Consider the following 57,543-nt stretch of genomic DNA (forward strand, 5'->3'; position numbering starts at 1 on the left):
GGCCGTGGCATCCCCACCGACGAGCATCCGAAATATCCGGGCAAGTCGGCGCTGGAGGTGATCTTCACCACGCTCCATTCCGGCGGCAAATTCTCCGGCAAGGTCTATGCGACGTCGGGCGGGTTGCATGGCGTGGGATCGGCCGTGGTCAATGCGCTGTCCGACCGGCTGCATGTGGAGGTGGCGCGCGACCGCCAGCTTTATACCCAGACCTTCTCCCGCGGCCTGGCCCTGGGGCCGCTGACCCCGGCCGGCCCGGTGCAGAACCGGCGCGGCACCACGGTCAGCTTCCATCCCGATGCCGAGATTTTCGGCGCGGAAGCGCATTTCAAGCCGGAGCGGCTGTACCGTCTGTGCCGGTCCAAGGCCTATCTCTATCGCGGTGTGGAAATCCGCTGGTCCTGCGATACCGCCCTGATCACCGCCGACAGCGGGGTGCCGGCGGCGGAGGTGCTGCATTTCCCCAACGGCCTGCTGGATTACCTGACCGGTGCCTTGCGCACCCGCGCCACGGTGACGCCGCAACCCTTCGCGGGCCAGGCCGACTTCCCCGGCGATGCGGGCCGCGTGGAATGGGCCATCGCCTGGCCGGAGGATGACGAGGGCTTCAGCCACACCTATTGCAACACCATCCCGACGCCGCAGGGCGGCACGCATGAGGTGGGGCTGCGCGGCGCGCTGATGCGGGGCATCAAGTCCTATGGCGAGTTGCTGGGCAACAAGCGCGCCGCCAGCATCACGGCCGAGGATGTGATGGAGGGCGCCACCATCCTGCTCTCCGTCTTCATCCGCGATCCGCATTTCCAGGGCCAGACCAAGGAACGGCTGGTCAGCGCCGACGCCCAGAAGCTGACCGAGAATGCCATCAAGGACCGGTTCGACCATTGGCTGTCGGGATCGCCCGACGCCGCCAAGGGCCTGATCGAACGGCTGATCGAGAAGGCCGAGGAGCGCGCCCGCAAAAAGGCGCAGAAGGAGATGGCGCGCAAGACGCCGACCCGGCGCCTGCGCCTGCCCGGCAAGCTGGCGGACTGTTCGCGTCAGAGTGCCGACGATACCGAGATCTTCATCGTCGAGGGCGATTCGGCCGGCGGCTCGGCCAAGCAGGCCCGCTCGCGCGAAATCCAGGCCATCCTGCCGCTGCGCGGCAAGATCCTGAACGTGGCCTCGGCCAGCGTCGACAAGCTGCGCGGCAACCAGGAACTGGCCGATCTGGCCCAGGCGCTGGGCTGCGGCACCGGCAAGGAATTCAGCCTCGACAAGCTGCGGTACGAGCGCGTCATCATCATGACCGACGCCGACGTGGACGGGGCGCACATCGCCTCGCTCTTGATGACCTTCTTCTATCGGGAGATGCCGGCGCTGATCCAGCACGGCCATCTCTATCTGGCGCTGCCGCCCTTGTACCGGCTGGCCGGCGGCGGCAACACCCGCTATGCCCGCGATGACGCGCACAAGGACGAGTTGATGAAGACCGTCTTCAAGTCGGTCAAGGGCAAGGTGGAGATCAGCCGCTTCAAGGGCCTGGGCGAAATGCCGCCCGCGCAGCTGAAGGAAACCACCATGGACCCCAAGAAGCGCACCCTGCTGCGCGTCGTGGTCCCCGACCTGCGCGACCCCGACCAGCAGGACGATGTCGAGGAGACCAAGGCGCTGGTGGAAAGCCTGATGGGCCGCAAGCCGGAGCTGCGGTTCAAGTTCATCACCGAGAATGCGAAGTTTGCGCAGGATCTGGATGTATGAATATTCAAGTGGATTGAAAATGTGCAAAATATACTACAAATATAGATCTGCAAACTGGCAGACAATTGAAAATATATTTGAAGATAAAGTGTATTTTGCAAGTCCACTAGATTTTAACGATCCATTTGAATCCAGCCCACTCATTGAAAATGATGTGAGCTTAGAAGATCTTGAAATAGCATATCGCGAACTTCTAAGAAGAAGACTTCAACTTGAAATTAAGTCAGCCGCTAACATGGTTAATAGATTCATGAGAGGGAAGGACCTAGTGATTGAACATTCGGTTCAAAAGAAGATAGAAAGAATAATTGAAAATATCAATTATCAAGCAACAGAACCAGGATTCTTGTTCGATGAGGCAAAAACTCATGATTTAAAAAGACGTATTTTTGAGGAATTAGTATTATTTTACAATAAAGGTATTTTTTGTGTATCTGAAGTTTGGAACTCTATTCTTATGTGGAGCCATTATGGCGATAGTCATAAGGGAGTTTGCTTGGGTTATCAGAACAGCCTTGACAAAGAGCTCAATATAAGAAGAATTTCTTATAATAGGTCAAGAAGCCTAAAGATTAGTTCGATCTTAGGCATGCTTCGCGATGAAGAAGAAGAGAGAAATAATGTAGAAACAGCTTTATTTTTTCGAAAATCATCTTCATGGAAATATGAACGCGAATGGAGATGCTTAAGCCGCGTCGGCCTTCAAGAATCGATGTTTAATATTTGCGAGATAGTTTTTGGCGAAAAATGTTCATTCACATATATTTACACGATCATAAAGGGCCTCGAACCATTTGAAGATAGATTCAAACAGAAAATTAAATTCTACAGAACAACAAGATCACCTAAAAACTACAAAATGATTAGACATCAAATAGATACTGATGAGATTTTTCATCATTATCCAATATCAAATTCTTATATTCGAAGTCAATTCAATGACATGAATAATTTATTCGATAAGAATGATTAATGAAACTTAATTGTAAATTATAATTAAATCATCTTAGAAGATAGTTCAATTTAATATTGCAACTGAAGGTAGAAGACCAGATGTGATCGGCTGGGCCAATCTAACATTTATCCAGCCTAGCTGGAGATAGCGGCATAGCGCGCCCGCGCGATACCGATCTCAAATATCTCGTCCATGGACAGGGACGTGAACTTGCCAGCGTCGGCTTCCCTGGCACCGACCAGAATGGCGGCACGGATAGCGTCCTTTTCGGCTTGAATACGGTCGTCATTCGACACTTCGTTCATACCCTGCTCCCGAACACCCCGCCGCCCATCAGGCCATCGGCCAAAGGCAGGCAAACCAGATCGATCTCCCCGATCAGCGCCACCCGTGCCCCCTGCCCCGGCGTTTCGGCCTGCTCACGCAGCCAGTCGCGGGCGGGGAGGCCCGGTGGCAGGGAGGTGGTGCCACCCAAACTGTCGGACAGCCAGGGCAGGGCCAGCAGATGCGCCGCCATGGGGCATAGCAGGCGGAACTGTGGCGGCTGGTGCCAGAGGCAGTAGAGGTGGGGGAGGTAGCCGGCCATCCACACCGCATCCTGCAGACGGTTCCAGTCGGGAGGGTCGTCCGTGACCTGGGTCAGGCCGTACCAGCGGCCGACAAGGTCGCGGGCCTGACGTACGCGGAGTTGCATCAGGGTTGGATCGGCGACGCAGGCGAGGCCGTAATGAGCAGCGGGGGAAAGCGACGACATGGCGGCACCGGCTCCAAGGGACAGAGGCAGGATGTCCCCAAGGCCGGCAGGCACGCCAAGTGCTTGATGCCGCGCGTGCTTTTCTAATGCCAAAAGCACCAGATAAAGTGCATTTCACACCAATCGTTTGACGGGCCCATGCGGGTTGCGCCTATGGGGTGCCATGGCTGGCATATCTCCACGGCAAATTCGCGCGGCACGCATCGTCCTGGACTGGTCCCAACAGGAACTGGCCGACCGCGCCATCATCTCCCGCGCGTCGGTGCAGCGGGCGGAAAGGGGGCTGGCCGTCCGCGTCGATGTCTATCTGAAGCTCTGGCGCACGCTGGAAGCGGCGGGAATCGAGTTTACACCGGCCACCGCCGCAAAAGGCGAAGGGGTCAGGCTGGCGCGGCCGGATGGTGGGGCGTGATCGTGCATGCGTAGCGCGGATTAGCGAAGCGTAATCCGCGGGCAAACGTCGAGGGATTTCCGCGGATTACGCTTCGCTAATCCGCGCTACGAAGTCCTTCCAAAAACCCCAGCAGCGCCGCGTTCACCGCCCCCGGCGCTTCCTGCTGCACCCAATGCCCGGCCCCCGGCACCAGGGTCGTGCCGCGGAAGTCCGTGCATGTAACCCCTTCCATCGCCCGTAGCGCCTTGTCCATGCCGGGCATGCGCAGCACGCCGTCCAGCTCGCCGGCGATGAAGCAGGCGGGGACATTGATCTTCGCGCCGTGCCAGGGGGCGGTCAGTGCCCAGTTGCGGTCCAGGTTGCGATACCAGTTCAACCCACCGCGATAGCCGGTGCGGGCATAGGTGCTGGCATAGGTCTGCAGATCGTCCTCGCTCAGCCAGTCGGGCAGGACGTCCACGGGCGAACAGGTTTCCACCAGCCCCTTGCCCTCGGCCACCATCAGGGGCCAGCCCTTGCCGCTGGCGGCGGTTGCACCCGAGGCGCCGACCAGCAGGCGGCGGTGAGTCTCGTAGGGGGCGGCGCCCAGATCGGCCTCCGCCACGCCGGGTTCCTGGAAATACACCATGTAGAACCGGTGCAGCCCCTGGGCGCGGGCCATGCCGACCAGGCTGCCATGCGGGCCGCGCGGCGACCAGGGCACGGCCAGGCCGGCCACGGCGCGGAACCGGTCGGGGCGCATCAGGGCGGCATGCCAGGCGACGGGGGCGCCCCAATCATGGCCGATGATGGTGCAGTGGTCGATCTTCAGCGCGTCCAGCAGGCCGACCATGTCGCCCACCAGATGCAGGATCGTGTAATCCTCCACCGCATCGGGCGCGTCGGTACCGCCGAAGCCGCGCATGTCCGGCACGATAACGCGGTATCCGGCCGCGACCAAAGCCGGCACCTGATGGCGCCAGCTGTGCCCCAGTTCCGGCCAGCCATGGCAGAGCAGCAGGGCCGGCCCCTGCCCTTCATCGCGACAGGCGATAGTGATGCCGTTGGCCTTCACGCTGGGCATGGCGCTTCTCCCCGCCTCATTGTTCTTTCAAACAAGTGTTTTACAGAAACGGACATGGCGGTGCCAGTGACTTGACGTATGGCGGCCCCGCAAGGCTTGCGCGATTGTCCTGGTCCTGTTTGCGGCTATATATCGGCCATGAACTCTCTTGGTATCGATAAGGCCCCCGCCGACACCCGCGTCGTCGTCGCCATGTCCGGCGGCGTCGACAGTTCCGTGGCCGCGGCCATGCTTCGCCGTGAAGGCTATGACGTCGTCGGCATCACGCTGCAGCTCTATGATTACGGCATGACGGTCGGCAAGAAGGGCGCCTGCTGCGCCGGCCAGGACATCTATGATGCCCGCCGCGTGGCCGACCAGATCGACATCCCGCACTATGTTCTGGATTATGAAAGCCGTTTCAAGAACTCGGTGATGGATGATTTCGTCGATACGTACCTGAAGGGGGAGACGCCGATCCCCTGTGTCCGCTGCAACCAGACGGTCAAGTTCAAGGATCTGCTGGATCAGGCGCGCGAGTTGGGTGCGGACTGCATGGCCACGGGCCATTATGCAAGGCGCGAGCTGGTGGGGGGGCGGGCCGCCATGCTGCGCGGCGCCGACCATAACCGCGACCAGTCCTATTTCCTGTTCGCAACCACCCAGGAACAGCTGGATTTCCTGCGCTTCCCCTTAGGCGACAAGCCGAAGACGGAGACCCGCGCCATCGCCGACGCACTGGGTCTGGCCGTGGCCGACAAGCCCGACAGCCAGGATATCTGCTTCGTGCCCACCGGCGGCTACGCCAAGGTGGTGGAGAAGCTACGGCCCGGCGCCGTGCGGCCGGGGGAGATCGTGCATGTCGACGGCACGGTGATGGGCCGGCATGAGGGCGTGATCCATTACACGGTCGGGCAACGCAAGGGCTTGGGCATCGGCGGGCGCAAGACCGACGCCGGCGACGATGTCGACCCGCTCTATGTCGTGCGCGTCGATCCGGTGGCCAACCAGGTGGTGGTGGGGCCGCGTGCGGCGCTGGCGCGGGACAAGGTGTCGGTGCGGGAACTGAACTGGCTGGGCGATCCGGCCGTGGGCGTGCCGATGCCGGTGTCGGTGAAGCTGCGCTCCGCCCAGAACCCGGCAGCGGCGACACTGGTGCTGCATGGGGACGGCAACGCGGTGGTGGAGCTGGACGCCGCGCAGTACGGCATCTCGCCGGGACAGGCGGCCGTGTTCTATGACGGGGAGCGGATGCTGGGCGGTGGATGGATCAGCGGGACCGGGCTGCGGTAGCAGGCCCCCAATCTTCCCCCCTTCCCGTCATCCCGGCGCAAGCCGGGACCCAGGGGCCACAAGCCGAACCTATCAGCAGCGTTGAGCGACGCTGCGTAAATCGTTGATCCTGTGGCCCCTGGGTCCCGGCTTGCCTGAAGGAATTTGGTATGATTTGCGGTGTTGGGCCGGGGTGGCCACCCCGGCCCAACGTGGTCATATGGTCGTGGTTTCCCGGAAGGGGGCAAGCCCCGAGCGAAAGAAGGACCTCTGACCACCCCTCGTTCACACCCGCACAGTTGCCGGGGCCTGAAGCGCCCATATCTGGCAAGCAAGGGGAGATCAGGATGCCACAGATTGCCCGTTTTGTCGGTATCGACGTTGGTTCGCTCCGGCTCGATGTCCATGTTCTGCCGGACGATATTGCCTTTGCCGTGGACAACAGCCTGGAGGGCTGGGAGCAGCTTGCCCGGCGCCTGGGATCGTTGCTCGTGGCCAAGATATGCCTGGAGGCAACCGGTGGATATGAAACTGGCGTGCTCGACCATCTGCACGCCAGGGGCTTCACCCTCAGCCGGGTCAACCCGGCTGAGGTCAAGGCCTTTGCCAAAGGCTTCCGACGACACATCAAGACCGACAGGGCCGATGCCCGGCTGCTGGCCCGCGTGGCCGGCATCATTGACGCCGTGCCCTACAAACCCAATCCCAAGGCCGAGCTGCTGGCCCAGATCGTCGGCTATCGCCGCCGCGTTGTTGATGACATCACCGCCCTGGAGAACCAGCTCCGGCGCTATACCGACAAGGAGCTGATCCGCTGGACAGCCAGACGTCTCGACCATCTGCGCCGCTGCCTGGCCCCGCCCTGGACAAGCGCATCGCCAAGGCCCTGCGCGGACCCGATGCCCCGCCACTAGCCGCCAGGCTCCTGGCGGTCGCCGGTATCGGCGACGGTCTGGCCGCCACCCTCCCTCGCCCGCCTGCCCGAACTCGGCACCGTCAACAGACGCGAGATCGCCGCCCTGGTCGGCGTCGCCCCCTTCCAGCGGCAAAGCGGAAAATATGTCGGCCAGGCCAAAATCGCCGGCGGAAGACCAGATGTCCGCAGGGTCCTCTATATGGCAACCATGAGCGCGATCCGACATAACAAACCCATCGCCGATTTCTACAGCAAACTCATCGCAGACGGAAAAAAGGGAAAACTCGCCCTCGTCGCCGCCATGCGCAAATTCATCACCATTCTCAACGCTATCGCCGCCTCCATAATCGTTCCCAACCCGTAACGGACAATCACAGTTGTCTTTCGCCGGGATGACGGAGATGTGTGTGTGCGGTGGTACTCACCACCGCCGCTTCGCCGCCCCGAACGGTGGCCGCTTCACCAGCGGCTTGGGCGGAGGTGGAGGCGGCGGCGGCGGGGGTGGCAGGTCAGCCGTCACCTTTTCTCCGGCCGCCATCTGGGCCAGGGCCTGCATCAGGGTGCGGGCGCCGGCCATGCGGGTCTCGTCGCTTTCCCAGGGGCGCAGGAAGACCAGCTTGTGGTCGGTGGGGCGCAGTTTGGCGGTGCCGGCCTGTTTCTGGATGAATTCAACCAGCTTGGCCGGGTTCTTGAAGCTGTTGTTGCGGAAGCCGACGGTCGCCCCCTTGGGGCCGGCGTCGAGGTTGGAGACCCCCGCCTCCCGGCACAGGCGCTTGATCTCCATCAGGCGCAGCAGATTGTCCACCTCCGGCGGCATGGAGCCGAACCGGTCGATCAGTTCCACGCCGAACGCCTCCACCTCGTCCTTGCCGGCCAGGTCCGACAGGCGGCGATAGAGGGTCAGGCGCACGCCCAGGTCGGGAACGTAGCTGTCGGGGATCAGGACGGGCATGCCGAGCGCGATCTGCGGCGACCAGGCATCCTCGGCCACCTGGGCATCGGACAGGCCGCCACGGGCCGCCTCCACCGCCTCCTCCAGCATCTGCTGGTACAGTTCCACGCCGACCTCGCGGATCTGGCCGGACTGTTCCTCGCCCAGCAGGTTGCCCGCACCTCTTATATCCATGTCGTGGCTGGCCAGCTGGAAGCCCGCCCCCAGACTGTCCAGGGTTTCCAGGACATGCAGGCGCTGCTGCGCCGTCGCGGACAGGACCGTCTTGGGCTGATAGGTCAGGTAGGCATAGCCGCGCACCTTGGACCGGCCCACGCGACCCCGGATCTGGTAGAGCTGGGCCAGGCCGAACATGTCGGCGCGGTGGACGATCATGGTGTTGGCGCGGGGGATGTCCAGGCCGCTTTCGATGATGTTGGTGGCCAGCAGCACGTCGTACTTGCCGTCATCGAAGGCCGTCATCACGTCCTCCAGCTCCGTGGCCGCCATCTGGCCATGGGCGGTGATCAGCTTGACCTCCGGCACCAGTTCCTCCAGCCGGACGCGGACCTTGTCCAGATCCTCCACGCGCGGGCAGACATAGAAACTCTGCCCACCGCGATGATGCTCGCGCAGGATGGCTTCGCGGATCACCACGGGATCAAACGGCAGGACGAAGGTGCGCACGGCCAGGCGATCGACCGGCGGCGTGGCGATGACGGAAAGCTCGCGCACACCGGACAGGGCCAGCTGCAGGGTGCGGGGGATGGGCGTGGCCGACAGGGTCAGGACATGGACGTCGGCGCGCAGTTCCTTCAGCCGTTCCTTCTGCTTCACGCCGAAATGCTGTTCCTCATCCACAATGACCAGGCCCAGACGCTTGAAATCCACGCCCTTGCCCAGCAGCGCATGGGTGCCGATGACGATGTCCACCGTGCCGTCGGCGACGCCATGCTTGGTCTGGCTGGTCTCCTTGGCCGTCACCATGCGCGACAGCTGCCCGATCTGGATGGGCAATCCCGCGAAGCGGCTGGTGAAGGTGCGGGCATGCTGGCGCGCCAGCAAGGTGGTGGGCACGACCACGGCCACCTGCTTGCCGGCCATCACGGCCAGGAAGGCGGCACGCAGGGCCACCTCGGTCTTGCCGAAGCCAACATCGCCGCAGATCAGGCGGTCCATGGGCTTGCCCGAGCCCAGATCCTCGATCACGTCATCGATGGCCCGCAACTGGTCATCCGTCTCCGCATAGGGGAAGCGGGCGCAGAATTCGTCCCAGGCGCCGTCGGGGATGGGCACGGCATCGGCACGGCGGAGCGCGCGCTCGGCGGCGATGCGCAGCAGGGCATCGGCCATGTCCTTCAGCCGGCGCTTGACGCGGGCCTTGCGCGACTGCCAGCCGACGCCGCCCAGCTTGTCCAGAACCGCCCCCGCCTCCTCGCTGGCATAGCGGGACAGGACCTCGATATTCTCGACGGGGACATAGAGCTTGTCCCCGCCCTCATAGATCAGGCGCAGGCAATCATGCGGGGCGCCGCCGACGGTCAGGGTCTCCAGACCATCGTACTTGCCGATGCCATGGTCAATATGGACGACGAAGTCGCCTGGGTTCAGCGATGCGGCCTCGGCAATGAAATTGGCGTTGCGGCGCTTCTTCTTCGACCCGGCACGGACCAGGCGGTCGCCCAATATGTCCTGTTCGGTGATGACCGCCAGGCCGGGGGCGGTGAAGCCATGGTCCAGCGGCAGCACGATCAGGGCCGTGGTGCCCTTGTCCAGCGACAGCAGGTCGGCCCAGGCGTCGACGGCCTTCAGTTTCGTCAGGCCATGTTCCTTCAGCACCGACAGCAGGCGGTCGCGCGAGCCGGCGGTGTAGCCGGCGATCACCGTGGTGCGACCGTCGGCGTTCAGCGCCTGGATATGTTCGCGCAGCACGTCATAGACGTTGACGCCGGACTGCACGCGGGCATCGGCGAAGTCGCGGCCCTTGCGGCCACCGCCATCCACCATGTCCTTGTTCGACGTCTCGCCCTCGATCGCGGCGAAGGGGGAGAGCTGGGCCACGGCGCGAACAGCCAGATGGCGGTCGAAAATATCGCCATCCAGGAACAGCAGGCTGGGCGGGATGGGCTTGTAGGCCGGGTTGCCCGACTTCTTCTCCGCCTCCACCATGGTGCGCCGCGCATTGTAGAAATCCTGGACCTGTTCCAGCCGCTCGTCGCGGGCCTGTTCGACATTGGGATCGAGCGTGACGGACGCGTCGGGGAGATAGTCGAACAGGGTCTCAAGGGAACTATGGAACAAAGGCAGCCAATGTTCCATGCCGGCATGCTTGCGCGCCCCACTCACCGCCTCGTACAGCGGATCATCATCGGTGACGGCGCCGAAATGTTCACGGTAGCCGGTGCGGAAGCGCTGGATCGACATCTCATCCAGGAACACTTCCGACATGGGCGTCAGCAGGAAGCCGTCGCGCTTTTCCACCGTCAGCTGGGTCATGGGATCGAAGCTGCGCACCCCGTCCAGGTCATCGCCGAACAGGTCCAGGCGCAGGGCCTCGGCACTGCCGGGCGGGAACAGATCGATGATGCCGCCGCGCACGGCGAATTCGCCCGGCTCCCGCACCGTCTGCGCCCGCATATAGCCGTTCTGGGACAGGAAGCGCTGAAGCTCGTTGACGTTGATGCGGCTGCCCACCTTGGCGGCGAAGCTGGCATTGCGGAAGGCCAGACGGGGCGGCAGCTTCTGCACCAGGGCGTTGACCGTGGTGATCACCAGGAATGGCCGGCCGGCGGGGCGCAGCAGGCGGGTCAGGGTGGTGATGCGCTGGGCCACGATTTCCCCGTTGGGGGAGACGCGGTCATAGGGCAGACAGTCCCAGGCGGGGAAGCCCAGCACCTCGATCGACGGGTCGAAGAACGACACCACCTCGGCCAGCCGGGCGGCCCGGGCATCGTCGCTGGCCACATGCAGCAGGCCGGCATTGCCGCCGCGCCTGGCCATGGCCGCCAGCAGGCGCGCATCCTGCCCGTCCGGCGATCCCGACAGCAGCAGGCGGCGCGGATGGCCCAGGTTCAGCGCGAGGTCGGGCGTGGGGATCAGGCTCATGGGACGGGCTTTGCTGCTGCGGCGACGGGGTGGGTATAGCGCGGGACGGATGGGAACAAAAGGGGGACGAGGTGGGAGAAGTGCTGAAGGCAAAACCTCCACGAAACTCTTGGGGGCACCTTCGCTGACGCTATCTCTACCGTCACCCCGGCGCAGGCCGGGGCCCAAGTCGTAGAGTGAGACCCCTGTCATCTGGGCCCCGGCCTCCGCCGGGGTGACGGTAGAGAAGGCGAAAACCCTCACAGCCCAGACCGTCACGGGGAAAACACCTTGCAGACGACGGAAAGCCTATTGCCCCTCCGTCACCATAGCATTCTCACCGGTACCGGTGCGCCTTCAGCCTGTCCATCAGCGGGCCTTCCCACTCAACCGGCGTCGGCTCCTGCCCCGTGATCCAGTTGTAGAGGTCGGGGTCGGACAGTTCCAGCAGCGCCTCGAACCGGTCGACCATCCCCTCGTCCATGGCCGCGATGTGCCGGCGGGCGAAGGAACCCAGCAGCAAATCCATCTCCTTGGTGCCGCGATGGTCGCTGCGGAAGATCAGGCGCTTGCGGCGGGGGTCGAGGGGAGCGTCGGGAAGATCGATCATCATCAGGGTTCCGGTTTGAAGCTGGGCTTTGATATAGAACCTGGGGGGCCGGCTGTCAGCCGTCCCCTGCCCCGCCGCCGACAGATTGGGTCCCTGCCCTTGCGTCCCGCCATCCTGTTTCCGCTGTTCGCACCCGTGACCAGCCTGCCCGGCCTGGGCCCACGCCTGGGCAAGCTGGCTGAGAAGCTGGCCGGGCCGCATGTCGTCGATCTGCTGTGGCACAAGCCGGTGGGGGTGGTGGACCGTATCCTGGTGCCGTCCATCGCCGAGGTGCCGGACGGGCGGCATGTGCTGCTGACCGTGCGGGTGGACGGGCATGCCCCGCCCATGGCCCATAATAGGCCCTATCGCATCCGCTGCACCGACCATAGCGGGTCGATGGACCTGGTCTATTTCCATATCAAGGGTGACTGGCTGGAGAAGAAGCTGCCCGTGGGCACGAAGATCATCGTGGCGGGCAAGGCGGAATATTATAACAACCATCTCCAGATCGCCCATCCCGAGCATGCCGCCCCCGCCGATGAGGGCGCACCGCCGGCCGCGACGGAGCCGACATATCCGCTGACCGGCGGGCTGAATCCCAAGCCGCTGCGCACCGCCATCCAGGCGGCGTTGAGCCGGGCGGAAACATTGCCGGAATGGCAGGATGCGGCGTGGCTGAAGAAGCGGGACTGGCCGGATTGGCATTCGGCCCTGAACAGGCTGCACAATCCGGAGGATGAGGCGGATATCAACCCGCTGGGGCCGGTGCGGCAGAGGCTGGCCTTTGACGAACTGCTGGCTAACCAGCTGGCGCTGCTGCTGGTGCGCGGCGCGCAGCGCAAGCTGAGCGGGCGGGAGACGGCGGGGGACGGGCGGCTGCGCGCCGCGGTGGCGGCGGCGCTGCCCTATTCCCTGACGCGGGCGCAGGAACGGTCGCTGGACGAGATCTATGCCGACATGGCCGATCCGGCGCGCATGCTGCGGCTGCTGCAGGGCGACGTGGGCAGCGGCAAGACCATCGTGGCGCTGATGGCCATGCTGAACGCGGTGGAGACGGGCGCCCAGGCGGCCCTGATGGCGCCCACGGAAATCCTGGCCCGCCAGCATATGGAAACGCTGGCGCCACTGTGCGAGGCGGCGGGCGTGCGCTTGGCCGTGCTGACGGGGCGGGACAAGGGCAAGGCGCGGGCCGCGTTGCTGGAAAGGCTGGCGGCGGGGGAGATCGACATATTGGTCGGGACCCATGCCCTGTTCCAGGAGGAGGTGGCCTTCGCCGATCTGGCCGTGGCGGTCATCGACGAACAGCACAAGTTCGGCGTGCATCAGCGCCTGCAGCTGGCGGCCAAGGGGCGCGGGGTGGATACGCTGGTGATGACCGCCACGCCCATCCCCCGCACCCTGACCCTGACCGTCTATGGCGACATGGATGTCTCCCGCCTGGATGAAAAGCCGCCGGGGCGCCAGCCGGTGAAGACCGTGGTTATGCATGCCGAACGGCTGGAGGAGGTGGCCGGCGGCCTGCACCGGGCCATCGCGTCGGGCCAGCGCATCTATTGGGTCTGCCCCCTGGTGGAGGAGAGCGAACAGGTGGATCTGGCGGCGGCCACCCACCGGCACGCGGCGCTGGTAGAACGGCTGGGCGACCGCGTCGGCCTGATCCATGGCAAGATGAAGGGGCCGGACAAGGACAAGGTCATGGCCGACTTCGCCGAAGGGCGGCTGGACGTGCTGGTCGCCACCACGGTGATCGAGGTCGGCGTGAACGTGCCGGAAGCCACGATCATGGTCATCGAACATGCCGAACGGTTCGGCCTGGCCCAGTTGCACCAGCTGCGCGGTCGGGTGGGGCGCGGGACCGGCGCCAGCACCTGCCTGCTGCTCTATTACCAGCCGCTGGGCGAGGTGGCGCGGCAGCGGCTGGGCGTGATGAAGGATACCGAGGACGGGTTCATCATCGCCGAAAAGGACCTGGAACTGCGCGGTGCGGGCGAGATGCTGGGCACCAAGCAGTCGGGCATCCCGGAATTCCGGCTGGCCGATGTGGCGGTGCATGGGGAGCTGCTGGCGGTGGCGCGCGATGATGCGCGGCTGATCGTGGAGCGCGACCCGGAACTGGTGTCGGAACGGGGCAAGGCGTTGCGGACGCTGCTTTATCTGTTCGAGCGGGATGGGGCGGTGAAGTATCTGCGGTCGGGGTGAGAGGGGTCTGATCAAGCTTTACTAAATTCTGCCGGAATAAAGCCGATCATCACTCTAAATGCCATTCCCTTAAGAAATCTCGCCTCTTCGTTAAGCGATATTCTGCTAAAAAACGGTATATTATATTCTCCATTAGGGCGAGGATGATCTATTATATGAAACTCTACAGCCCAACCAGATAACGTGTCATCCATGTTGTTTTTCAAATCATTTGCGACAGATTCATCGGATATTTGTTGAACTTTTTCTATAAGTTTAATTCTTGCTTCAGGAAACATCTTTAATATCTTTGCTGAATTTGCGCCTTGTTTAAATAAATGACTAAGAACGCTTGATTGCCTTGAACTTCTCTTTACGTGAATAAGTTTCCTCCCAGAGATATCCAGAAGATCGCATGCTTCAAATTTTCCGTGATTTACTGAATTTACCTGCAATATTTCTTGATCAAGGCAAATTAAATTATTAATTTTTGCGTACTTTCTATTGTATTCAATCTCTGATTCGAATCCAATTTTTTTACCGTCATCTGAGATTTTTTTCACCAATACATCATGATTATAAAATATATCGCGCTTCAAATCCCGAAAACCTTCATCTATCGCCTTCTTATAGCCCTCATCCAATCTATACCACTCACCTTCACTAATTGCATATAGCGCATCCCCATCTACAACAGAACCAATCAAAGCCTTTTTAATACTAAAGTTCTTTCTTGGAAGGGAGTTATTAGCAAATTCCGCATATACTCCATGACTGTCGACTATTGACTCCAAATTCAATTGACTTATTTTTTCACCAAGAGCCGCCCTATAATTATGCATCAATAAGTCTGGGTACCTATGTTGATCACGTAAGCCCGAAAATCCATAATGCACGACGTCTTCCTCAGACCAACCAGGCATAGATAATTCAAAATTATTTCCACCATCTTTAATGATATCCAAAGCTTTACCATCTAAATTTCTCACTATTTCCCTATTAAATACGGGCCTAACCTTGTCCACAATTCTAAATGAGGTATTTTTATAATTTTCAGACGAAAATTTCTGAATAGACCATTTAGCCGTCTCAACTATATCTGAAAAATTCATATATCGACTAATTTTCAGGGCAGTCGCGCCAGAAACCAAGTTAGCTGATTTTGCATCTTCTGCTTGACCTGTAACCCGACGAACAAGATCCAACGCCTCATCCAATCCGAATGACTGCAAGTCTCTTTGGAAAGCCGATTGCGATACGCCCTTTATCGCCTCCCCCAAATGACTGCGATCAACTCTTTTGATCTTGCCGTCATCTAAAGAATTTATGGCAACAATCAAACCAAAATCAGGCTCCAATATTGACTCATCAATATAATGCCAGCCATGGGCAAAGGTCGTCACAAACAATCTAGAATTACAACGGAACACAACCACACAACAAGATGATTTATTATTAACACTAACGGGCACAGAAAAAACAGAAGAGACGTCTTGTAGCCAAGACGGTGGACGCAACTCACCTTTAAAAATATACATTCTTGATTCATCACCAAGGCTAATTCCATCAACAAAAAATGCATTCTTCTTATCCATATCCAATCCGCTTGATAGAGATATCTTCTCCAAAGCAGATTGAGTCATAACCTTATCAAATTCAGCAATCTCCTTCTTAACCAAATACAAATTATAGGTTTTCATGTTTGGCATTTCCCCCTCCAAGGGAAAGAATCACTCTTACACCAATAATACATCGTCATCCTCGCACAGCAATCATAATATATCAAATAGATATACAATTTTTAGATAAAGCCACTGAAACCAAAGAGCGTCTCCCTTAACCCCGCACCACCAAATCCCTGACCTTCCTGGCGAAGCTCTCCATCTGGAAGGGCTTCGTCATCACATGCATCCTCGGCTCCAGGTGCCCATGGTTCAGCACGGCGTTTTCCGCGTAGCCGGTGATGAACAGCACCTCCAGCCCGGGCCTTGCCATGCGGGCGGCGTCGGCCAGCTGGCGGCCGTTCATGCCGCCGGGCAGGCCGACATCGGTGACCAGCAGATTGACCGGATGCGGGCCGTTGAGGATGCGGAGCGCCGAGGCGGCGTCCTCGGCCTCCAGCACGGCGTAGCCGCATTCCTCCAGCTGTTCCACGGCCAGCATGCGCACCAGGGGTTCGTCATCCACGACCAGGATGGTGTCGCGGCCGTCGGCGGGGGCCGTGGCTTCGGCCAGGCCGGGCAGGTCGGGCTCGTCCTCCAGCGCGTCACCCAGATAGCGGGGCAGATAGATGCAGATCATCGTGCCCTTGCCCACTTCCGAATAGATGCGGGTGGAGCCGCCGGACTGGCCGGCGAAGCCATAGACCATGGACAGGCCCAGGCCTGTCCCCTGGCCAAGGGGCTTGGTGGTGAAGAAGGGATCGAAGGCGCGGGCCACCACGTCGGGCGGCATGCCGGTGCCCGTGTCGGAAACGCAGAGCGAGACATATTGGCCCGGCTCCAGCCCGCGCATGCGGGCCCCGCGCTCATCCATCCAGCGGTTGGAGGTCTCGATGGTCAGGCGGCCGCCGTCGGGCATGGCGTCACGGGCGTTCAGGCACAGGTTCAGCAGGGCGTTCTCCAGCTGCCCGGCATCGGCATAGGTGGTCCACAGGCCGGCCGCCCCCACCGTCTCCACCCCGATCTCCGGCCCCACGGAGCGGACGATCAGGTCCAGCATGCCGTTGGTCAGGCTGTTGAGGTTCAGCGGCTTGGGGTCCAGGGTCTGGCGGCGGGAGAAGGCCAGCAGCCGCTGGGTCAGACCGGCGGCGCGGCGGGACGCCCCCATGGCACCGGTGATGAAACGTTCCAGCTCGCCCACGCGGCCCTGGGCCAGCCGGGCCTGCATCATTTCCAGGCTGCCCATGATACCGGCCAGGATATTGTTGAAATCATGGGCCAGACCGCCGGTCAGCTGCCCCACCGCCTCCATCTTCTGGCTCTGGCGCAGGGCCTCCTCCGCCGCCATCAGTTCGGCCGTGCGGGCCTGGACCTGGTTTTCCAGGGTGGCCGCCAGATCGGCCAGGTCCTGTTCGGCCTTTCGCCGGTCGGTGATGTCCTGGAACAGCACGGCCACCTGGCGGCGGCTGGCCGGTTCGATCCGGGCGGCGGTCAGGTCCAGCCAACGGCCGGTGGCCACCAGTTCCTGCTGGAACCGGATCGGCTCCCCCGTACGCAGGACGGCGCCATAGCGGGCGACCCAGGCATCTGCCTCCTCCCCCACCATTTCACGCAGCTTCTGCCCCACCACGTCGGGGATGCCGGCATGGCGGGCATAGGCCGCGTTGGCCTGGATATGGATATAGTCGCTGTCGGGACCATGGGGACCATCCAGGAACTCGATGATGCAGAAGCCTTCATCGATGGCGTCGAACAGGCCCTTGTACAGCGCCTCGCTCTCCTGCTTCTCCCGCGCTGCCAGGGTGCGGGCGGTGACGTCGGAACCTTCCACGAAGATGCCCGTGACTTCACTCTGGGCGTTGCGCAGCGGCTGGTAGACGAAATCCAGGTAGAAATCCTGCACCGGACCGCCGGGCACTGCCTGCATGGAAAACAGCACCCCCGTCCCCTGATGGGGCGTACCGGTACGGTAAACCTCGTCCAGGATGGAAACCAAGCCCTGGGCGGCGACATCGGGCAAGGCTTCCGCCACGGTGCGGCCCAACACGGTGCGCCCACCCACCAGCCGCTGGAAGGCGGGGTTGGTCATCTCGAACCGGTGTTCGGACCCGCGCAGCAACGCCATGAAGGTGGGCGTCTGCTCGAACATCTGGGTCAGGACGGGACCGATATTATTGACAAGGGTTTGCACGTCGTCGTTTCCCCGTGAGCCGGCAAGGGATCAAAGGTTGCGGCTGGCGGCCATCGGCGCCCCTGTTGCCGATGATTTCCATTGCATGTCACAGCCGGTATTGCCAGCAAGAAAAGATGCAGTCGCCGAATAAAGCGCCACCGCTTGCCCGAACTGACCCAGATGGGCCAGAATGCGGCGCCAATTGTCCCCAGATATGTCGAGTTTGTTCCATGCGCCATGTCCGTTCCTGGTATGCCGATACCGCCCATTCGACACCGGTCCGCCCGATGCTGATTGGCGATGCGTCCGCCGATGTCTGCATCGTCGGTGGCGGTTACACCGGGCTGGTCACGGCGATCGAGCTGGCATCCAAGGGATTGTCGGTGGTGGTGCTGGAGGCTGAGAAGGTCGGCTGGGGCGCATCGGGGCGCAACGGGGGACAGATCGTCACCGGCTTCAACAAGGGGGTGGGTGAAATCGAGGGCTGGGTGGGCAAGGATGATTCCCGCCATCTGTGGGACCTGTCGGAAGAGGCCAAGACCATGCTGGCCGATCTGGTCGACCGGCACGGCATCGATTGCGACCTGAAATGGGGGTATCTGCTGGCAGCCCTGAAGCCAAGGCACATGACGGGGTTGGCGGAGCACAAGGCGGAGCTGGAGGGGCTGGGATACGCCAGGACGCGCATGGTGGGGCGCGAGGAGATCCGGTCCATGGTGGCCACCGACGCCTATCTGGGGGGCTTGTTCGACGAGGGCAGCGGGCAGCTGCACCCGCTGAACTATGCGCTGGGGCTGGCGGTTGCCGCGGAGAAACTGGGCGTGCGCATCCATGAGGGCAGCCGGGTGGTGCGCATCGACACGAGCGACAAGCCGCTGGCGGCCACGGCGACGGGCACGGTGTCGGCGAAGTTCCTGGTGCTGGCGGGCAATGCCTATCTGGGAGGCGTCTGCCCTTCGATCCGCGGCAAGGTGATGCCGGCGGGCACCTATATCATCGGGACGGAGGCGATGGAGGCGGAGCGGGCGGCGGCCCTGATCCCGTCGGGCATCGCCGTGGCGGATGTGAATTTCGTGCTGAACTATTACCGGCGCAGCAAGGACAACCGTTTCCTGTTCGGCGGCGGGGTCAGCTATTCCGGGTTCGACCGGCCCGACCTGAAACAGTCGCTGCAACGGACCATGCTGCGCTATTTCCCGCAGCTGGCGGACCTGGCCATCGATTATTGCTGGGGCGGGCATGTGGCCATCACCATGAACCGCATGCCGCATCTGGGCCGGGTATCGCCGACGACATATTTCGCGCAAGGCTATAGCGGGCATGGCGTGGCCCTGACCGCCATCGCCGGCCGGGTGATCGCCGAGGCCATCGCCGGACAGGCAGGCCGCTTCGACATCTTCGCCCGCGTGCCGCACCGGGCCTTTCCGGGGCCGCCGGGGCTGAAGATGCCGGCACTGGTGCTGGGCATGCTGTGGTACCGGCTGCAGGATTGGTTGTGAGGCTCGCCCTCACGCCGTCCGCTTGCGCCAGAGCCAGCGCACGGCCATGATCACCAGGGTGATCATCAGGGCCTGGGTCAGCAGCGTGGAAAGCTGGAACAAGGGTTGCTGGTCATAGCGGTGGAAATATTGCCACCAGAAACCGTTGACCGGCGTGCGCAGGGGCGCCAGCAAACTGTCCCAGGCATTGAACACTGCGTCGGGGATGGCGTCGCGGAACGCCATGGGCAGGACCAGGAACAGCAATACGCCGATCAGCACGACGATGAAGCGCAACAGGGTCCACATCTCATCCTCACCACAGGGTACGGCGCTGGCGTTCGGGAAGGGCGGCGTCATAGGCGGGGCCGCCTTCGGCACCGTGGCTGGCGTCGGCCGTCATCTGGCCGGCGGTGGGGATGCCCGATGGGCGGCCCTTGGCGCCCTGGGCCCAGAGGTCGGAGCGGATCAGAGCGCGGGCGCACTGGAAATAGACCTCGTCGATCGCGATCCACAGGACGGAGCGGGGAAGCTGGCCCTGCATGGCCAGCCTGGCGCACAGGTCGGGATCGATGCTGATGGCGGCGCGGCCGTTGATGCGCAGGCATTCATTGACGCCGGGGATCAGGAACATGCAGGCCACGTGCGGATCGGCTACGATGTTGCGCAAGCTGTCGATACGGTTGTTGCCGCGCCGGTCGGGGACCAGCAGGGTGCGGTCGTCGCGGATGGTGACGGCGCTGCCGGCATCGCCGCGGGGCGAGACGTCCAGGCCGGCGGGGCCGACACTGCCCAGGGCGAAGAAGGGCGATGCGCTGATCCAGGCGCGATAGCTGTCGGTCAGATGGTCGGTGACCTTGGCCAGGGAGGGCGCGCCGGGCGGGCCGTACAGCGCCTCCAGGGTGGCGATGTCGGTGACGTGGCCGGGTGGCATGGGCGGGGGCATCGATTGATCCTTTCCATTCATGCCACGATGGAAGATGCTGCTTTTCCAGGCAAGGGCCATCGGGGCCGGCCTGTTGGTCCGTGCGACTCAACCGGTCGCACTTTATGGGAACGGGGAACCCATGCTGAACGAATTCAAGACCTTCATCAGCCGCGGCAATGTCGTGGATCTGGCTGTCGGTATCATCATCGGTGCGGCCTTCACCGCCATCGTCACCTCGCTGGTGAACGACATCCTGATGCCGCCCATCGGCTATCTCATGGGCGGGATCGACTTCTCCGACTATTTCGTCAGCCTGTCGGGCGGGGAATATCCCACGCTGAAGGCCGCCAAGGATGCGGGCGCCACGACGCTGAATTACGGCCTGTTCATCAATGCGGTGATCAAGTTCTTCATCGTCGCCTGGGCCGTGTTCATCCTGGTCAAGCAGGTGAATCGCTTCAAAAAGAAGGAAGAGGCCAAGGTGGTGGAGCCGACGAAGAGCGAATTGCTGCTGACGGAAATCAGGGATCTGCTGAAGGCGAAGGAGTAAGCGCCACCTTGCCTCCCCCGCGAAAGTCTGGGCTGTGAGGGTTTCAGCAATATCTACCGTCGCCCCGGCGAAGGCCGGGGCCCAGGTCGTAGAGCGAAGCACTTGTCACTTGGGCCCCGCTTTCGCGGGGAAAGCGGGTAATTCATGGCACCGGGGTCGGCCCCATAGCCCGCAACGTTACGGAAACAGCAGCCGCCGCAAATCCGTCCATGTCGGCTGGTCGCCGGCCAGCAGGATGCCGCCGGTGACATCGCCGGGACCGTATGGGGTGCCGTCCAGCTTGGCGACCAGGCCGCCGGCCTCCGCATAGGCCAGGGCGCCGGCGGCGTGGTCCCATGGCATGGTGCGGTTATAGAGCGCGAACTGGCCCTGACCGGTCAGCAGGTTCAGGTACTCGTGCGCCGCACAGAACAGGCGGTAGGTGGAGGCGAAATGCGGGCGCAGCGTCTCCAGCCGCTTCTTCTCGTCCGGCGGAAAGAATTTGGTGGAGAGAGAGCCGCGCAGGGATAGCGTCGGACCACCGGGAAGCGCCTTCAGCCGCTCGCCGCCCATCCACGCCCCCTGCCCGACTTCCGCGATGGCCATGCGGTTGCCGATCGGATCATAGATCCAGCCGGCCACCGTCTTGCCCCCCACGGCCAGCGCCAGCAGCACCGCGAAGACCGGGCGGCCATTGGCGAAATTGCTGGTGCCGTCCACGGGATCGATGATCCAGACCGGATCATCGCCGGCGGTGATGCGCGACAGGATCGCGGGGTCGGCGGCGCACGCCTCCTCCCCCACCACCAGCGATCCGGGTAAGAGGTCGGTGAGGCGGGCGGTCAGCACGCGTTCGGCCGCCTCATCCGCGATGGTGACGAAATCGCCGGGGGATTTCTCGCGGATGTCGCCCTTGGCCAGGGCGCGGAAGCGGGGCACGATCTCCGTCGCCGCCACCTCACGGATGATGGCGGCGACCTTTTCCGGATCGAGAAGGCTCATGATGCGAAGGCCTGTTCTCGCGCGCGGTAGGGGAAACGGTCCTGGAAGCGCGCCAGATCGGCAGGGTCCAGGCCAACCCGCAGATGTGCCTGTTCCTCATCATCCTCACGCGCCAGCACCTCGCCCTTGCCATAGAGCCAGGCGATGGCGGCACCGTCGGTGATTTCGATATCGATCTCCACCACCTCCCGGCCCGCCACCATGCGGCGGTCGATGGCGTCGAACAGGGTGTCCAGGCCGGAACCGGTCAATGCCGAGATGGCGATGCCGCCATTGCGGCGGGCTTGGCGCAGCAGGGTCTGCTGATCCTCCTCGCCCAGCCGGTCCAGCTTGTTCAGGACCTCCATCACCCGCTCGTCGCTGTCGACCTCGATCCCCAGGCCCTTTAGCACCGACTCCACGTCGGCCTTCTGCGCCTCGGTATCGGGGTGGGAGACGTCGCGGACATGCAGGATGATGTCGGCGGCCATCACCTCCTCCAAGGTGGCGCGGAACGCTTCCACCAGCCCGTGCGGCAGGTCGGAAATGAAGCCCACCGTGTCGGACAGGATGATCTTGCGGTTCGACGGCAGCATGATCGACCGCATGGTCGGATCCAGCGTCGCGAACAGCAGATCCTTGGCGAAGACATCCGCCCCGGCCATGCGGTTGAACAAGGTGGACTTGCCGGCATTGGTGTAGCCGACCAGGGCCACCACCGGATAGGGCACCTTCTCGCGGGCCTTGCGGTGCAGGCCACGGGTGCGGCGTACCTCCTCCAGCTCGCCCTTCAGCTTCACGATACGGTCGCTGATCAGCCGGCGATCCATTTCGATCTGGCTTTCACCGGGACCGCCCAGGAAGCCGAAGCCGCCGCGCTGCCGTTCCAGGTGGGTCCAGGAGCGGACAAGGCGGGAGCGCTGATAGGTCAGGGCCGCCAGCTCCACCTGAAGCTGACCTTCGCGCGTGCGGGCACGCTTGCCGAAGATTTCCAGGATCAGGCCGGTGCGGTCGATGACCTTGGCCTTCCAGTCGCGTTCCAGGTTGCGCTGCTGGATGGGGGTCAGCGGCTGGTCGACGATGACCAGGCCGATCTCCCCGTCCTTGATCAGCGCAGCCACCTCCTCCACCGCGCCGGTCCCCAGCAGGGTGGCCGGGCGCGGGCGGGTGACGCGGATGGCGCGGGCATAGACGACATCAACCTCGATGGCGGCCGCCAGACCCACCGCCTCTTCCAGGCGGGATTCGGGGTCGCGGGCGTCGTTCCGGTCCTCGGGCAGGACCGGATGCAGGACGAGGGCGCGGGTGGGTGACCCGCGCCCCTCGTTATTACTCAACTCAGTCGTGGTCGGTCTCCTTGGCCGGCGGGTCGAACAGCTGGATCGGATGCGCCGGCATCACGGTCGAAATGGCGTGCTTGTACACGAGCTGCGAATGCGCATCGCGACGCAGCAGCACGGAGAAATTGTCGAACCAGGTGATGATGCCCTGCAGCTTCACGCCGTTGACCAGGAACACGGTCACCGGGGTCTTGCTCTTGCGGACGTGGTTCAGGAACACGTCCTGAACGTTCTGGGATTTTTCTGACATTGGAGCAGCCTCGCTTATGCTCAGGTTTTTGGGGCACCCATCCGACGGGGGCCCAAGTTTGCACAGGATATCCGACAATCGCCCTTTCAGCCAACAGTGCGGATATCCGTCGATATGGTAGCAGCAATCCTAGCAGCCAAGGATGAAATCGCCGCACACCCCTCTAGACATAGCGCGGGGGGAAAACGGCCTAGGCCGTCGCCGACATGCGGCGTGTCGCCCACCAGGATGGGGGTCAGGCCGGTGCGATGCGCGATTTCCATGTCCACATCCGCATCGCCCACGAACCAGATATCGGGGCCGGGTTCGAAGCCCATGGGCTTCAGCGCCAGATGCACCGGCGCCGGGTCCGGCTTGTCCGCCACAGCGTCGGTGGCGCCGACCAGCGCATCGAACAGCGGCGTCCAGCCCAGCATGTCGGCCTCTGCCCGCAGGAAGCGGCCGGTCTTGTTGGAAACCACACCCAGCCGGATGCCCAGCCCATGCAGGGTGCGCAGCATCTCCTCCGCGCCCGGCAGCACATCAGTGAATTGCAGGTGGTTTTCCTGGAAATGCGCATAGAAGATGTCGCGCGCCATGGGCCACTCCTCCCCGAAGATTTCGGGGAAACTGTCGCGCAGCGACTTGCGCACGCGGCCGTAGCTTTCCTCCAGCGTCCATTCCGGCAGGGAGAAGGCCCGCAATGCCGCGTTGATCGAGGCATGGACGCAGCGCCAGTTGGTGATCAGCGTATTGTCCCAGTCGAACAGCACCGCGCGGGGCACACGGTCAAAGGGCGGCTTCAGGATATCGATTGTCACTTGATGCTCGCAGGGTCCGGGGTGCCGACATGGTCCATATAGGCCTGGCGCAGGCGGCGGGCCAGCGGGCCGGGCTTGCCGTCGCCCACCGGCTTTCCATCGATGCGCGTCACCGGCAGGGCGAAGGTGCTGGCGCTGGAGATGAAGGCCTCCCGCCCCGCCAGGGCTTCGGCCACGGTGAAGGGCCGTTCCTTGTACGCGATTCCCAATTCCCGCGCGCATTCCAACAGCGACAGGCGGGTGATGCCGTTCAGGATATCGTTGCTGGGCTGACGGGTGACCAGGGTACCATCGGCCGTGACGATCCAGGCGTTGGACGAACAGCCCTCCGTCACGTAACCGTCGGGATCCAGCTGCCAGCCTTCGAACGCCCCGGCCTCGAATGCCTTCTGCTTGCCCAGCACCTGCGGCAGCAGGGAGACGGACTTGATATCGCGGCGCAGCCAGCGGATGTCCGGCATGGTGATCACCGACACGCCCTTTTCCAACAGCGATGCCGGCTGGAACGCGGTGCGGCGGCAGGTCAGGACCAGCGACGGGGCCGGGTCCTTGGGGAAGCGGAAATCACGGGGGGCGGCGCCGCGCGTCACTTGGATATAGAGCAGGGCATTGTCGGCGCGGTTGCGGCGCACGACCTCGCGCATGATGAAGCGCAGGGTGGCGGGCTTCACCGGCCAGGGGATCGACAGTTCGTTCATCGACCGCGCCAGACGGGTCAGGTGCCCTTCCTCATCCGCCAGCTTGCCGCCGACCACCGTCACCACCTCATAGACGCCGTCGGCGAACTGGAAGCCGCGATCCTCGATATGGATCGACGCCTCGCCATGCGGGAGGTAGCGGCCATTGACATAGGCGATGCGGGGCATGGGTGCGGTTCCACCGGTGATTGGGGACGAAAGATGTCGCCCGGATGCGGGGGAATGGTCAAGGGACCAGCAGCGCGACGCATTGACCAAGGTGGCCTCTCCGGCGGATGCTGATGGCAAGGAAGCCGTTCATGGGGATGAGATGCGGACGCGACACCCTATCCTCCTGACAGCCGGGATCGGCGTACCGCTGCTGACCCTGGGCGCCATCCTTGCCGATCCGGTCATTGCCGCATCGCCGACCCAAGAGCTTTGGGTGACGGTGGCACTGGGCCATCTCGTCCACTGGCTCGACCTGCTGACCGGCAAGAAATTATCGCTGTCGGGTCCGGTGATCGTGCTGGCGGCTTTGGCCATCAACATCTGGCGCAAACAGGCCCGCTTCAGGGGGCCGATGATCTATGTCGGCCTGACCCAGCTGCTGTCGGCCGCCATCGCCGACCTGTCCAAACCGCTGTTCGAGCGCAAGCGGCCGTTCCAGACGGAGGTAGACATCTGGTTCGCGGGACCGGATTTCGGGTCCTTTCCCTCCGGCCATACCGCCTTCTATTTCGGCCTGTTCGTTCCGCTGGCAATGCTGTTCCCGCGCTGGACCCCGGCCCTGCTGGTGATACCGGTGCTGGTCGGGGCGGAACGCATCCTGTCGCATGACCATTACGCCACGGATGTCGCTGCCTCGATCCTGCTGGTATTGATCATGGCCTGGGTGCTGCGGCCGATCGCGCGGCGCTGAACCGGTATTATAACAACTCCGTGAGGTTCCCATGCCAAAGCCCCTTGCCATCATTCCCGGTATCGGCGGGTCGGGAGAGGCGCATTGGCAAAGCCATTGGCAGACGGGCGATCCGCAGACCCGGCGGCTGGACGTGCCGGATTGGGACCGACCGGATCTGGGCGACTGGATCGCCGGGCTGGACCGGCTTGTGGCCGGGTTCATGGAGCCGCCCTTGCTGGTGGCGCACAGCCTGGGCTGCCTGCTGGTGGCGCATTGGGCCGGCCGCGCGCCGGTGGCGGGCGCCCTGCTGGTCGCCCCGCCCGATCCGTCAGGGCCGATATTCCCGGCCGAGGCGGCAGGGTTCGGGCCGGTGCCCCGGCGCCCCCTGCCCTTTCCCGCCATCGTCGTGGCCAGCAGCGACGATCCCTATGGCAGCATGGCCCATGCCGAGGGGCTGGCCGCGGCCTGGGAGGCGGAACTGGTCATGGCCGGAGCACTAGGGCATATCAACGGGGCCAGCGGGTTGGGCGATTGGGTGTGGGGTCGGCAGGTGTTGGGACGGCTATAGCGGTATGGCCGTGCGGCGGCTCAACCCGACATCACCATCGGTCAAGGTCCGCCACGCCATACCCAGCCGTCGCGCGATGGGGCACCCTGGCGGCTTGGTTCGCGCCACCCGACGCAGGGCCGCTCGGTGGGGCATGATGTCCGGGGTGATGATATCCCAGGCCAAACCCAACCGTTCGAACCCCAGGATCAGCCACCAGCCCAGGTCGACCTCGCCGTCATGCAGGCCGAGGCGTGCCGATCCCGGATAGGCGTGATGGTTGTTGTGCCAGCTTTCACCCATACTGATCAGCCCGGCCACCTTGACATTATAGCCCTGGACCGAGGCGCCATCGACCAGGAAGCTCTGGTCCCCTTCCCGGTGCGCGTAATGGCCGACCAGCCAATGGCCGGTGACGCAGACCGCCACCCGCGCGCAGATGCCCCACACCACCCAGGGCAGGCCGCCGATCATGAAGAACAGGATAACCCAAGGCAGTTGCTGCGCCATCCAGGTCCGCTCCATCCATTCATAGAACCGGTCCCCGGCCAGCCGCGGTTCCAGCCGGAATTGTGGCGGCCGGTCTAGTTCCAGCGAACAATGCAGCTGTCGCCAGCCATCCAGCCAGAACCCGGCGCGGTGGGCGAAATAATCGTGGCAGGCGGGCTGGCGCTGCGCCCAATCACGCATGTCATGGATGCGGATCATGCCAATGGGACCCGACATGCCCACCAGCACGCCAAGATAGACGCAGAGATATTCAAGCCAGAGCGGGCACTGGAAACTGCCATGGATCAGCCGCCGGTGCATGCCGACCGAATGGCCCAGGCACAGGGTGATCGCACAGGTGACCAGGAACAGGGCGAAGGCGCCCCAGGTGAAGAAGGGCCCGCAAAGCAGCAGCGCCGCCAGGGTCATCGCCCCGATCCACAGCGACTTTCGCGGCGCCCAGCGGACATGGCCGGCGGCCGGGTCGCTATCGGGTTGCGCAATGATCCGTTCCGAACCGGCAACGAGCCGCATAACGCTACCCCTATTCCTCGGGTTGGTTGGGTCCGGCCCGTTTCGCCCGCCCGATCTCGGCACTTTCCCGTTTCAGGGGCAATGACACCGGGCACAGGTTCTGCACGAAGCCGTTCAGGGTATTGACCAGATTGTCGCGCACCAGGGCGTAATGGACGAACTGGCCGCGCTTCTCGCTTCGCACCAGCCCGGCATTTTCCAGCACCGCCAGATGCTTGGAAATGGCCGGTTTGGTCATGTCGAACCGTGCGGCGATCTCCCCCGCCGTCAGCTCCGCCTCGGCCAGATAGGCCAGGATCTTGCGGCGTGCGGTGGAGGCCAGGGCTTCGAAAATCTTGTCCATGAGTGCTTTCGTATTTAGCTTATTAGTTAAATATCTATCTGATTAGCTATGCTTGTCAAGCGGCTGTTTGCCGTCCGATGGGTTTGGGGGAATGTCTCAGGGATCAGAAGAATTCCAGCCGCACGGCGAACATCTTCTCCACCTTCTTCACCTGCCCGACCTCGGCCAGGATGATCACCCGATCGTTGGGTTTGATCACCGTGCTGGGGCGCGGGATGATCACCTTGCCCGCCCGCACGATGGCGCCGACGATGATGCCGACGGGCAGGCGGATATCCTTCAGGGGCGTGTTGATCAGGGTGGAGGTTTCCAGCGCTTCGGCCTCGATCACCTCGGCGAAATTCTCGCGCAGGGAGTGCACCGCCTTGATGCGGCCGCGCCGGACATGCTGGAGGATGGAGGAGACGGTGATCGACCGCGGGCTGACCACCGCGTCGATGCCCAGCGGCAGGACCAGCGGCTGGTACGTGGTCTTGTTGATCAGGGTGATGGCGCGCTTGCAGCCATTGCGCTTGGCCAGCAGGCTGGCCAGGATATTGCCCTCGTCGCTGTTGGACACGGCCACCACGGTTTCCGAGGCGCCGACATTGGCCTCTTCCAGGATGGTGGGGTCCAAGGCGTCGCCATGCAGGACCATGGTGCGCTTCAGCTTCTGTGCCACATGGGTGGCGCGGCGGCGATCGACCTCGATGATGCGGGCCGACACGCCGGGCTGGTTCTGCTCGATCTCCTCCGCCAGGCATAGGCCGATATTGCCGCCACCGACGATGATGACGCGCCGGGCCTGACGCTCCTCATGCCCGAAGGCGGCCATGGCGCGGGCGACATGGTTGGTGTCGGCGACGAAATAGACTTCGTCGCCGGGCAGCATCTGGTCATTGCCGCCGGGGATGAATTGCTGGTCGCCGCGGATGATGGCCACCACCTCGATCGCCAGATCGGGGAACAGGCCCGTCAGTTGGCGCAGCGGCGTGTTGATGATCGGGCAGTTCTGCGAACAGACGACGCCGATCACCTTCACCAGCCCGTCGGCCAGCGGGATCATGTCGAAAGCACCGGGGACCTGAAGCCGGCGGGAGATGGCACGCGCCACCTCGATCTCCGGGGAGATGATGACGTCGATGGGCAGGTGCCCCCGCGAAAACAGGTCTCGCCAGATGGGTTGGAGGTAGGATTGGTGGCGCACGCGGGCGATCTTGGTCGGCACGCTGAACAGGCTGGCCCCCACCTGGCAGGCCACCATGTTCACCTCGTCCGCGAGCGTCACGGCGATCAGCATGTCGGCATCCGCCGCCCCCGCCGCCTCCAGCACATTGGGGTGCGAGGCGAAGCCGACCATGGCCTGGACGTCCAGCGTGTCGCTGATCTTCTGGATCAGTTCGGGCGACTGGTCGATGACGGTGACATGGTTGCCCTCCGACGCCAGATATCGGGCGATATTGGACCCGACCTGGCCAGCACCACAGACGATGACTTTCATTGAGAGTTACCTGTCAGGCGGCCGATTGAGGGCGGTAGGTGGGGGCGGGAAGCATGCGACCCCGGTCCAGGGCGGATTCAAGCCAAGCGGTCATGGCGATCGTGATCTCATGGGCGGCTTCCTCCGGTGTTGCACCGTGGGCCGAACAGAAGCGCAGGTCTGGAACGTCTGCAATCCAGCATTCATCCTCATCCGCCCAGAACAGGTTGATATGGTAACGCCTTATCAGGGCTTCTTCCATGGTCGAGACCCTCACCCGGATGAATGAAGAACGACAAAGTACCACAAACCTGCCTCCCCCGCGAAAGCGGGGCCGCTGCGAAACTCGTGGGCACTATCGTTGCCGCTCTCTCTACCGTCACCCCGGCGAAGGCCGGGGCCCAGATCGTAGAACGACGTGCTTGTCACTTGGGTCCCGGCCTCCGCCGGGATGACGGTAGATGCGGTGGAGAAGGTTGAGGCCCGTCACCACTGCGTCGCCCCCTCACTCCACCAGCTTCAGCCCGTTCTTGTCCGACCCGTGCACGCCCAGCGATTTCAGCTTGCGGTGCAATGCTGAGCGTTCCATGCCCACGAAGCTGGCGGTGCGGGAGATGTTGCCGCCGAAGCGGGTAACCTGGGCCAGAAGGTATTCGCGCTCGAACACCTCGCGCGCCTCGCGCAGGGGCAAGCCCATGATCTCCCCGCCCTTCTCCCACTTGAGAACGGTCGGCGTGATGGCGCCGATCTCTGGGGGCAGCATGTCGGCGCGGATGGCCTCCGTCGGGTCGGCGGCGACCATGATCAGCAGCCATTCCACCGTGTTGCGCAGCTGGCGGATATTGCCGGGCCAGTCATAGGCCTGCAAAGCGGCCATCGCATCCTCGCCGAAGACACGGATGGGCAGGCCGGCGGTTTCCGCCGTGCGTTGCATGAAATGGCGGGCCAGCATGGGGATATCCTCCCGCCGCTCCCGCAGCGGCGGCATCTTCAGCGGCACCACCGACAGGCGGTAGAACAGGTCCTGGCGGAACCGGCCTAGTTCGATCTCCGCCGTCAGGTCGCGGTTGGTGGACGCGATGACGCGGACATCCACCTCCACCCGCGACGTGCCCCCCACCCGCTCGAACGTCTGTTCCTGAAGCACGCGGACGATCTTGCCCTGGGTTTCCAGTGGCATATCCGCCACCTCGTCCAGGAACAGGGTGCCGCCATGGGCCTGTTCGAAGGTGCCGACCTTGCGGCCCCCGCCTTCGAACCCGTGCTCGGTGCCAAACAGTTCCACCTCCAGCCGGTCGGGCCGCATGGTGGCGCAGTTCAGCGCCACGAACGGGCCGTCATGGCGGCGCGACTTGGCGTGCAGCATGCGGGCGACCACTTCCTTGCCGCTGCCCGGCGGGCCCGAGATCAGGACGCGGGAGCCGGTTGGGGCGACCTTTTCCACCGAATGGCGCAGCTGGTTCACAGGCAGCGAGCGGCCGATCAGGTCGAAATCGGCACCGACGCGCACCCGCAGCTCACGGTTCTCGCGCCGCAGCCGGGCGGCCTCGATGGCGCGTTCGACCAGCAGCAGCAGGCGGTCGGCCTTGAACGGCTTTTCGATGAAATCATAGGCGCCGGCCTTGATGGCGGCGACAGCGGTTTCGATATTGCCATGGCCGGAGATCATCACCACCGGCACGTCGGGATGGTCGCGCTTCATCTCCGCCAGGATCTGCAACCCGTCCAGGCGGCTACCCTGCAGCCAGATATCCTGGATGATCAGGCTGGGCCGGCGGGCGGCCACGGCGGCAATCGCCTGGTCGGCATCCGCCGCCTCCCGCGTCTTCATGCCTTCATCCTCCAGGATGCCGGCGATCAGCATGCGGATGTCAGCCTCGTCATCGACGATCAGAATGTCGTGCGCCATGTCTTCTCAACCCCTCCGCGCGTCCGCGGTGTTCATATCCGGAATGACCGTGGCCGTGGGTGCAATGTTGCGCGGCAGGACCAGTGTGACACGGGCGCCACCGCCCGGCCGGTCCTCCAGCAGCAGCGCGCCGCCATGGTCTTCCATGATCTTTTTCACGATGGCGAGGCCAAGGCCCGTGCCCTTGGCCCGCGTGGTGACATAAGGCTCGGTCAGCCGGTCACGTTCCTCCGTGGTCGGCAGACCCTTGCCATTATCTTCAACCGCCAACAGGACCCGTTCATCATCCACCTGGATGCGGGCCGTGATTTCACCGGGCACTTTTTCCGTGCCTTCCGGCGTATCCTCCAACCGGCCTTCGATGGCTTCGCCGGCATTTTTCAACAGATTGGTCAGCGCTTGGCCGATCTGCCGGCTGTCGCACACGGCGACCAGGGGCGCGTCGGGCATTTCGCAATTGAACTTGATGGATGAATAGGCGCTGGCCTGGAGCAGCACCGATTGCCGCGTCAGGTCCTGCATGGCCGTCGGCTTCATCACCGGCTGCGGCATGCGGGCGAAGGCGGAAAACTCATCCACCATGCGGCCGATATCATCGACATGGCGCACGATCGTGTCGGTCATGGCCTTGAACGTATCGGGATCGCTGTTGATTTCCTTCAGATACTTGCGGCGCAGGCGCTCCGCCGACAGCTGGATCGGCGTCAGCGGGTTCTTGATCTCATGCGCGATGCGCCGCGCCACATCAGCCCAGGCCGCCTTGCGCTGCGCCGACAGCAGTTCCGACACATCATCGAAGGTGACGACATAGCCCTTCACCTCCCCACCCACGATCTCGGCGGCGACGCGCACCAGCAGGGTTTTCTGCTGTCCGCCACGGCGGATCTGCACCTGGCTTTCCACCTGCCGCCCGCTGCGCCGGCGGATATTGCCCATCAGCTCGTCCAGCTCCGGCACCACCTCCAGCAGGTCGCGGCCGATCAGCGAGGATGGGTCGCCCACGGACAGAAGGTTGGCGGCGGACAGGTTGGGCAGATTGATGACCCCGTTCTGGTCCAGGCCCAGCACGCCGGCCGACACGCCGGCCAGCACGGCTTCGGTGAACCGCCGCCGCAGGTCGAGCTGGCGGTTGGCCTCCACCAGCTCCGTGCGCTGGCTTTCCAGCTGGCTGGTCATGCGGTTGAAGGCGCGGGACAGGGTGACCAGCTCATCCTCCGGCTCCAGCCCGCTATCGGGCACGCGGGCCGTCAGGTCGCCGGCGCGGATACGCTCGGCCGCCGCGATCAGGGAGGAGATGGGGGCCACCAGATATGTCGCGAAATTCAGGCCCAGCCAGATGGCGGCCAGCAGCAGCAGCACGGCCACGCCCACGAAGATCACCGCCATGCGGGTCTGCAGCGCGAAACGCTGCTCCTCCATATGGCGGTATTCCTGAACGGCACTCTGCGTCACATCCATGTGTTCCAGCACGCGGCTTTCCACGGGCCGGCCGATGAACAGGAACCGGTCGAAATCCTGGTCCAGCAGGACGATGGCATTCACCCGGTTGCCGCCCTCGCTGACGATCAGCACCACCTCGCCCTTGCGGGCGCGCTCCAGATCCTCGGCATGGACGGTGGTGAAGTCGAAGGCGAAGCCCAGGCCGAACACGGCCGTCACCTGGCCCGTGCCGTCGAAGATCACCGCCTCCGTCACATTGCGCATCAGCGCCTGGGACTGGAAATATTGCCGGAAGCGCGGCGGGTCCCAATAGATGTTCAGCGGCAGGCGGGCCAGATCGTTGCGCATCACCTCCGCATCGCGCGACAGGGTCTGCTGATGTTCCTTCAGATAGCCTTCAGCCACCGCCAGGCTTTCATCCACCACCAGCCGCACGCGGTCGGAGAACCAGCTTTGCAGGCCGACATAGAAGAACAGGGCGGAGAAGATGGCCATGATGATGGCCGGCGCCACCGCCAGGATGGAGAAGACGGCCACCAGCCGCATATGCAGGCGCGACGCCGCCAGACCCTGCCGCCGTTCCACCCACAAGGCCACGATGCGCCGCGCCACCACGGCCCCCAGCAGCAGCAGCAGCACGCCATCCAGCGTCAGCAGCAGCATCAGGGTGTTCTGGTCGACGGCGACGGGCAGCGTCTCCGTGAGTGCTGCATAGGTGGCGGCACCGGCGGCCAGGGCCGCGACGATCAGGACGATGCCGGCCATGGTGGACAGATGCCGCCCGCGCGACCAGCGCACAATGCGCCGCCAGAGCCCATCCGACCGGGGCGCCATGCCGGGTGCCGTCACACTCATGCGGGGGCACCGGCGGGGGAAGGAATGGCTTGTGACAATCCGGAACGGGGCAAAGCGGGTGCCTTGGGCTGACGGGGCCTGTGAGGCGATACTGTTACCAGAAAGCTACACAGGACGCCAGCCCGCAACGTGATAAAGCTGCAACAGGGTGTGGTGGGACGCGCATCCTTCATCGCTCGACACCATGCCAGCAGTAAGGCATAGTCGTTCCCCGTTATGCGTTCCCATCGGGCACGGGATACTAGCAATGGCTGAATATCTTGGATTCTTACCTTAACATCGCTGAAACGGTCCTTCGATTCGCCCGGCGCCCGCTAACAGCTCGGGAAATACTTGAACTGGCCTATACGTCAGAGATTGTCCCTTCCCAACTTCATGGCAGAACGCAGCACAAAACAATAGGCGCCCGCCTAAGCGAAGATATTTTATTACATCGAGAAAGAAGTGTGTTTTTCCGAACGGAACCGGGTCGCTTTTTCCTTCGAGAATTTTTAACTGACACCTCTCTTCCTGAGCGATTTCGTACTCCGATGATAGCACGTCGGAGAGCCCGCGAACTGCAGAGGGGAACAGCGTTGGCATTTTCACCTCAAGCCCTTGATAAGTTTAAAGGGTCTGCATTGACACGCGATTCAGTGTTACCGCTGCTGCAGTCCAATGAAATTCATTACACTTCAGATGTAAATCATAGAGATAATGATGAGATTGTTGTATGGTCCTTTGTGATGGTAGTACGAGATGATTGCGTACTAACCTATCGACACGGACGATATCGAGAAGGTCGCGACGCTTTTCTCAAGCGGCGATCTTTAGGTTTTTTTGCACCTATCATCGATAAAGATTTAGACTTATTTGGCAGACATGATCACGGTATAATTTCGAGCGGATTAAAGATCATTACAATTGATCTTGATTTACCATCGGAGATCACCTTTAGAGATGGAAACGACTTAGATTCAGATATCGACTATTTCCTTCTCTATAAGGAGGAAAATAAACCCAGGGATTTGCTTGCAATTATTCGATTTGAATGCCCAGAATGGTTCGACCCCGTGAGTCGAAGACTCGCCATTAATGATCTAAACTGGATGAATCTCAGGAATCCGGTTAATCATATTGAAGACTTCGACCCTTGGTCGCAGTCCGTATTACAGCATGCACAGAAAGCCTCGTCCTAAATTAATGGTGTGTCATGCCCCCGCCAGTAAAAGGATATATTTCTGATCAAGAAGCATCCTACATTGGGCTATTGCTTCAAAATATGGACCCTAGAGGAAAGGAAAACGCCCTAGAGCGTCTATGCTCTTACTATCGCAATGGCTTTCGACTCAGAAACCCCCATTCAGTTCAGCAAACCCTCAATGGCTTACTTTATAGCCTCGATGCCAGCGTTAGGCGATGGACTCTAAATGCAATTGCTCTGATCGGTATTAAACGCGACAATCTACAAGCCACTCTTGAAGCGATCGAAAGAGATCGCGGTAATGAGGATATTCTTGGCGCAGGAATAGCTGCGCTGGTTGCTCTTACTCAGCCAGATGATGTCGTTGGGCTCCTTGGGGGAATTGGTATAGCATTAGAAGGAGCTGCATTGCTCGCAGCAGCTCAGCAAACTACTTCATATAATTCAAAGCTTGCGGCCAAAAGAATAAATATTAACTGCGCTAGTGAATCTGAGTTGCGCTTAGCATCTGTTTTAGTAGGATTAAACAAGGCACCAGAACATTTATTTGATTTATCGCATGATAATAAAACAATAATTGGGGCCCTAAATAGCCATCATGATCCAATTGTTGCCCAGTATTCGGTTTGGTCTATCTGTGAAAACCCAAGATTTAGCGTACTAGATTTGGGTGTTAAGCTTACGGATATCGAGCGCCTACCTGACAATGTCCGTGGATATGTTTTGCGTCTAATTACCGCCAACGCAGAGATCGCCGAGAAGAATCGAGAATACCTTACCGTCGGCGCTCAAGATCCGTCAGAAAAGGCCCGTCAGGGCCTTGCCACCGGAATGTTAAATACATATTTTTCTGGCTTAGAACAAATAACAGTTGATTGGCTTGGGATGGAAAATTCACAAGTAATAAAAGACAACTTACTTGACCATATGGCCACACATGCTGATCGATGTCGAACTTATCACGATGCGGTGGTAGAAGCGTACAAATCCTCCGGTGCTGGATCTTTAATCCGCCATCGCCTGGAAGCTGCTGCTGCTAAAACCTCCGCTTATGCAGAACTTAAAAGAATTTCCATAAGAAGTGAAACATTCAGTCTTTTCGGTGAAACTGAACCAATGGGAGCGAGAATCGTGAACCAATTCAATGCTCAAAACATGAACATAGGTGCAGTTACGGGTGACAATGCCAACATCAAAAGCGCTGTTGGTGCAATCCAAAACAACTCAAATGGCGCACAAGAGGCGCTATCTATACTTGAAAAAATTCTCTCTAAATCCTCACTTACAAATAATGAAATTTCACACGGCAAAAATTTAATCGCTGAAGCTCAGAAAAATCCATCCAAAGGCACTTTAGATAAAGTGGTTAGCTGGATGAAAAAAGCTAAAGATGGCACAGGATATGCCCTTTCCGCCAGTCAGGATTTTCAAGAACTTTGTGATAAGTTAGTTGAAATATCCTCAAACATCCTCTCCTGATGCTTGCGGTCTGTTTCATTCCAATGAGAAACTATTATCATCTCACCTTTCGTCATCTCTACGATAAGCTGGGACCGAAGAACTAGACGCCCGACCTTGCGGCTGCTTTGATATAAGCAGCTTCGAGGCTTAATCCTGTGGCCCATGGGTCCCGGCTTTCGCCGGGATGACGAGGAAAGAAAAAGGGGGGGATTGTGGGCCGGAAGGCCCTACTTCAACCCCCTCACCACCTGAATATCCAAATCCCTGATCTTCTTCCGCAGCGTATTGCGGTTCAGCCCCAGCATATGCGCCGCCTTGATCTGGTTGCCGCGTGTCGCGGTCAGGGACAGCGACAGCAGCGGCCGTTCAACCTCGCGCAGGATGCGGTCATAGAGGCCCGCCGCCGGAATACCGTCCTTATGCGCCGCGAAATATTCCCGCAGGTGGCGTTCGACCGCCGCCGACAGGCCCTCGTTCACCGGTTCCTGTACCGGGGCCGCGGCCGGGTTGGCTTCGGCCAGTTCGGTGTCGATGACGTCGAGGCTGATCACCTCCTGCGAGTACAAGGCCGCCAGGCGCTGGACCATGTTTTCCAGCTCGCGGACATTGCCCGGCCAGCGATAGCGCTTCAGCCGGTCCATGGCGGCGTTGTCCACCGTCTTGGCCGGCAGGCCCTGCTGGGCCGCCTGGTTCAGGAAATGGCGGACCAGAGCCGGCACATCCTCCGTCCGCTCGCGCAGCGGCGGCAGGCGGATGGGCACGACGTTCAGGCGGTAGAACAGATCCTCGCGGAACAGGCCCTGGCGGATCAGGGTGCGCAGGTCGCGGTGGGTGGCCGCGACGATGCGCACATCGGTCTTGATGGGCGTGCGGCCGCCGACCGTCGTGTACTCGCCTTCCTGCAACACGCGCAGCAGGCGGGTCTGCGCCTCCAGCGGCATGTCGCCGATCTCGTCCAGGAACAGGGTGCCGCCCTGGGCCTGTTCGAACCGGCCGGTGGAGCGCATGGTGGCGCCGGTGAAGGCCCCCTTCTCATGGCCGAACAGCTCGCTCTCGATCAGTTCGCGCGGGATGGCGGCCATGTTGATGGCCACGAACGGGCCACCCCGGCGCTTGCCGTAATCGTGCAGCGCCCGGGCCACCAGTTCCTTGCCGGTCCCGCTCTCGCCCGTGATCATCACGGTCAGGTCGGTGCCCATCAGGCGGGCCAGGACGCGGTAGATCTCCTGCATGGCCGGCGACCGGCCGATCAGGGGCAGCGCCTCCTCCTCCGCATCCTCCACCGGGGCGGGGGTGGCGGGGGTGGAGGATGCCGGAACCGAGAGGGCCTTCTGCACGATGGCCATCAGGTCCTTCAGGTCGAAGGGCTTGGGCAGATAGTCGAACGCGCCCCTCTCCGCCGCCTTCACGGCGGTCAGCAGGGTGTTCTGCGCGCTCATCACGATGATGCGCAGGTCCGGGCGCAGCTTCTTGATGCGCGGGACCAGGTCGAGCCCGTTCTCGTCCGGCATCACCACATCGGTGATGACCAGATCGCCCTCCCCCTCCTGCACCCACCGCCACAGCGTGGCGGCGTTGCCAGTGGTCTTCACCTCATGTCCCAGGCGGGCCAGGGCCTGGGTCAGTACCGTCCGAATGGCCCTGTCATCATCCGCAACGAGAATAGTTGCGCCCATTTTTTAGGCACCCTCTCCGTGACCACGCTTATCGGTAACCGGCAGGGAAACCTTGAAGATCGTGCGCCGCGGCACGGACTCAAAGTCGATGACCCCACCATGATCACCGATGATCTTGGCAACCAATGCAAGACCCAGGCCGGTTCCGTTCATCTTCGTCGTGACAAAGGGATCGAACAGGTTGGCGCGGATATCTTCAGGTATTCCAGGGCCGTTATCACCCACGCAAACCAGCAGCGGCAGCTGCATCCGGCTGTCCGATCCGGACACGGCCAGACGCACGCCATGCTGGTACGCCGTGGTCAGCAGGATCTCGCCGCCCTGCTCCGGACAGGCCTCCGCCGCGTTCTTCACCAGGTTCAGGAAGACCTGCACCAGCTGATCCCGGCTGCCCAGCACCGGCGGCAGCGAAGGGTCGTATTTCTCGATGAAGCGGATATGGCGGGCAAAGCCGGTCTGGGCGATGCGGCGCACATGTTCCAGCACGGCGTGGATGTTCACCGCCTGGCGCTCCAGCGGGCGGCCATCGGTGAACACCTCCATCCGGTCCACCAGAGCCACGATACGGTCCGCCTCGTCACAGATCAGACGGGTCAGGATCTGGTCATCCTCGCTGGCATTTTCCTCCAGCAACTGCGCCGCCCCCCGGATGCCGGACAGCGGGTTCTTCACCTCATGCGCCAGCATGGCGGCCATGGCGACGACGGAGCGGGCAGCACCGCGATGGTTCAGCTGCTTGTCGATGCGGCGCGCGATGGAGCGTTCATGGATGGTCAGCACCACGAAATCCGGCGGGTCGCCCAGGGGGGCCGCCTGCATGGTCACCGAATGCGGGCCGATGCGTGCGGTTTCCACCGAGACACCATATTCGCACACCGTGGCATGGGTGATCCGGGCCTGGTCCAGCAGCGCCAGGACGGGGCTGTCCTCCGGGATCAGCTCCGTCAGTTTGGTGCCCAGGACACGGGTGGCGGAAACATCGAAGAATTCCTGGGCTTCCAGATTGATGAAGCGGATCAGCCCCTCGCCATCCACCACCATCACGGGGTCGGGCAAGGCGGCCAGGATGGAGGTCGGGTCGATATCCGCGCCGATGCGGCGGCCGGCCGGCATCCGTGCCATCAGGCGGCGATCCGTTCGGTGACGCCGCGATCCAAGGCGGCGGAATAGAAGGCGATGATCTGCTGCTTCATCTTTTCCGGGTCCTCCGTGGTCATGATCTGATGGCGGTAATCGGCAGAGCCGTTCATGCCCTTGGAATACCAGGCGACATGCTTGCGGGCGATCTTGATGCCGGCATCCACGCCATAGTGCGCCAGGATGGCGTCGTAATGTTCCAGCACCGTCTGCATCTGGTCGGCCAGCGGCGGGTCGGGCAGCTTCACCCCGGTGCGCAGGTAATGCATGACCTGGGAAATGAACCAGGGCCGGCCATAGGTGCCGCGTCCGATCATGATGCCGTCGGCCCCGGATTCCTCCAGGCAGCGCACGGCATCATCGAAACTGTTGATGTCGCCATTGGCGATGACGGGGATCTTCACCGCCTCCTTCACCTGGCGGATGAATTTCCAGTCGGCGGTGCCGTTATACATCTGGCAACGGGTGCGGCCATGGATGGTCAGCATCTGGATGCCGCATTCCTGCGCGATGCGGGCCATGTTGGGGGCGTTCAGATTGTTGGCGTCCCAGCCCTTGCGTGTCTTCATCGTCACCGGAACGGAAACGGACTTCACGGTGGCTTCCATGATGCGGCCGGCCAGCAGCTCGTCCTTCATCAGGGCAGAACCGGCGAAGCCGTTCACCACCTTCTTCACCGGGCAGCCGAAATTGATGTCGATGATATGGGCGCCGCGATCCACGTTCAGCTTCGCCGCCTCGGCCATCACCTCAGGCTCGCACCCCGCCAGCTGCATGGAGATCGGCGCTTCGTCCAGGTGCCATTCGGTCTTCAGCAGGCTTTCGCGGGTCGCACGGATCATCGCCTGGCTGGCGATCATCTCCGACACGACGAGGCCGGCACCGGTGCGCTTGACCAGCCGGCGATAGGGCATGTCGGTGACGCCGGAAAGCGGCGCCAGGATCACCGGGTCATCGATACGGACCGGACCGATCTGAAGGGGGGCAAGCGGCTTGACCATGGGACTGAACCTTGAACCTGGGTCCGGAATTTGCACACTAATCAGGCAATTTTCACGGATGCATCAAATTTAGGCACAGAGCTTAACACAGGTCCGAAAAAACGCAATATTCAGCGCCGCATGGCGGTTTTCCCGTGGGAACAGGGGCTCCCGCAATCTCGCCAATCCCCTTTCGCGAACAATGGCCAGGAGACTATTCTGGTACCGATGAGGGATGGAGGGGGCGTCCATCCGGGAAAGGCGGAGAGATACATGCCGGCGCGCTATCTGGGATGGTTGCTCGCCGGCCTGTTGGTCCTGCATCCGCTGACGGCGAACGCGAAGCGGCAGCCCATCAAGCCCGCCGGCACTTGCGACGGGCTGCCACGCGTTACCTTGACCGTCACGCAGGGCTGGTGCATCGGCCTGCTGGTCAAGGGGCTGGTCAGTCCCCGCGGCCTGGCGGCACTGCCGGACGGCAGCATCCTTGTCGCCGACCTGCATGGCTGGAAGCCGAAAGGCGGCTCGCTGTACCGGCTGCGGCGCGTGGACGGGGAGGTGCGCAAGGAAAAGCTGTTCGACAAGCTCGACCGGCCCAACAGCGTCGTCCTCGGGCCCGACGGCAAGGTTTATGTCGGCGAGCCGAACCGGCTGTTCCGGTTCGACCCCACCCACCCCGACCCGGTCCAGGAGGATGTGATCGGCGGCACGTCCGGCACCCCCGGCCTGCCGGGTACCGGCGACCATCCGCTGGCCAGCTTCATTTTCACCAGTGACACCCGATTGGTGGTGAATGTCGGGTCGGCATCGAACAATTGCGAGCCGGATCAAGGACAAACCCAACGGGGCCTGTCCTGTCCGGAAGCGGAAGGCCGCGAGGCGCGGGGCGTATTAAGGCTCTATCGCTTTGACCGGCCCGGCGGCCGGATCACGGGTTGGGACACAATGGCGCGGGGCCTGCGCAACTCAATGGCCCTGGCCCTCCATCCCAGCGGAACCCTGCTGCAGGGCGAGAATTCCCGCGATGATATCGACCGGGCCGATCCGTCCCTGGATGGCGACGCGCTGCCCCATGACGAATTGAACCTGATCCAGCAAGATGGCGACTATGGCTGGCCCTATTGCTTCGACAATAACCGGCCCAGCCCGGAATTCCCCCGGGCCAGATGTGCGGACCGGAAAGCGCCCTTGCTGCTGCTGCCCGCGCATTCGGCTCCGCTGGGCATGATCTACAACACCATGACCATCGCGGGACGTGGCCGGTTGTCGCTGCTGGTCGTTGCGCTGCATGGCTATCATGCCAACGGCCATCGGATCGTCGGGCTGGAGGTCGATCCGACGGGTAAACCCTACGGCATGCCTTTCGATCTGGTCGGGGACCGGCACGGAACAGCTGACATACCGATGGGCGGCCCTGTGTCGCTGGGACCGCTCGCCGAGGGTGGCCTGGTATTCAGTGACGAGCGCAACGGCGCCGTCCTGGTCCTGCGCCCCGATGTCCGGTGATGGGCGCAGGCAGCGCAAAGGGGCATGCCGGGTTCGTAACGGCATGGCTTGCCTGCCGTCCAAACCATTGGCGCGGCCGCCCTTCCGCGCTAGGGTCGCCGCCTGTCACCGACGCCCCTCTAGAGATTGCGTGCCCATGCCCACCTGCACCGCCCTGATCGTCGCCGCCGGCCGTGGCCTGCGCTTCGGTGGCGACATGCCCAAGCAGTATCTGCACCTGGCCGGACAGCCGATCCTGCGCCGCACGGTGGAGGCGTTCCTGCGCCATCCGCAGATCACCACGGTGCGCATCGTCATCGATCCTTCCTTCAGCGACCTTTATGATAAGGCGGTGGAGGGGCTGGACCTGCCGCCGCCCATCGCCGGCGGGCCGACGCGCCAGGACAGTGTGCTGAACGGGCTGGAAGCCATGGCCGGCCATGCGCCCGATCTGGTGCTGATCCATGACGCGGCGCGACCGCTGGTCGATGCGACAGCGATCAGCGATGTGATCGCGGCGCTGGAGACGGGCCCGGCCGCCATCGCGGCCACGCCGCTGGCCGATACGCTGAAGCGCGGTACGGTGGCGGGCGGTGGCACCATCGCCAGCGCCGGAACCGTGGACCGCACGGCGCTGTGGCGGGCGCTGACGCCGCAGGGCTTCCGCTTTGCCGAGATATTGCCGGCCCATCGCCGCGCGGCGGGCCTGAACCTGACCGATGACGCCGCCGTGGCGGAGGAAGCAGGGCTTCCCGTTACGCTTGTCCCTTCCGACCAGGATAATCTGAAAGTGACCAACCAGGACGATCTGGCCCGCGCGGAAAAGCTGTTCCTGGCCCGGCTGGGCGATATCCGCCTGGGTACGGGGTACGACGTGCACAAGTTCGCACCCGGCGATCAGGTCTGGCTGTGCGGCATCTCCGTGCCACATGATGCGGGCCTTGAGGGCCATTCGGATGCCGATGTGGCGCTGCATGCCCTGACCGATGCCATCCTGGGTGCCATCGGGGCCGGCGATATCGGCCTGCATTTCCCCCCCAGCGATCCGCAATGGAAGGGGGCGAACAGCGCCCAGTTCCTGAATCATGCCGCCGATCTGGTGGCGGCGAAGGGCGGGGTGATCGCGCATGTGGATATCACCATCATCTGCGAACGGCCCAAGGTGGGGCCGCACCGCGAGGCAATGGTGGCGCGGGTGGCCGACATCCTGGGCCTGTCGCCCACACGGGTATCGGTGAAGGCGACGACGACGGAGGGGTTGGGCTTCGCCGGAAGGCGGGAGGGCATCGCCGCCCAGGCCGCCGCCACCGTGCGCCTGCCCCTGGTGCTGGAGTAAGTGGGGATGTTCCCGGCCGACCTGATCCGTCTGGCGGAGGAAATCCGCGATGCGTACGCCGCGCGCGGCCTGTGGCTGGCCACGGCCGAAAGCTGCACGGGCGGGCTGATCGCGGGGTCCCTGACGGCCGTGTCGGGATCGTCCGCCATCGTCGACCGGGGTTTCGTGACCTACACCAATGACGCCAAGACTGAGATGCTGGGCGTGCCGGCCGGGCTGATCGCGGAGTTGGGGGCCGTCAGCGGGCCGGTGGCCGAGGCCATGGCGCAAGGCGCGGTGGCGCATAGCCGGGCGGATGTCGGCGTGGCGGTGACGGGCATCGCCGGGCCGACGGGTGGCAGTGAGGCCAAGCCGGTGGGGCTAGTGTTCATCGCGCGGGCGCGCAAGGGCGGGGAAACGGTTGTGGAACGCCATGTCTTCCCCGGCAACCGCGATGCGGTGCGGCTGGCCACGGTGCGGCGGGCACTGGAATTGCTGCGGGATGGCGTGGCATGAGCGCCATCACCCCCACCATCGATCTGGCCGACATCATCCTGCGCGAATGGACGGACCAGCCCGACATCATCGCGGCCTTCCTGGCCGGATCGGTGGCCAAGGGCAATGCCGGGCCGGGATCGGACATCGATGCCGTGCTGATCCACCACCATCTGCCGGGTGCGGTGCGTGAGACGCATGATCGCCACGGCGTGACCGTGGAACTGTTCCTGCACGATCCGGACACGCTGGCCTATTTCTGGGAGGCCGACCGCAAACTGGGCAAACCGTCGCTGGCCCGCATGGTGGCCAACGGCCTGCCCATCGCCGGCGACCCGGCCCTGATCGAGGAATTGAAGCGCCAGGCGCAGGCCGTGCTGGATGGCGGACCGCCGGCACTGTCGGAGGAGGAGTTGCGCACGCGGCGCTATTCCATCTCCGACCTAGCCGCCGATCTGGCGCAGCCGCGCAGCGGGTCGGAACAGCTGGCCATCGGCGCGCGGCTTTATATCGAGCTGGCGGATTTCACCGTGCGCGCCGCCGGCGCCTGGACGGGCACCGGCAAGGGGCTGGCCAAGGCGCTGCTGCGCCTGGACCCGATGCTGGCCAGCGCCTATGAGCACGCGTTCGGGGAACTGTTCGCCGACAAGGACCCGGCGGAGGTGCTGGCCCTGGTCGAGCTGTGCCTGGAACCCTATGGTGGGCGGTTCATGGCCGGCGACCGCCGCCCGGCGCCAGAGGATTGGCGGCTGGGGGATTAGGAGCCCGGCGAAGTGCAATACTCCGCCAGGGTATAGGCGGCATGGACCTGGTACTTGGCCCCCGGCTTCATTACGAACTCGCTGGCGCCGTAGCGCGTGAAGCCACCATCCTTGCTCGGTTTCCAGTCGAACGTATAGCCAAGCCGCGTCCAGGGTGCCCCGCCCTCCTTCAGGTTCAGGCGCATGTTGGAGGCGAACCAGTCCCAGTAGGATTGTTGTTCCGCGCATGCCGCATCACCGGCATTGCAGGTGGGGCGGGTGGCGGTGCCGGGGACGAAAGGGGGGCCCCATTGGTCGGCCGTGTCCAGGGTGCAGGTGGCGGCATTGATGTCGGTGACGGGACAGGGGCGGACCAGATTGGACGGTTCGATCCACAGTTCCACCACCTGGGCATAGGGCGTGGCCGGGTTCAGGCCCAGCCATTGCACGACGCGATTGGTCTTGGCATCCCCGTCGCCTGGGGCGGCGGCACAGAACTCTTTCAGCTGCGGCACCGCCGTCACCCAGATCTGGCCCCAGCCGCTGGGGCCGCCATCGGGCTTGCCATGGTAATATTTCTCGTACGAATAGGTGGACATGGTGGAAGCCACCAGCACCTGCCGCCCGTTCGGGCCGTCGCGCCAAGTGAGTGCCGGATTGTCAGGCGCGATGCGCAGCAGGCCGGGGCCGATGGTCGAGGATTTGGGGATCGCCGCCTCATACAGCGAGGCGGCGTAAAGCTGCGCCGGGGTCTGGGCGGGTGCCGGCGGTTTGCCGCCCGTGGTGGCACAGGCGGTCAAGACCAGGGAGATGATCGAAAGCGACGCCCAGCCACGCATAGTTCATTCTCCCGTTACGCGAGTTAACAGAAGGTAGTATTTTCTTTTTAAAGTAGCAATAGCCACATGCTAATCGCTCGCCGGCTCCAGCCCCGGCAGGGGCGTGGATTTGTCGAGCAGGCCGGCGGCGCGCAGGTCGTCGACACCGGGCAGGTCGCGCAATGTTTCCAGACCGAAATGATCCAGGAAATGTGGAGTGGTGATCCAGGTCAGGGGGCGACCCGGCGTTTCGCGGCGTCGGCCAGGGCGTATCCAGCCGGTCTCCATCAGGATGTCCAAGGTGCCCTTGGAGGTGGCGACGCCACGGATCGCCTCGATCTCCGCCCGGGTCACGGGCTGGTGATAGGCGACGATGGCCAGGGTCTCCACGGCGGCGCGCGACAGTTTGGCCGTCACCTCCACCTCTGTCCGCAGCTGGTCGCCCAGGTCGGGGGCGGTGCGGAAGGCCCATCGGCCGCCGGACGGGACAAGGTTCACGCCGCGATAGCGGTACAGGTTCTCCAGTTGCAGAAGAAGCGGACGCACGGGCGTGGGGCCGATGCGGGACTGCAGCGCGTCCTCGGTCACCGGTTCGGCAGACGCGAACAGTATGGCCTCCAGCAGGCGCACAAGCTGGGTATCGGCGTTGAAAAGGTCGCTCATATCCCCTCCCCCTCCCTCTCCCGGCGGGCGCGCAGCTGGATGGGGGCATAGGGCCCATCCTGGCGCAGTTCCAGCTTGCCAGCCTTGGCCAGTTCCAGCAGGGCCACGAAATTGCTGGCCAGCACCGACCGCGCCTTCACCCCCTCCCCGCGCCAGCCGGCAGGCAGCAGGGTGGAGAGATAGGACCAGTCGGGAATACGACCCAGCATGGCCTCCAGCCGGGCCACGGCCTGTTCGATCGAATATAGTTCCGTTACCGGAATGGTGAAGGGCGCCTGCCGCGACTGCCGGCCGGAAATGTCGCCATAGGCCTTCAGCAGATCATAGAGCGAGAGGTCGTGGCGATGCTTGGCGAAGATGGGCAAATCTTCGGGCTCCCCGCGCGCGAACCGGTCGCGGCCCAGGCGCGGCTGGGCCAGCAGGCGGGCGGCCGCCCCCTGCATCGCCTCCAGCCGTTGCAGGCGCAGGGTCAAGGCTGCGGCCAGCATTTCGGCGGATGGTTCGTCGGGCTGCGGATCGGGCAGCAGCAGGCGGGATTTCAGATAGGCCAGCCAGGCGGCCATCACCAGATAATCGGCCGCCAGTTCCAGGCGCAGACGCCGCACCTCTGCCACGAAGGATAGGAACTGTTCGGCCAGTTGCAGGATGGAGATGCGTGTCAGGTCGACCTTCTGGTCGCGCGCCAGGGTCAGCAGCAGGTCGATGGGGCCTTCGAACCCATCGATATCCAGCAGCAGCGCTTCGCCAGTGGCGTCATCGGCGGGTGGCGTGGGGTCGAACCCGTCACTCACAGCCCGGCCAAGGTGACGATGTTGGACACCACCCATTCGGTGGCGGGACCCAGCACCATGTAGAGAGGGTTGAAATTATAGCCGGCATGGCTGGCCGCGAACGGGATCAAGAAGACCAGCAGCATCATGATGCCGATCCCATAGGGTTCCAGCCGGGCCACGGCATGGGCCGGACGGTTCGGCAGGATGCCGACCAGCACCCGACCGCCATCCAGCGGCGGCAGCGGGATCAGGTTGAACAGGGCCAGCAGCACGTTGAACTGCAAGGAGACGACCAGATTATTGACCAGCCAGTCGGACATGAATTCCGGCGCCAGCGGGGCGACATGCAGCAGCAGGGCCGAAATGAAGGCCAGAACGAAATTGACGCCTGGACCGGCGGCGGCCACCCAGATCATGTCACGCTTGGGATTGCGCAGATTGCGGAAATCCACGGGCACGGGCTTGGCCCAGCCGAACATGAAACCGGTGAAGATGAACATGGTCATGGGCAGCAGCACCGTGCCCACCGGATCGACATGGCGCAGCGGGTTCAGGCTGAGCCTTCCCAGCATCTGCGCCGTGCGGTCGCCGAATTTCAGCGCCGCCCAACCGTGCGCCACCTCATGCAGGGTGATGGCGAACAGGGCCGGCAGGGCCATGATCGACAGCTTGAACAGGATTTCCTGAAAATCGGGCATTCTCTCACCCCGCCAGCAGCCGATCGAACTCGGCCCGCAAGGCATTGATATCGGTTGGCGGGGCGGCTGCCACAAGAGCCGACGCGGTCGTCCACCGGCGCATGGCGGCATCGTCCAGGGCACGGGCATTGGCCGCAACGTCCAGCATCTCCACCATCTGGCCGTTGCAATGCAGGGCCACGTCGCAGCCGGCGGCCAACACGGCCGCGGTACGCTGCCCCAGCGTGCCGGACAAAGCCTGCATCGACAGATCGTCGGAGAACAGCAGACCGTCAAAGCCGATATGGCCACGGATGATGTCGGCGATCACGGTCGACGAGACGCTGGCCGGCAATGCCGGGTCGATGTCGGTGAACACGACATGGGCCACCATGGCGGCGGGCAGGCCCGCCAGTTCCTTGAAGGGGGCGAAATCCCAGGCTTCCAGTTCCGCCCGCTTCGTGTGGACGACGGGCAGTTCCTTGTGGCTGTCGGCAAACGCCCTTCCATGGCCGGGCACATGCTTGACAACGGGCAGCACCCCGCCCGCCAGCAGGCCGGCGGCCTGGGCGCCGGCCAGACGAGCGACGCGGGACGGGTCCATGGCGAAAGCCCGGTCGCCGATCACATCATGCGCGCCGGGCACCGGCACGTCGGCCACGGGCGCGCAATCCACGTCGATGCCCAGGTCGGCCAGCATCGCGGCCAGCAGGCGGCCATGCAGCCAGGCGGCCTGACCCGCCGCATCCAGATCGGCAATGTCGCCGACGGCACGGGCCGGCGGCAGTTCCGGCCAGTGCGGGCCGCGCAGCCGGGCCACGCGCCCGCCCTCCTGGTCGATCAGGATGGGGGCGTGGCGGCCGACGCTGGCCCGCAGGTCGGCCACCAGGGCGCGGACCTGATCGGGGCTGTCGACATTGCGGCGGAACAGGATGAAGCCCAGCGGGTTGGCGTCGCGGAAGAAATCCCGCTCCGCCGCCGACAGGACGGTGCCTTCACAGCCCAGGACAAGGGCGGCGATGTCAGCGGACAATGCTGCACCCCGCACCCTGCGCCGCCATGGTGGCACAGATCTGCTTGGCCCGCGCCTCGTCCACCGGGCCACCCTGGATACGGTAGAAGATGCCCTTGGGCAGTTCCGCGCGCACGGTGCGCATGGAAAGGCCCCCCAGTTCCCCCGCGAACTTACGCTGCAGGCGCTGCCATTCGGCCGCCGCCTTGCCCTCGCTATCCACGGCGGCCACCTGCACGCGCACGGCGGCACCGCCGGTGGCGGGCTTGGGCGGAGCGGTGACAGCGGCGGCGGGGGCCGGGGTCGGCGTGGCGGGCTTCGGCGCCAAAGCGGCCGGCGGCGGTGCCACCAGCGCCTGGGTCACCGGCTTCTGCGCCGCCGGGGCCGACTGCTGGTGCTGCGGCAGAAGCTGCTGCGGCTGCTGGGCCGGCGGGGTCGTGGTGCGGGCCGGCTGCTGCTGCGGGGCCACGGGGGGGGCGTAGCTGGGTGCCGGCTGCGGGGCGGGCTGCTGATAGGCGGGTTCGGCCGGCGCCTCACGCATCGCGGAGACCTGGCCTTCGCCCTCCTCCGCCATCGGCATATCCTCTGCCGGTTCCACCGTTTCGGCGCGCGGGCGTTCCATCGGTGTCTCGGGCGGGGGCAGCAGGCGTTCAACCTCACCCGGCGGGGTATTGCCGCTGGGGTTCAGCCGGTCATAGACCAGCTTGTCCTGATGCGGCACTTCCAGCCCGCCCGGCTGATCCGGACGGATCTTGGTGGGGCTGGTATCGGCGCGCAGGATGGGCGCCACGCTTTCCGTGCCGGCGCGCATGCCCTGGTTATAGGCGTAGAAGATGATGCCGCCGAACACCACGACTGCACCGGCGATGATGCCGATATTCAGCAGGTTGCGGCGGCGCGGCGGTGGGGCCTGGTAATAGCCCTGATGCTGCTGCTCGTAATCCTGGTAATAGGCGTCCTGGGCCTGCTGGGCCGCATGTCCCTGCTGATAGCCGTAATGCGGATCATAGCCGTCCTGGGAAGGCGCCTGGGCGCGATAGCCGGCGGCGGCGGGATCGAGATGGGGTTCCGGGTCCGGCACCGGCGACTGGGCCTGCGGCGGCGGGGCGGCATGACGCTGCGGCTGCACATAATCATCCATCGGGTGCCTTTCAGCCGAGGGATGCTGGTCCAGATGCGGGGCTTGCGCGTACGGGTCCTGCGGGGCCGGTGCCTGTGGCGGCTGATAGCCGGCGCGCGGGCTGAAGCTGGGATCGGCGCGGAAATCGGCGCGCGGCGGCTGGCGACCCGCCGGGGGCGGCGGGTTCTGCGGGCCGTTATCGTCCTCGTCGTCGTAATAGGTCATGGGACCATCACCTCAACGCATTTCCTTGACGGGCTCCACGCCCAGAATGTCCAGGCCGCAGGCGATGACCTGGGCCACGGATGTCACCAGCGCCAGACGCGCGCGGGTCAGTTCGGCGTCCCCTTCGATCAGGAAGCGCATGGACGCGTCGTCCTTGCCCTTGTTCCACAACCCGTGGAAGGAGGAGGCCAGATCGTAGAGATAGAAGGCGACGCGGTGCGGCTCATGCGCGTCGGCAGCGGCTTCCACCATGCGGGGGAAGGACAGCATCTGCTTGACGATGGCCACTTCCTCATCCGAAGACAGCCGCAGCAGATTGGCCCCGGCCAGCGACGGGGCAGCCAGGTCGGCCCCGGCATCGGCCGCATGGCGCAGCACGGAATGGCAGCGGGCATGTGCGTACTGCACGTAGAAGACGGGGTTTTCCTTGGATTGCTCCGTGACCTTGGTCACGTCGAAATCCAGGGACTGGTCGTTGCGCCGCGTCAGCATGATGAAGCGGACGACACCGGCCCCCACCTCATCCACGATGTCGCGCAGCGTCACGAAACGGCCGGCGCGCTTGGACATCTTCACCGGCTGGCCGTCATCCATCAGGTTGACCAGCTGGCAGATCTTGACGTCAAGCGCGCCCTTGCCGCCGGTGATGGCGGTGACGGCGGCCTGCATGCGCTTCACATAGCCGCCATGGTCGGCGCCAAGCACGTCGATCAGGTCGCCGCCGCCCCGGCGGAACTTGTCATAGTGATAGGCGATGTCGTTGGCGAAATAGGTGTAGGAACCGTCCGACTTCTTCAGCGGGCGGTCGACATCGTCGCCGAACTGGCTGGCGCGGAACAGGGTCTGGGGCCGCGGCTCCCAATCATCGGGCTTCTTGCCCTTCGGCGGCTCCAGCACGCCGGTATAGATCAGGCCCTGATCCTCCAGCGTCTTCAGCGCCAGATCGACGGCACCGGCATCGACGATGGCACGTTCGGACGAGAAGACATCATGCTTCACGCCCATCTGCGCCAGATCCTCCTTGATGCGGATCATCATCTGCGCGACAGCGAATTCGCGGAACAGCGGCAGCCATTCCGCCTCATCCGCCTTCAAATACTTGTCGCCGTGCAATTCCTTCAGCGCCTGGCCGACCGGAACCAGATAGTCGCCCGGATAGAGGCCGGCGGGGATCTCGATCGTCTCCCCGAACGCCTCGCGGTAGCGCAGATGGGCGGAGCGGGCCAGGACATCGACCTGGGCACCGGCATCGTTGATGTAATATTCCTGAGTGACGTCAAAGCCGGCCTTGATCAGCAGCCGGGCCAGCGCGTCGCCGACGACGGCGCCGCGCGTGTGGCCGACATGCATGGGGCCGGTGGGGTTGGCCGAGACATATTCGACATTGATCGGGCGGCCGGCGCCCAGGGTGCTGGCACCGAACCCGGCCCCTTCATTCAGCACGTCGGCCAGACGCGACAGCCACAGGCCGGTATCGATGCGCAGATTGACGAAACCAGGGCCGGCGACCGAGGCGTCGGTGACATTGGCCCCGCCCTTCAGCCGGGCGACCAGGGCATCGGCGATGACGCGTGGCGGCTTGCCCGCCGGCTTGGCCAGGATCATCGCGGCATTGGTGGACACGTCGCCATGGCTGGGATCACGCGGCGGCTCGACCGTGATTCGGGAGAAGTCCAGCCCGGACGGCAGGTCGCCAGCGCCGACCAGCTGGTGCAGCGCATCATGGATCGTGGCTTCGAAGTCTTTGAAAACGTTCATTTTTCCAAACTTGATCGATTATATCCGGGCGTGACGCAACCGTCACGGAATCGCAATGATCCGCGAAGGTATCCGGCACCCTACACCGAACCCCCGCCAGCGCACAGCATGCAGAAATGAAGGGCGGGAATGTGGCGGCCGGGAAGCCGCAGCTTCCTTGGGCCTTCGAACAATTGCTGCAACGCAGCTTAACCCGTTCCCCGATTGGTGGTACCGTCATCGCACCGTCATCTGGCGGCCAGGGAAAAGGTGGGGGACAGGGGCGAATGGGTATTCATGTCGCGTTGAACCACAAGACCATCTACCGCTACGACCGGCCCGTGAACCTGGGCCCGCAGATCGTGCGGTTGCGTCCAGCGCCGCATTGCCGCACGCCGATCCTCTCATATTCACTGAAGGTCACGCCGAAGAAGCAGTTCCTGAACTGGCAGCAGGACCCGCAATCCAACTGGCTGGCCCGGTTCGTGTTTCCGGAAAAGACCACGGAATTCACGCTGGAGGTCGATCTGGTAGCCGACATGGCGGCCATCAACCCGTTCGACTTCTTCCTGGAACCGGCGGCGGAAAAGATCCCCTTCACCTATGACCCGCTGCTGGCGAAGGATCTGAAGCCGTTCCTGGAGACCGAACCGGCGGGCCCGGCCCTGTCTTCCTTCCTGGCGGAGATCGACCGGTCCGAGAAGGCGACCGTCGATTTCCTGATGGGGCTGAATTCCAAGCTGCAGCAGGCCATCGGCTATGTCATCCGGCTGGAGCCGGGGGTGCAGAGCTGCGAGGAGACGCTGGAGAAGCGCACCGGGTCGTGCCGCGACAGCGCCTGGCTGATGGTGCAGGCGCTGCGCCATCTGGGCCTGGCGGCGCGGTTCGCGTCGGGATACCTGATCCAGCTGGTCGCCGACCAGAAGCCGCTGGAAGGGCCGGAGGGGCCGACGGCGGATTTCACCGACCTGCACGCCTGGTGCGAGGTGTATCTGCCCGGTGCCGGCTGGATCGGGCTAGATCCGACATCGGGCCTGATGGCCGGCGAGGGCCATATCCCCGTCGCCTGCACGCCCGACCCGTTCAGCGCCGCCCCGGTCACCGGCGGTCTGGATGAGTGCGAGGTGTCGTTCGAACATACGATGTCGGTCACCCGCATCCGGGAACAGCCGCGCACCACCAAGCCTTATTGGCCCGAGCAGTGGGCGGCCATCGACACGCTGGGCAAACAGGTGGATCGCGAGATCGTGGCCGGCGATATCCGTCTGACCATGGGCGGTGAGCCAACCTTCATTTCCATCGACGATATGGAAGGGGCGGAGTGGAACACCGCCGCGCTCGGCCCCACCAAGCGCCTGCTGTCCGGCGACCTGATCCGCCGGCTGCGGCGCCGTTTCGCCCAGGGCGGGCTGCTGCATTTCGGCCAAGGCAAATGGTATCCCGGCGAAAGCCTGCCGCGCTGGGCCTTGCAGCTTTACTGGCGCAAGGATGGCGACGCGCTGTGGACGCATGAGGAATATCAAGCGGACGAAAGCCGGGATTACGGCTTCAAGGCCGACCATGCCGAGCGGTACATCAGGACACTGGCGGAAAAGCTGGGCATACCGGCCGACTATGCCCGCGCCGCGTTCGAGGACCCCTGGCACTACATCCAGAAGGAACGCAAGCTGCCGGTGAATGTCGATCCGTTCGACAGCAAGCTGGAGAATGAGGAAGAGCGTGCCCGGCTGGCCCGGGTGTTCGAGCGCGGGCTGGACCAGCCGATCGGCTTTGCCCTGCCGCTGAACCGCCGGCATGAGGCGACGGGGCCGGTCTGGCTGTCGTCGGCCTGGGCGACGCGGTCGGAAAAGCTGCTGCTGGCACCGGGCGACAGCCCCGTGGGTTATCGCCTGCCGCTGGGGTCCCTGCCCTGGGTGGCGCCGGCGCAGTATCCGTACCATTACGAACAGGACCCGTTCGACCCGCGCACGCCCCTGCCGGCATACGAGGACATTAGCCAGCAGATGTCGGTGAACAAGGGCAATACGGAACCGCGCGAGCTGCGCAACCGCATGGCCGACGTCCGCGAGTCCGTGCCCGACCGGGGCCAGTCGGCCTGGTGGGTGGTGCGTACCGCGCTGTGCGTGGAGCCGCGCAACGGCCGGCTCTATATCTTCATGCCGCCCACATCGTATCTTGAGGATTGGGTGGAACTGATCGCGGCCATCGAGGCGGCGTGCGTGGAAACCGACATGCCCGTGGTGCTGGAGGGTTACGGCCCGCCCAAGGACCCGCGCCTGGACAGCATCGCCGTCACCCCCGATCCCGGCGTGATCGAGGTGAATATCCACCCGGCATCCAGCTGGGACGAGCTGGTGCGCAACACCAACGATCTGTACGAGGATGCGCGGCAGACAAGGTTGGCCACGGAGAAATTCGCGCTGGATGGCCGGCATGTCGGCACCGGCGGCGGCAACCATGTCGTGGTGGGTGGGCCGACCCCGGCCGACAGCCCGTTCCTGCGCCGGCCGGATGTGCTGCGCTCGCTGCTGACCTATTGGCAGAACCACCCTGCCCTGTCGTTCCTATTCTCCGGCACCTTCATCGGCCCGACCAGCCAGCATCCGCGCGTGGACGAGGCGCGCCATGACAGCCTTTACGAGCTGGAGATCGCCTTCAAGGTCCTGGACGATGCCGGGGCCAACTGCCCACCCTGGCTGGTGGACCGCGCGTTGCGCCACCTGCTGGTCGATGTGCAGGGCAACACGCACCGCAGCGAATTCTGCATCGACAAGCTGTTCAGCCCCGACAGTTCCACGGGCCGCCTGGGCCTGGTCGAACTGCGCAGCTTCGAAATGCCGCCGCATGCGCAGATGAGCCTGGTGCAGCAGTTGCTGCTGCGCACGCTGATCGCCTGGTTCTGGAAGCAGCCATACCGGGGCAAGCTGGTGCGCTGGGGCACCAAGCTGCATGAACGCTTCATGCTGTCGCATTTCGTGCAGCAGGATATCCAGGACGTGGTCAACGACCTGCGCGCCGCGGGTTACGCGTTCGATGAGGGCTGGTTCAAGCCCCACATCAATTTCCGATTCCCCACCCTGGGCCATGTCAGCCAGCGCGACTTGACCCTGGAACTGCGTACCGCACTTGAGCCCTGGCACGTGCTGGGCGAGGAGCCGGGCGGCGGCGGCACCGTCCGCTTCGTGGACAGCAGCCTGGAACGCGTGCAGGTGAAACTGTCCGGCGCACTGGACGACCGCTTCATCGTTTCCTGCAACGGACGCAAGGTTCCCCTGCATCCCACGGGCACGCAGGGCGAGTTCGTGGCGGGCGTGCGGTACCGCGCCTGGCAGCCACCTAACTGTTTGCACCCCACGATACCCGTGCATACGCCGCTGATCTTCGATATCGTGGACAGCTGGACGGGACGCTCCATCGGCGGCTGCTCCTACCACGTGGCGCATCCGGGCGGGCGGAACTTCACCACCTTCCCGGTCAATGCCAACGAGGCGGAGGGGCGGCGGCTGGCCAGGTTCTTCCCGTTCGGCCATACGCCGGGACCGATGGCGGCCCCGGTGGAGATTAGAAACCCCGAGTTCCCGCTGACCCTTGACCTACGCCTTGGCTGATAATCCCCGCGGCAGCGCGGGCACATCTGCGGAACCCTGGGACGAGATGGTCACGGGCGACGGGCATGTGCGCGCGCACTGGCAGTCCTTCATCTCGTCCGGTGCCGCCGATAGCGCGTCGATGGAGGAACGCTGGGACGCGGGGCGGCGGCTCCTGTTCCAGAACGGCGTGACCTATCACGCCTATGCCGACCCGCAGGGCGTGGACCGACCCTGGCCGCTGGACCCGATCCCGCTGCTGATGCCGCAGTCGGAATGGCAGATGATCGCCGAGGGGCTGCGCCAGCGGGCCCGCCTGCTGGACCGGGTTCTGGCCGATCTTTACGGGGCCCAGACCCTGATCCGCGACGGCATGCTGCCGCCGGCCCTGGTGCTGGGCGATCCGGGTTTCCTGCGCGCCTGCCATGGCATGGAACTGCCGCCGGGATCGCGCCTGACCCTGGTGGCCACCGACATGGTGCGCGACAGCGACGGCATCTGGCGGGTTTTGGCCAGCCGTACGCAGGCCCCCACGGGCACCGGCTACACGCTGGAAAACCGGGTGGTGATGAGTCAGACGCTGGCCCAGTCCTTCCGCGGCTGCAATGTCGAGCGGCTGTCTCCCTTCTTCGAGCAGCTGCGCCAGACCCTGATCAATCTGGCCCCACGCCGGTCGGGTCCGGATGGCTGCCCGCGGCTGGTGCTGCTGACGCCGGGGCCCCTGAACGAGGCCTATTTCGAGCATGCGTTCCTGGCGCGCCATCTGGGCCTGACGCTGGTGGAAGGGGCGGATCTGACGGTGCGCGATCAGGCCGTATACCTGAAGACCTTGGGCGGGCTGGAACGGATCGACGTCATCCTGCGCCGCGTCGATGATGATTTCTGCGATCCGCTGGAACTGCGCCCCGATAGCGCGCTGGGCGTCGCGGGGCTGGTGGAGGCGGTGCGTGCCGGCAATGTCGCGGTGTGCAACAGCCTGGGCAGCGGATTGACCGACAGCGTCGCCCTGATGCCCTGGATGGGCAGCCTGACCCGCCACATGCTGGGCGAGGCGCCGCTGCTGGCCGATGTGCCCAGCTATTGGGGCGGAGATGCGCGGCAGCGGGCGGAGATGGTGGCGGGGCTGGACCGGCTGGTCTTCCGCCCGGCCTATTCCTCCATGGGGCACCGCACCACCTTCGGCCCGGAGCTGGACGCCGCCGCGCGGGCCGAGCTGACATCCAGCCTGCGCCGCCGGCCGCAGGATTGGGTGGCGCAGGAACCCGTCGTCCCTTCCACGGCACCGGTCTGGCGCGATGGCAAGAAGGTGGCGCGCCCCCTGGTGCTGCGCGCCTTCGCCTGCGCCACGCCGGACGGCGACTGGATGGTGATGCCGGGCGGGCTGGCCCGCATTTCAGCCGATGAGCGGTTCGCATCGGTGACGTTGCAGACCGGTGCAGGGGCCAAGGATGTGTGGATCGTGGGCGCCAGCCTGGGCCAGCCGCAGCGGCGCCGGGGCACGGCCACCGTGATGCCCGATGGCGGCGGCGACAGCGGTCCGCGCGCCGGCGACCTGCCCTCGCGCGCCGCCGACCACCTGTTCTGGGTCGGCCGCTATGCCGAACGCGCCGATGCCGCCGTCCGCACCCTGCGCTCCGCCGCCCGCCGCCTGTCCGACGATGCCCATCCGGGGGCGGAGGAGGAGCTGGTGCCGCTGCTGCGGCTGATGGGGTTCGGCGGCATGATCCCGCTGGAGATAGCGGGCCTGCCGCAGGCCGATGCCGTGCGCGGCATGCGCCAGGCGCTGGAGATCGTGGCCGATCCGGCCAATCCCGGCGGCATGCGCGCCACCATGGAACGGCTGCGCCGGGCCGCCGCCGGCGTGCGCGACCGGCTGCCGGGGGAATTCAGCCGGGTGCTGACCGTGCTGGGCAATGTCGCGGCCAAGCCGATGAAGACCGATCCGGCCGGCATGCATCTGCATCTGGACGAACTGTCGCGCCTGCTGGCCAGCCTGATCGGGCTGGAACTGGACGGCATGTCGCGCGGACCGGCCTGGCGCTTCCTGGTGCTGGGACGGCGGCTGGAACGCGCCATCGGCATTGTCGGCGCCTTCAATGGCAGCGGGCTGGGGCCGGGCACGGCGGGGACGGTGGCGTCGCTGTCCGTCCTGCTGGAACTGGCCGCTGCCGGTGCCGCCTATCGCGACCGCCATCCGGTGGGTATCCGGCGCGAACCGGTGCTGTCGCTGCTGCTGGCCGATGATGATCATCCGCGCTCGCTGGCCTTCCAGATCAAGACCGTGCAGCGCCAGCTGCGCAGCCTGCCGCCCATCGGCGGCGATCTGCTGGAGGTCAGCCCGACCAAGCTGGCCCAGGACCTGCTGGAAACCGCCGCCCATATGGTGACCGATCCGCAGCCCACCCGCGACCCGACGGCGCTGGCCGATCTGACCGACCGGCTGGGCCGGCTGCTGCCCGAAATCTCCAACCTGCTGAGTCAGGCCTATTTCAGCCATGTCTTTGCCCGCACGACGTAATGACGACAGCTTGGGGGACGCGGCGGAAACGCTGCGCGCACCCGTGCGCTATCATTGCCGGCACGTCACCCGGTACAGCTATGGCGACACGGTGACCAGCGCCCACATGCTGGCCCATCTGGCCCCGCGCGCCCATCCGCGCCAGACCAGCCACATGGCCACCCTGTCCATCCTGCCCTGGCCGGGCGTGGTGACGGAGCGGCATGACTGGTTCGGCAATCCCGCCACCTATGCCGCCCTGAACACGCCGCATCGCGAACTGGTGGTGACGGCGGAGATCGAGCTGACGGTGGCACCGCCGCCGCCCTTCGAGCCCACCGCCACGCCCGTCTGGGAAGAGGTGGCGGCCCTGGCCGCGACGCAGGCGGAAACGGCGGAATTCGTGCGCCCGTCGGCGCGGGTGCCACTGGCCGACACGGCACTCACCCTGTTCGGCGCCACCTTCTTCCCGGCCGGGCGGCCGGTGGGCGAAGGGGCGCTGGAACTGACGAAACGCATCCATGCCGATTTCAGCTTCGACCCCACGGCGACGACCGTCAGCACGCCGATTTCGGAAGTGCTGACCAAGCGGCGCGGCGTCTGCCAGGATTTCGCGCATCTGATGATCGGGGCGTTGCGGGCCATGGGCCTGCCGGCACGTTATGTCTCCGGTTACCTGCGCACCCTGCCGCCGCCGGGCAAGGAAAAGCTGAAGGGCGCGGATGCCAGCCATGCCTGGGTGCAGGTCTGGTGCGGGCCGGATGAGGGCTGGATCGACCTGGACCCGACCAACGGGCGCCAGTG

General features: G+C 63.8%; 50 protein-coding genes (2 of these 50 cut by a window edge). 20 read left to right on the top strand and 30 right to left on the bottom strand.

The features are described 5' to 3' along the window. Together parE and ACM9HJ_RS20775 are read left to right on the top strand one after the other, a co-directional pair. Positions 1-1,743, top strand: the 3' portion of a protein-coding gene (gene parE, locus ACM9HJ_RS20770; RefSeq protein ID WP_416573670.1) for a DNA topoisomerase IV subunit B. The gene continues 249 nt to the left of window position 1, outside the view; only the last 1,743 of its 1,992 coding nucleotides appear in the window; its start codon lies beyond the left edge, outside the window; it ends in the stop codon at positions 1,741-1,743. Further along, positions 1,736-2,716 carry a DUF2971 domain-containing protein gene (locus ACM9HJ_RS20775; protein ID WP_416573671.1) on the top strand — a complete coding sequence of 327 codons (981 nt, stop codon included), beginning with the start codon at positions 1,736-1,738 and terminating at the stop codon, positions 2,714-2,716. Before parE ends, ACM9HJ_RS20775 begins: the two co-directional genes overlap by 8 nt. Before the next feature lie 116 nt (positions 2,717-2,832). Here ACM9HJ_RS20775 and ACM9HJ_RS20780 read toward each other — a convergent pair whose 3' ends face one another. Next, the gene (locus tag ACM9HJ_RS20780; protein ID WP_416573672.1) at positions 2,833-3,003 is read right to left on the bottom strand and encodes a hypothetical protein; all 171 of its coding nucleotides are present in this window, start codon (positions 3,001-3,003) and stop codon (positions 2,833-2,835) included. Then, on the bottom strand, positions 3,000-3,452 hold the full coding sequence (locus ACM9HJ_RS20785; RefSeq protein WP_416573673.1) for a hypothetical protein: 453 nt from the start codon (positions 3,450-3,452) through the stop codon (positions 3,000-3,002). The genes ACM9HJ_RS20780 and ACM9HJ_RS20785 overlap by 4 nt, the downstream gene beginning before the upstream one ends. Positions 3,453-3,615: 163 nt before the next feature. Here ACM9HJ_RS20785 and ACM9HJ_RS20790 point away from each other — a divergent pair, with 163 nt between their 5' ends. Next, positions 3,616-3,864 (top strand): helix-turn-helix domain-containing protein, encoded by a 249-nt coding sequence (locus tag ACM9HJ_RS20790; protein WP_416573674.1) that lies wholly within the window; start codon positions 3,616-3,618, stop codon positions 3,862-3,864. Positions 3,865-3,940: 76 nt separating this feature from the next. On the opposite strand, the gene ACM9HJ_RS20795 is transcribed toward ACM9HJ_RS20790, so the two are convergent. Continuing rightward, complete coding sequence (locus ACM9HJ_RS20795) at positions 3,941-4,909, bottom strand: alpha/beta fold hydrolase (protein WP_416573675.1); 969 nt, start codon at positions 4,907-4,909, stop codon at positions 3,941-3,943. A 138-nt stretch (positions 4,910-5,047) separates the two neighbouring features. Here ACM9HJ_RS20795 and mnmA point away from each other — a divergent pair, with 138 nt between their 5' ends. From mnmA to ACM9HJ_RS20810, 3 genes are all read left to right on the top strand, one after another. Next, positions 5,048-6,181: a tRNA 2-thiouridine(34) synthase MnmA gene (gene mnmA / locus ACM9HJ_RS20800; protein WP_416573676.1), complete on the top strand. Its 1,134-nt coding sequence runs from the start codon at positions 5,048-5,050 to the stop codon at positions 6,179-6,181. A gap of 326 nt (positions 6,182-6,507) precedes the next feature. Continuing rightward, positions 6,508-7,074, top strand: coding sequence for an IS110 family transposase (locus tag ACM9HJ_RS20805; RefSeq protein WP_416573677.1), 567 nt, complete (start codon positions 6,508-6,510; stop codon positions 7,072-7,074). 63 nt (positions 7,075-7,137) lie between these two features. Continuing rightward, complete coding sequence (locus ACM9HJ_RS20810; protein ID WP_416573790.1) at positions 7,138-7,440, top strand: transposase; 303 nt, start codon at positions 7,138-7,140, stop codon at positions 7,438-7,440. Positions 7,441-7,497: 57 nt separating this feature from the next. Here ACM9HJ_RS20810 and mfd read toward each other — a convergent pair whose 3' ends face one another. Together mfd and ACM9HJ_RS20820 are read right to left on the bottom strand one after the other, a co-directional pair. Then, entirely contained in the window at positions 7,498-11,112 is a 3,615-nt protein-coding gene (gene mfd / locus ACM9HJ_RS20815) for a transcription-repair coupling factor (RefSeq protein WP_416573678.1), read from the bottom strand. Between the two features lie 316 nt (positions 11,113-11,428). After that, positions 11,429-11,704 carry a succinate dehydrogenase assembly factor 2 gene (locus ACM9HJ_RS20820; protein WP_416573679.1) on the bottom strand — a complete coding sequence of 92 codons (276 nt, stop codon included), beginning with the start codon at positions 11,702-11,704 and terminating at the stop codon, positions 11,429-11,431. 96 nt (positions 11,705-11,800) lie between these two features. Between ACM9HJ_RS20820 and recG the strand changes: the two genes are divergently transcribed. Next, complete coding sequence (recG, locus tag ACM9HJ_RS20825; RefSeq protein WP_416573680.1) at positions 11,801-13,882, top strand: ATP-dependent DNA helicase RecG; 2,082 nt, start codon at positions 11,801-11,803, stop codon at positions 13,880-13,882. Positions 13,883-13,893: 11 nt separating this feature from the next. On the opposite strand, the gene ACM9HJ_RS20830 is transcribed toward recG, so the two are convergent. Together ACM9HJ_RS20830 and ACM9HJ_RS20835 are read right to left on the bottom strand one after the other, a co-directional pair. Then, a complete protein-coding gene (locus ACM9HJ_RS20830; RefSeq protein WP_416573681.1) occupies positions 13,894-15,561 on the bottom strand; it encodes a DUF6119 family protein in 1,668 nt (555 codons plus the stop codon). A gap of 136 nt (positions 15,562-15,697) precedes the next feature. Further along, the gene (locus tag ACM9HJ_RS20835; protein WP_416573682.1) at positions 15,698-17,713 is read right to left on the bottom strand and encodes an ATP-binding protein; all 2,016 of its coding nucleotides are present in this window, start codon (positions 17,711-17,713) and stop codon (positions 15,698-15,700) included. A gap of 212 nt (positions 17,714-17,925) precedes the next feature. Between ACM9HJ_RS20835 and ACM9HJ_RS20840 the strand changes: the two genes are divergently transcribed. Next, positions 17,926-19,194: an NAD(P)/FAD-dependent oxidoreductase gene (locus ACM9HJ_RS20840; protein ID WP_416573683.1), complete on the top strand. Its 1,269-nt coding sequence runs from the start codon at positions 17,926-17,928 to the stop codon at positions 19,192-19,194. Between the two features lie 9 nt (positions 19,195-19,203). Here ACM9HJ_RS20840 and ACM9HJ_RS20845 read toward each other — a convergent pair whose 3' ends face one another. Next, positions 19,204-19,533 (bottom strand): hypothetical protein, encoded by a 330-nt coding sequence (locus tag ACM9HJ_RS20845; RefSeq protein ID WP_416573793.1) that lies wholly within the window; start codon positions 19,531-19,533, stop codon positions 19,204-19,206. Continuing rightward, positions 19,490-20,119 (bottom strand): pyridoxamine 5'-phosphate oxidase family protein, encoded by a 630-nt coding sequence (locus ACM9HJ_RS20850; RefSeq protein ID WP_416573684.1) that lies wholly within the window; start codon positions 20,117-20,119, stop codon positions 19,490-19,492. Before ACM9HJ_RS20850 ends, ACM9HJ_RS20845 begins: the two co-directional genes overlap by 44 nt. A gap of 121 nt (positions 20,120-20,240) precedes the next feature. Between ACM9HJ_RS20850 and mscL the strand changes: the two genes are divergently transcribed. Beyond that, positions 20,241-20,651 carry a large conductance mechanosensitive channel protein MscL gene (mscL, locus tag ACM9HJ_RS20855; protein ID WP_416573685.1) on the top strand — a complete coding sequence of 137 codons (411 nt, stop codon included), beginning with the start codon at positions 20,241-20,243 and terminating at the stop codon, positions 20,649-20,651. 177 nt (positions 20,652-20,828) lie between these two features. Here mscL and ACM9HJ_RS20860 read toward each other — a convergent pair whose 3' ends face one another. From ACM9HJ_RS20860 to ACM9HJ_RS20880, 5 genes are all read right to left on the bottom strand, one after another. After that, positions 20,829-21,632, bottom strand: coding sequence for an inositol monophosphatase family protein (locus ACM9HJ_RS20860; protein ID WP_416573686.1), 804 nt, complete (start codon positions 21,630-21,632; stop codon positions 20,829-20,831). Next, a complete protein-coding gene (gene hflX, locus ACM9HJ_RS20865) occupies positions 21,629-22,948 on the bottom strand; it encodes a GTPase HflX (RefSeq protein WP_416573687.1) in 1,320 nt (439 codons plus the stop codon). Before hflX ends, ACM9HJ_RS20860 begins: the two co-directional genes overlap by 4 nt. A gap of 1 nt (position 22,949) precedes the next feature. Beyond that, entirely contained in the window at positions 22,950-23,201 is a 252-nt protein-coding gene (gene hfq / locus ACM9HJ_RS20870; protein ID WP_054167448.1) for an RNA chaperone Hfq, read from the bottom strand. Positions 23,202-23,287: 86 nt separating this feature from the next. After that, complete coding sequence (locus ACM9HJ_RS20875; RefSeq protein ID WP_416573688.1) at positions 23,288-24,001, bottom strand: HAD family hydrolase; 714 nt, start codon at positions 23,999-24,001, stop codon at positions 23,288-23,290. Beyond that, positions 23,998-24,867 (bottom strand): D-amino-acid transaminase, encoded by an 870-nt coding sequence (locus ACM9HJ_RS20880; RefSeq protein ID WP_416573689.1) that lies wholly within the window; start codon positions 24,865-24,867, stop codon positions 23,998-24,000. The genes ACM9HJ_RS20875 and ACM9HJ_RS20880 overlap by 4 nt, the downstream gene beginning before the upstream one ends. Positions 24,868-25,009: 142 nt before the next feature. Between ACM9HJ_RS20880 and ACM9HJ_RS20885 the strand changes: the two genes are divergently transcribed. Both ACM9HJ_RS20885 and ACM9HJ_RS20890 read left to right on the top strand, forming a co-directional pair. Then, positions 25,010-25,600 carry a phosphatase PAP2 family protein gene (locus ACM9HJ_RS20885; protein ID WP_416573690.1) on the top strand — a complete coding sequence of 197 codons (591 nt, stop codon included), beginning with the start codon at positions 25,010-25,012 and terminating at the stop codon, positions 25,598-25,600. A gap of 31 nt (positions 25,601-25,631) precedes the next feature. Further along, on the top strand, positions 25,632-26,150 hold the full coding sequence (locus ACM9HJ_RS20890; RefSeq protein WP_416573691.1) for an RBBP9/YdeN family alpha/beta hydrolase: 519 nt from the start codon (positions 25,632-25,634) through the stop codon (positions 26,148-26,150). On the opposite strand, the gene ACM9HJ_RS20895 is transcribed toward ACM9HJ_RS20890, so the two are convergent. The 6 genes from ACM9HJ_RS20895 to ACM9HJ_RS20920 form a co-directional block, all read right to left on the bottom strand. Further along, complete coding sequence (locus ACM9HJ_RS20895; protein ID WP_416573692.1) at positions 26,145-27,152, bottom strand: acyl-CoA desaturase; 1,008 nt, start codon at positions 27,150-27,152, stop codon at positions 26,145-26,147. The two genes, ACM9HJ_RS20890 and ACM9HJ_RS20895, sit on opposite strands and share 6 nt — an antisense overlap. 10 nt (positions 27,153-27,162) lie before the next feature. Beyond that, positions 27,163-27,495 (bottom strand): metalloregulator ArsR/SmtB family transcription factor, encoded by a 333-nt coding sequence (locus ACM9HJ_RS20900; RefSeq protein WP_416573693.1) that lies wholly within the window; start codon positions 27,493-27,495, stop codon positions 27,163-27,165. Between the two features lie 103 nt (positions 27,496-27,598). Further along, positions 27,599-28,975, bottom strand: a complete 1,377-nt coding sequence (trkA, locus tag ACM9HJ_RS20905; RefSeq protein WP_416573694.1) for a Trk system potassium transporter TrkA — start codon at positions 28,973-28,975, stop codon at positions 27,599-27,601. 13 nt (positions 28,976-28,988) lie between these two features. Continuing rightward, the gene (locus tag ACM9HJ_RS20910) at positions 28,989-29,216 is read right to left on the bottom strand and encodes a type II toxin-antitoxin system HicB family antitoxin (RefSeq protein ID WP_416573695.1); all 228 of its coding nucleotides are present in this window, start codon (positions 29,214-29,216) and stop codon (positions 28,989-28,991) included. A 243-nt stretch (positions 29,217-29,459) separates the two neighbouring features. Next, positions 29,460-30,863 carry a sigma-54-dependent transcriptional regulator gene (locus ACM9HJ_RS20915; RefSeq protein WP_416573696.1) on the bottom strand — a complete coding sequence of 468 codons (1,404 nt, stop codon included), beginning with the start codon at positions 30,861-30,863 and terminating at the stop codon, positions 29,460-29,462. 6 nt (positions 30,864-30,869) lie between these two features. Then, on the bottom strand, positions 30,870-33,158 hold the full coding sequence (locus tag ACM9HJ_RS20920) for an ATP-binding protein (RefSeq protein WP_416573697.1): 2,289 nt from the start codon (positions 33,156-33,158) through the stop codon (positions 30,870-30,872). 260 nt (positions 33,159-33,418) lie between these two features. Between ACM9HJ_RS20920 and ACM9HJ_RS20925 the strand changes: the two genes are divergently transcribed. Then, entirely contained in the window at positions 33,419-34,336 is a 918-nt protein-coding gene (locus ACM9HJ_RS20925; protein ID WP_416573698.1) for a winged helix-turn-helix domain-containing protein, read from the top strand. 14 nt (positions 34,337-34,350) lie between these two features. Then, positions 34,351-35,820, top strand: coding sequence for a hypothetical protein (locus ACM9HJ_RS20930; RefSeq protein ID WP_416573699.1), 1,470 nt, complete (start codon positions 34,351-34,353; stop codon positions 35,818-35,820). Between the two features lie 209 nt (positions 35,821-36,029). On the opposite strand, the gene ntrC is transcribed toward ACM9HJ_RS20930, so the two are convergent. From ntrC to dusB, 3 genes are read right to left on the bottom strand one after another with little or no spacing between them, the layout of a single operon-like run. Continuing rightward, the gene (ntrC, locus tag ACM9HJ_RS20935) at positions 36,030-37,478 is read right to left on the bottom strand and encodes a nitrogen regulation protein NR(I) (RefSeq protein WP_416573700.1); all 1,449 of its coding nucleotides are present in this window, start codon (positions 37,476-37,478) and stop codon (positions 36,030-36,032) included. 3 nt (positions 37,479-37,481) lie between these two features. Continuing rightward, positions 37,482-38,591, bottom strand: a complete 1,110-nt coding sequence (locus ACM9HJ_RS20940; RefSeq protein ID WP_416573791.1) for a two-component system sensor histidine kinase NtrB — start codon at positions 38,589-38,591, stop codon at positions 37,482-37,484. A gap of 8 nt (positions 38,592-38,599) precedes the next feature. Next, positions 38,600-39,616 (bottom strand): tRNA dihydrouridine synthase DusB, encoded by a 1,017-nt coding sequence (gene dusB, locus ACM9HJ_RS20945; protein WP_416573701.1) that lies wholly within the window; start codon positions 39,614-39,616, stop codon positions 38,600-38,602. A 252-nt stretch (positions 39,617-39,868) separates the two neighbouring features. Between dusB and ACM9HJ_RS20950 the strand changes: the two genes are divergently transcribed. The 4 genes from ACM9HJ_RS20950 (at position 39,869) to ACM9HJ_RS20965 (ending at position 43,651) form a co-directional block, all read left to right on the top strand. Then, entirely contained in the window at positions 39,869-41,101 is a 1,233-nt protein-coding gene (locus ACM9HJ_RS20950) for a PQQ-dependent sugar dehydrogenase (protein WP_416573702.1), read from the top strand. Positions 41,102-41,237: 136 nt separating this feature from the next. Beyond that, positions 41,238-42,416 carry a bifunctional 2-C-methyl-D-erythritol 4-phosphate cytidylyltransferase/2-C-methyl-D-erythritol 2,4-cyclodiphosphate synthase gene (locus ACM9HJ_RS20955; RefSeq protein WP_416573703.1) on the top strand — a complete coding sequence of 393 codons (1,179 nt, stop codon included), beginning with the start codon at positions 41,238-41,240 and terminating at the stop codon, positions 42,414-42,416. A gap of 6 nt (positions 42,417-42,422) precedes the next feature. After that, complete coding sequence (locus ACM9HJ_RS20960) at positions 42,423-42,911, top strand: CinA family protein (protein ID WP_416573704.1); 489 nt, start codon at positions 42,423-42,425, stop codon at positions 42,909-42,911. Then, complete coding sequence (locus ACM9HJ_RS20965) at positions 42,908-43,651, top strand: nucleotidyltransferase domain-containing protein (RefSeq protein WP_416573705.1); 744 nt, start codon at positions 42,908-42,910, stop codon at positions 43,649-43,651. The genes ACM9HJ_RS20960 and ACM9HJ_RS20965 overlap by 4 nt, the downstream gene beginning before the upstream one ends. On the opposite strand, the gene ACM9HJ_RS20970 is transcribed toward ACM9HJ_RS20965, so the two are convergent. From ACM9HJ_RS20970 to argS, 7 genes are all read right to left on the bottom strand, one after another. Next, positions 43,648-44,469, bottom strand: a complete 822-nt coding sequence (locus ACM9HJ_RS20970) for a hypothetical protein (protein ID WP_416573706.1) — start codon at positions 44,467-44,469, stop codon at positions 43,648-43,650. The genes ACM9HJ_RS20965 and ACM9HJ_RS20970 overlap by 4 nt on opposite strands. A 69-nt stretch (positions 44,470-44,538) precedes the next feature. Beyond that, positions 44,539-45,111, bottom strand: coding sequence for an SMC-Scp complex subunit ScpB (gene scpB / locus ACM9HJ_RS20975; protein ID WP_416573707.1), 573 nt, complete (start codon positions 45,109-45,111; stop codon positions 44,539-44,541). Further along, positions 45,108-45,902, bottom strand: coding sequence for a segregation and condensation protein A (locus ACM9HJ_RS20980; protein ID WP_416573708.1), 795 nt, complete (start codon positions 45,900-45,902; stop codon positions 45,108-45,110). The genes scpB and ACM9HJ_RS20980 overlap by 4 nt, the downstream gene beginning before the upstream one ends. After that, the gene (locus ACM9HJ_RS20985; RefSeq protein ID WP_416573709.1) at positions 45,899-46,582 is read right to left on the bottom strand and encodes a site-2 protease family protein; all 684 of its coding nucleotides are present in this window, start codon (positions 46,580-46,582) and stop codon (positions 45,899-45,901) included. Before ACM9HJ_RS20985 ends, ACM9HJ_RS20980 begins: the two co-directional genes overlap by 4 nt. Positions 46,583-46,586: 4 nt before the next feature. After that, entirely contained in the window at positions 46,587-47,594 is a 1,008-nt protein-coding gene (nagZ, locus tag ACM9HJ_RS20990) for a beta-N-acetylhexosaminidase (protein WP_416573710.1), read from the bottom strand. Next, a complete protein-coding gene (locus ACM9HJ_RS20995; protein ID WP_416573711.1) occupies positions 47,584-48,918 on the bottom strand; it encodes an SPOR domain-containing protein in 1,335 nt (444 codons plus the stop codon). The genes nagZ and ACM9HJ_RS20995 overlap by 11 nt, the downstream gene beginning before the upstream one ends. 12 nt (positions 48,919-48,930) lie before the next feature. Continuing rightward, on the bottom strand, positions 48,931-50,676 hold the full coding sequence (gene argS, locus ACM9HJ_RS21000) for an arginine--tRNA ligase (RefSeq protein WP_416573712.1): 1,746 nt from the start codon (positions 50,674-50,676) through the stop codon (positions 48,931-48,933). Positions 50,677-50,942: 266 nt separating this feature from the next. Between argS and ACM9HJ_RS21005 the strand changes: the two genes are divergently transcribed. The 3 genes in view from ACM9HJ_RS21005 to ACM9HJ_RS21015 are tightly spaced (each overlapping or abutting the next) and all read left to right on the top strand, a layout consistent with a single transcriptional unit that may run on beyond the window. Next, entirely contained in the window at positions 50,943-54,263 is a 3,321-nt protein-coding gene (locus ACM9HJ_RS21005; RefSeq protein WP_416573713.1) for a DUF2126 domain-containing protein, read from the top strand. Beyond that, positions 54,256-56,760 (top strand): circularly permuted type 2 ATP-grasp protein, encoded by a 2,505-nt coding sequence (locus ACM9HJ_RS21010; protein WP_416573714.1) that lies wholly within the window; start codon positions 54,256-54,258, stop codon positions 56,758-56,760. Before ACM9HJ_RS21005 ends, ACM9HJ_RS21010 begins: the two co-directional genes overlap by 8 nt. Continuing rightward, positions 56,738-57,543 carry the 5' portion of a transglutaminase family protein gene (locus ACM9HJ_RS21015; protein ID WP_416573715.1) on the top strand. It continues 160 nt past the right edge of the window, so 806 of the gene's 966 nt are visible here — the first part of the coding sequence; the start codon lies at positions 56,738-56,740; its stop codon lies off the right edge, out of view. Before ACM9HJ_RS21010 ends, ACM9HJ_RS21015 begins: the two co-directional genes overlap by 23 nt.

It is taken from the genome of Niveispirillum sp. KHB5.9 (genome assembly GCF_048066115.1).
GTDB lineage: Bacteria > Pseudomonadota > Alphaproteobacteria > Azospirillales > Azospirillaceae > Niveispirillum.

Bases quoted from the DNA above. Each gene is read 5' to 3' on its own strand.
- ACM9HJ_RS20775 (WP_416573671.1), top strand. From the start codon at position 1,736: ATGTATGAATATTCAAGTGGATTGAAAATGTGCAAAATATACTACAAA.
- ACM9HJ_RS20780 (WP_416573672.1), bottom strand. From the start codon at position 3,003: ATGAACGAAGTGTCGAATGACGACCGTATTCAAGCCGAAAAGGACGCT.
- ACM9HJ_RS20785 (WP_416573673.1), bottom strand. From the start codon at position 3,452: ATGTCGTCGCTTTCCCCCGCTGCTCATTACGGCCTCGCCTGCGTCGCC.
- ACM9HJ_RS20790 (WP_416573674.1), top strand. From the start codon at position 3,616: ATGGCTGGCATATCTCCACGGCAAATTCGCGCGGCACGCATCGTCCTG.
- ACM9HJ_RS20795 (WP_416573675.1), bottom strand. From the start codon at position 4,909: ATGCCCAGCGTGAAGGCCAACGGCATCACTATCGCCTGTCGCGATGAA.
- mnmA (WP_416573676.1), top strand. From the start codon at position 5,048: ATGAACTCTCTTGGTATCGATAAGGCCCCCGCCGACACCCGCGTCGTC.
- ACM9HJ_RS20805 (WP_416573677.1), top strand. From the start codon at position 6,508: ATGCCACAGATTGCCCGTTTTGTCGGTATCGACGTTGGTTCGCTCCGG.
- mfd (WP_416573678.1), bottom strand. From the start codon at position 11,112: ATGAGCCTGATCCCCACGCCCGACCTCGCGCTGAACCTGGGCCATCCG.
- ACM9HJ_RS20820 (WP_416573679.1), bottom strand. From the start codon at position 11,704: ATGATGATCGATCTTCCCGACGCTCCCCTCGACCCCCGCCGCAAGCGC.
- ACM9HJ_RS20830 (WP_416573681.1), bottom strand. From the start codon at position 15,561: ATGAAAACCTATAATTTGTATTTGGTTAAGAAGGAGATTGCTGAATTT.
- ACM9HJ_RS20840 (WP_416573683.1), top strand. From the start codon at position 17,926: ATGCGCCATGTCCGTTCCTGGTATGCCGATACCGCCCATTCGACACCG.
- ACM9HJ_RS20845 (WP_416573793.1), bottom strand. From the start codon at position 19,533: ATGACGCCGCCCTTCCCGAACGCCAGCGCCGTACCCTGTGGTGAGGAT.
- ACM9HJ_RS20850 (WP_416573684.1), bottom strand. From the start codon at position 20,119: ATGCCCCCGCCCATGCCACCCGGCCACGTCACCGACATCGCCACCCTG.
- mscL (WP_416573685.1), top strand. From the start codon at position 20,241: ATGCTGAACGAATTCAAGACCTTCATCAGCCGCGGCAATGTCGTGGAT.
- ACM9HJ_RS20860 (WP_416573686.1), bottom strand. From the start codon at position 21,632: ATGAGCCTTCTCGATCCGGAAAAGGTCGCCGCCATCATCCGTGAGGTG.
- hfq (WP_054167448.1), bottom strand. From the start codon at position 23,201: ATGTCAGAAAAATCCCAGAACGTTCAGGACGTGTTCCTGAACCACGTC.
- ACM9HJ_RS20880 (WP_416573689.1), bottom strand. From the start codon at position 24,867: ATGCCCCGCATCGCCTATGTCAATGGCCGCTACCTCCCGCATGGCGAG.
- ACM9HJ_RS20885 (WP_416573690.1), top strand. From the start codon at position 25,010: ATGCGGACGCGACACCCTATCCTCCTGACAGCCGGGATCGGCGTACCG.
- ACM9HJ_RS20890 (WP_416573691.1), top strand. From the start codon at position 25,632: ATGCCAAAGCCCCTTGCCATCATTCCCGGTATCGGCGGGTCGGGAGAG.
- ACM9HJ_RS20895 (WP_416573692.1), bottom strand. From the start codon at position 27,152: ATGCGGCTCGTTGCCGGTTCGGAACGGATCATTGCGCAACCCGATAGC.
- ACM9HJ_RS20900 (WP_416573693.1), bottom strand. From the start codon at position 27,495: ATGGACAAGATTTTCGAAGCCCTGGCCTCCACCGCACGCCGCAAGATC.
- trkA (WP_416573694.1), bottom strand. From the start codon at position 28,975: ATGAAAGTCATCGTCTGTGGTGCTGGCCAGGTCGGGTCCAATATCGCC.
- ACM9HJ_RS20910 (WP_416573695.1), bottom strand. From the start codon at position 29,216: ATGGAAGAAGCCCTGATAAGGCGTTACCATATCAACCTGTTCTGGGCG.
- ACM9HJ_RS20915 (WP_416573696.1), bottom strand. From the start codon at position 30,863: ATGGCGCACGACATTCTGATCGTCGATGACGAGGCTGACATCCGCATG.
- ACM9HJ_RS20920 (WP_416573697.1), bottom strand. From the start codon at position 33,158: ATGAGTGTGACGGCACCCGGCATGGCGCCCCGGTCGGATGGGCTCTGG.
- ACM9HJ_RS20930 (WP_416573699.1), top strand. From the start codon at position 34,351: ATGCCCCCGCCAGTAAAAGGATATATTTCTGATCAAGAAGCATCCTAC.
- ntrC (WP_416573700.1), bottom strand. From the start codon at position 37,478: ATGGGCGCAACTATTCTCGTTGCGGATGATGACAGGGCCATTCGGACG.
- ACM9HJ_RS20940 (WP_416573791.1), bottom strand. From the start codon at position 38,591: ATGCCGGCCGGCCGCCGCATCGGCGCGGATATCGACCCGACCTCCATC.
- dusB (WP_416573701.1), bottom strand. From the start codon at position 39,616: ATGGTCAAGCCGCTTGCCCCCCTTCAGATCGGTCCGGTCCGTATCGAT.
- ACM9HJ_RS20950 (WP_416573702.1), top strand. From the start codon at position 39,869: ATGCCGGCGCGCTATCTGGGATGGTTGCTCGCCGGCCTGTTGGTCCTG.
- ACM9HJ_RS20955 (WP_416573703.1), top strand. From the start codon at position 41,238: ATGCCCACCTGCACCGCCCTGATCGTCGCCGCCGGCCGTGGCCTGCGC.
- ACM9HJ_RS20960 (WP_416573704.1), top strand. From the start codon at position 42,423: ATGTTCCCGGCCGACCTGATCCGTCTGGCGGAGGAAATCCGCGATGCG.
- ACM9HJ_RS20965 (WP_416573705.1), top strand. From the start codon at position 42,908: ATGAGCGCCATCACCCCCACCATCGATCTGGCCGACATCATCCTGCGC.
- ACM9HJ_RS20970 (WP_416573706.1), bottom strand. From the start codon at position 44,469: ATGCGTGGCTGGGCGTCGCTTTCGATCATCTCCCTGGTCTTGACCGCC.
- scpB (WP_416573707.1), bottom strand. From the start codon at position 45,111: ATGAGCGACCTTTTCAACGCCGATACCCAGCTTGTGCGCCTGCTGGAG.
- ACM9HJ_RS20985 (WP_416573709.1), bottom strand. From the start codon at position 46,582: ATGCCCGATTTTCAGGAAATCCTGTTCAAGCTGTCGATCATGGCCCTG.
- ACM9HJ_RS20995 (WP_416573711.1), bottom strand. From the start codon at position 48,918: ATGACCTATTACGACGACGAGGACGATAACGGCCCGCAGAACCCGCCG.
- argS (WP_416573712.1), bottom strand. From the start codon at position 50,676: ATGAACGTTTTCAAAGACTTCGAAGCCACGATCCATGATGCGCTGCAC.
- ACM9HJ_RS21005 (WP_416573713.1), top strand. From the start codon at position 50,943: ATGGGTATTCATGTCGCGTTGAACCACAAGACCATCTACCGCTACGAC.